Annotated in this window: 53 protein-coding genes and 1 pseudogene (1 of these 54 only partly in view); 25 read left to right on the top strand and 29 right to left on the bottom strand. The window is 71.7% G+C overall.

The window, feature by feature from the left end; genetic code table 11:
• On the top strand, nt 1–436 hold the 3' portion of the coding sequence (locus tag AB0367_RS09615; protein ID WP_366225787.1) for a cupin domain-containing protein. It extends 92 nt beyond the left edge of the window; only the last 436 of its 528 coding nucleotides appear in the window; its start codon lies off the left edge, out of view; the stop codon is at nt 434–436.
• A 1,295-nt stretch (nt 437–1,731) separates the two neighbouring features.
• On the opposite strand, the gene AB0367_RS09610 is transcribed toward AB0367_RS09615, so the two are convergent.
• From AB0367_RS09610 to AB0367_RS09595, 4 genes are all read right to left on the bottom strand, one after another.
• Nucleotides 1,732–2,259, bottom strand: coding sequence for a YbhB/YbcL family Raf kinase inhibitor-like protein (locus tag AB0367_RS09610; protein WP_366225786.1), 528 nt, complete (start codon nt 2,257–2,259; stop codon nt 1,732–1,734).
• Nucleotides 2,260–2,326: 67 nt separating this feature from the next.
• Nucleotides 2,327–4,177 (bottom strand): hypothetical protein, encoded by a 1,851-nt coding sequence (locus AB0367_RS09605; RefSeq protein ID WP_366225785.1) that lies wholly within the window; start codon nt 4,175–4,177, stop codon nt 2,327–2,329.
• 14 nt (nt 4,178–4,191) lie between these two features.
• Nucleotides 4,192–4,758: a LemA family protein gene (locus tag AB0367_RS09600; RefSeq protein ID WP_366225784.1), complete on the bottom strand. Its 567-nt coding sequence runs from the start codon at nt 4,756–4,758 to the stop codon at nt 4,192–4,194.
• A 69-nt stretch (nt 4,759–4,827) separates the two neighbouring features.
• Nucleotides 4,828–6,279, bottom strand: a complete 1,452-nt coding sequence (locus tag AB0367_RS09595; protein WP_366225783.1) for an aminopeptidase P family protein — start codon at nt 6,277–6,279, stop codon at nt 4,828–4,830.
• 70 nt (nt 6,280–6,349) lie between these two features.
• Between AB0367_RS09595 and asnB the strand changes: the two genes are divergently transcribed.
• From asnB to AB0367_RS09575, 4 genes are read left to right on the top strand one after another with little or no spacing between them, the layout of a single operon-like run.
• The gene (gene asnB / locus AB0367_RS09590) at nt 6,350–8,314 is read left to right on the top strand and encodes an asparagine synthase (glutamine-hydrolyzing) (protein WP_366225782.1); all 1,965 of its coding nucleotides are present in this window, start codon (nt 6,350–6,352) and stop codon (nt 8,312–8,314) included.
• Between the two features lie 11 nt (nt 8,315–8,325).
• On the top strand, nt 8,326–9,450 hold the full coding sequence (locus AB0367_RS09585) for an AAA family ATPase (RefSeq protein ID WP_366225781.1): 1,125 nt from the start codon (nt 8,326–8,328) through the stop codon (nt 9,448–9,450).
• 10 nt (nt 9,451–9,460) lie between these two features.
• The gene (locus tag AB0367_RS09580) at nt 9,461–10,396 is read left to right on the top strand and encodes a carbohydrate kinase (RefSeq protein WP_366225780.1); all 936 of its coding nucleotides are present in this window, start codon (nt 9,461–9,463) and stop codon (nt 10,394–10,396) included.
• Nucleotides 10,393–11,124, top strand: a complete 732-nt coding sequence (locus AB0367_RS09575) for a hypothetical protein (RefSeq protein WP_366225779.1) — start codon at nt 10,393–10,395, stop codon at nt 11,122–11,124. The genes AB0367_RS09580 and AB0367_RS09575 overlap by 4 nt, the downstream gene beginning before the upstream one ends.
• A 17-nt stretch (nt 11,125–11,141) precedes the next feature.
• On the opposite strand, the pseudogene AB0367_RS09570 reads toward AB0367_RS09575, so the two are convergent.
• The 3 genes and pseudogenes from AB0367_RS09570 to AB0367_RS09560 form a co-directional block, all read right to left on the bottom strand.
• Nucleotides 11,142–11,384: pseudogene (locus tag AB0367_RS09570) on the bottom strand (IS982 family transposase); the annotation flags it as partial.
• A 158-nt stretch (nt 11,385–11,542) separates the two neighbouring features.
• Nucleotides 11,543–11,833 (bottom strand): type II toxin-antitoxin system RelE/ParE family toxin, encoded by a 291-nt coding sequence (locus tag AB0367_RS09565; protein ID WP_366225778.1) that lies wholly within the window; start codon nt 11,831–11,833, stop codon nt 11,543–11,545.
• The gene (locus AB0367_RS09560; RefSeq protein WP_366225777.1) at nt 11,826–12,116 is read right to left on the bottom strand and encodes a type II toxin-antitoxin system Phd/YefM family antitoxin; all 291 of its coding nucleotides are present in this window, start codon (nt 12,114–12,116) and stop codon (nt 11,826–11,828) included. The genes AB0367_RS09565 and AB0367_RS09560 overlap by 8 nt, the downstream gene beginning before the upstream one ends.
• 198 nt (nt 12,117–12,314) lie before the next feature.
• Here AB0367_RS09560 and AB0367_RS09555 point away from each other — a divergent pair, with 198 nt between their 5' ends.
• Both AB0367_RS09555 and acnA read left to right on the top strand, forming a co-directional pair.
• The gene (locus AB0367_RS09555; protein ID WP_366225776.1) at nt 12,315–12,698 is read left to right on the top strand and encodes a hypothetical protein; all 384 of its coding nucleotides are present in this window, start codon (nt 12,315–12,317) and stop codon (nt 12,696–12,698) included.
• Nucleotides 12,699–12,863: 165 nt separating this feature from the next.
• On the top strand, nt 12,864–15,629 hold the full coding sequence (gene acnA / locus AB0367_RS09550) for an aconitate hydratase AcnA (RefSeq protein ID WP_366225775.1): 2,766 nt from the start codon (nt 12,864–12,866) through the stop codon (nt 15,627–15,629).
• Nucleotides 15,630–15,736: 107 nt separating this feature from the next.
• On the opposite strand, the gene AB0367_RS09545 is transcribed toward acnA, so the two are convergent.
• On the bottom strand, nt 15,737–18,679 hold the full coding sequence (locus AB0367_RS09545; RefSeq protein ID WP_366225774.1) for an Hsp70 family protein: 2,943 nt from the start codon (nt 18,677–18,679) through the stop codon (nt 15,737–15,739).
• 102 nt (nt 18,680–18,781) lie between these two features.
• Here AB0367_RS09545 and AB0367_RS09540 point away from each other — a divergent pair, with 102 nt between their 5' ends.
• A complete protein-coding gene (locus AB0367_RS09540) occupies nt 18,782–19,741 on the top strand; it encodes a quinone oxidoreductase (protein WP_366225773.1) in 960 nt (319 codons plus the stop codon).
• Between the two features lie 90 nt (nt 19,742–19,831).
• Here the strand turns inward: AB0367_RS09540 and AB0367_RS09535 are convergent, their stop codons facing one another.
• Nucleotides 19,832–20,734, bottom strand: coding sequence for an RIO1 family regulatory kinase/ATPase (locus AB0367_RS09535; RefSeq protein WP_366225772.1), 903 nt, complete (start codon nt 20,732–20,734; stop codon nt 19,832–19,834).
• Nucleotides 20,735–20,873: 139 nt separating this feature from the next.
• Nucleotides 20,874–21,524: an HAD family hydrolase gene (locus AB0367_RS09530; protein WP_366225771.1), complete on the bottom strand. Its 651-nt coding sequence runs from the start codon at nt 21,522–21,524 to the stop codon at nt 20,874–20,876.
• A 156-nt stretch (nt 21,525–21,680) separates the two neighbouring features.
• Between AB0367_RS09530 and AB0367_RS09525 the strand changes: the two genes are divergently transcribed.
• From AB0367_RS09525 to AB0367_RS09500, 6 genes are all read left to right on the top strand, one after another.
• Entirely contained in the window at nt 21,681–22,274 is a 594-nt protein-coding gene (locus AB0367_RS09525; RefSeq protein WP_366225770.1) for a helix-turn-helix domain-containing protein, read from the top strand.
• An 80-nt stretch (nt 22,275–22,354) separates the two neighbouring features.
• On the top strand, nt 22,355–23,299 hold the full coding sequence (locus AB0367_RS09520; protein WP_366225769.1) for a TIGR04222 domain-containing membrane protein: 945 nt from the start codon (nt 22,355–22,357) through the stop codon (nt 23,297–23,299).
• Nucleotides 23,296–24,120, top strand: a complete 825-nt coding sequence (locus AB0367_RS09515; protein WP_366225768.1) for a DUF692 domain-containing protein — start codon at nt 23,296–23,298, stop codon at nt 24,118–24,120. The genes AB0367_RS09520 and AB0367_RS09515 overlap by 4 nt, the downstream gene beginning before the upstream one ends.
• Nucleotides 24,117–24,512, top strand: coding sequence for a hypothetical protein (locus AB0367_RS09510; protein WP_366225767.1), 396 nt, complete (start codon nt 24,117–24,119; stop codon nt 24,510–24,512). Before AB0367_RS09515 ends, AB0367_RS09510 begins: the two co-directional genes overlap by 4 nt.
• A gap of 516 nt (nt 24,513–25,028) precedes the next feature.
• Nucleotides 25,029–25,202, top strand: a complete 174-nt coding sequence (locus AB0367_RS09505) for a hypothetical protein (RefSeq protein WP_366225766.1) — start codon at nt 25,029–25,031, stop codon at nt 25,200–25,202.
• 142 nt (nt 25,203–25,344) lie between these two features.
• On the top strand, nt 25,345–26,130 hold the full coding sequence (locus tag AB0367_RS09500) for a caspase family protein (protein WP_366225765.1): 786 nt from the start codon (nt 25,345–25,347) through the stop codon (nt 26,128–26,130).
• A 122-nt stretch (nt 26,131–26,252) separates the two neighbouring features.
• Here the strand turns inward: AB0367_RS09500 and AB0367_RS09495 are convergent, their stop codons facing one another.
• The 3 genes from AB0367_RS09495 to AB0367_RS09485 form a co-directional block, all read right to left on the bottom strand.
• Nucleotides 26,253–28,214 (bottom strand): ABC transporter ATP-binding protein, encoded by a 1,962-nt coding sequence (locus AB0367_RS09495; RefSeq protein WP_366225764.1) that lies wholly within the window; start codon nt 28,212–28,214, stop codon nt 26,253–26,255.
• Between the two features lie 109 nt (nt 28,215–28,323).
• Nucleotides 28,324–29,100: an enoyl-CoA hydratase/isomerase family protein gene (locus AB0367_RS09490; protein ID WP_366225763.1), complete on the bottom strand. Its 777-nt coding sequence runs from the start codon at nt 29,098–29,100 to the stop codon at nt 28,324–28,326.
• Nucleotides 29,097–29,321, bottom strand: coding sequence for a helix-turn-helix domain-containing protein (locus tag AB0367_RS09485; RefSeq protein ID WP_033359767.1), 225 nt, complete (start codon nt 29,319–29,321; stop codon nt 29,097–29,099). The genes AB0367_RS09490 and AB0367_RS09485 overlap by 4 nt, the downstream gene beginning before the upstream one ends.
• A 651-nt stretch (nt 29,322–29,972) precedes the next feature.
• Here AB0367_RS09485 and AB0367_RS09480 point away from each other — a divergent pair.
• On the top strand, nt 29,973–30,791 hold the full coding sequence (locus tag AB0367_RS09480; RefSeq protein ID WP_366225762.1) for a hypothetical protein: 819 nt from the start codon (nt 29,973–29,975) through the stop codon (nt 30,789–30,791).
• Between the two features lie 69 nt (nt 30,792–30,860).
• Here the strand turns inward: AB0367_RS09480 and AB0367_RS09475 are convergent, their stop codons facing one another.
• On the bottom strand, nt 30,861–32,459 hold the full coding sequence (locus AB0367_RS09475) for an ABC-F family ATP-binding cassette domain-containing protein (protein WP_366225761.1): 1,599 nt from the start codon (nt 32,457–32,459) through the stop codon (nt 30,861–30,863).
• Between the two features lie 197 nt (nt 32,460–32,656).
• Here AB0367_RS09475 and AB0367_RS09470 point away from each other — a divergent pair, with 197 nt between their 5' ends.
• Both AB0367_RS09470 and AB0367_RS09465 read left to right on the top strand, forming a co-directional pair.
• A complete protein-coding gene (locus AB0367_RS09470) occupies nt 32,657–33,604 on the top strand; it encodes a neutral zinc metallopeptidase (RefSeq protein WP_366225759.1) in 948 nt (315 codons plus the stop codon).
• A complete protein-coding gene (locus AB0367_RS09465; RefSeq protein WP_366225758.1) occupies nt 33,601–34,308 on the top strand; it encodes a DNA alkylation repair protein in 708 nt (235 codons plus the stop codon). Before AB0367_RS09470 ends, AB0367_RS09465 begins: the two co-directional genes overlap by 4 nt.
• Here the strand turns inward: AB0367_RS09465 and AB0367_RS09460 are convergent.
• The 9 genes from AB0367_RS09460 to AB0367_RS09420 form a co-directional block, all read right to left on the bottom strand.
• A complete protein-coding gene (locus AB0367_RS09460) occupies nt 34,259–34,909 on the bottom strand; it encodes a LysE family transporter (RefSeq protein ID WP_366225757.1) in 651 nt (216 codons plus the stop codon). The two genes, AB0367_RS09465 and AB0367_RS09460, sit on opposite strands and share 50 nt — an antisense overlap.
• A gap of 146 nt (nt 34,910–35,055) precedes the next feature.
• Entirely contained in the window at nt 35,056–35,382 is a 327-nt protein-coding gene (locus AB0367_RS09455; protein WP_350552143.1) for a metal-sulfur cluster assembly factor, read from the bottom strand.
• Nucleotides 35,379–35,840, bottom strand: a complete 462-nt coding sequence (sufU, locus tag AB0367_RS09450) for a Fe-S cluster assembly sulfur transfer protein SufU (protein ID WP_366225756.1) — start codon at nt 35,838–35,840, stop codon at nt 35,379–35,381. The genes AB0367_RS09455 and sufU overlap by 4 nt, the downstream gene beginning before the upstream one ends.
• The gene (locus AB0367_RS09445) at nt 35,840–37,087 is read right to left on the bottom strand and encodes a cysteine desulfurase (RefSeq protein WP_366225755.1); all 1,248 of its coding nucleotides are present in this window, start codon (nt 37,085–37,087) and stop codon (nt 35,840–35,842) included. The genes sufU and AB0367_RS09445 overlap by 1 nt, the downstream gene beginning before the upstream one ends.
• Nucleotides 37,088–37,096: 9 nt before the next feature.
• A complete protein-coding gene (gene sufC, locus AB0367_RS09440) occupies nt 37,097–37,873 on the bottom strand; it encodes a Fe-S cluster assembly ATPase SufC (protein ID WP_366225754.1) in 777 nt (258 codons plus the stop codon).
• Entirely contained in the window at nt 37,870–38,196 is a 327-nt protein-coding gene (locus AB0367_RS09435) for a bifunctional 3-phenylpropionate/cinnamic acid dioxygenase ferredoxin subunit (RefSeq protein ID WP_366225753.1), read from the bottom strand. Before AB0367_RS09435 ends, sufC begins: the two co-directional genes overlap by 4 nt.
• Complete coding sequence (gene sufD, locus AB0367_RS09430; RefSeq protein WP_366225752.1) at nt 38,193–39,347, bottom strand: Fe-S cluster assembly protein SufD; 1,155 nt, start codon at nt 39,345–39,347, stop codon at nt 38,193–38,195. The genes AB0367_RS09435 and sufD overlap by 4 nt, the downstream gene beginning before the upstream one ends.
• A complete protein-coding gene (sufB, locus tag AB0367_RS09425; protein WP_366225751.1) occupies nt 39,344–40,750 on the bottom strand; it encodes a Fe-S cluster assembly protein SufB in 1,407 nt (468 codons plus the stop codon). Before sufB ends, sufD begins: the two co-directional genes overlap by 4 nt.
• Entirely contained in the window at nt 40,747–41,526 is a 780-nt protein-coding gene (locus AB0367_RS09420; RefSeq protein ID WP_366225750.1) for an ArsR family transcriptional regulator, read from the bottom strand. Before AB0367_RS09420 ends, sufB begins: the two co-directional genes overlap by 4 nt.
• A 175-nt stretch (nt 41,527–41,701) precedes the next feature.
• On the opposite strand from AB0367_RS09420, the gene AB0367_RS09415 reads away from it, so the two are divergent.
• A complete protein-coding gene (locus AB0367_RS09415; protein ID WP_366225749.1) occupies nt 41,702–42,646 on the top strand; it encodes a COX15/CtaA family protein in 945 nt (314 codons plus the stop codon).
• Here the strand turns inward: AB0367_RS09415 and AB0367_RS09410 are convergent.
• Nucleotides 42,598–43,146: a GNAT family protein gene (locus AB0367_RS09410; RefSeq protein ID WP_366225748.1), complete on the bottom strand. Its 549-nt coding sequence runs from the start codon at nt 43,144–43,146 to the stop codon at nt 42,598–42,600. The two genes, AB0367_RS09415 and AB0367_RS09410, sit on opposite strands and share 49 nt — an antisense overlap.
• Nucleotides 43,097–43,843, bottom strand: coding sequence for a DUF4184 family protein (locus AB0367_RS09405; RefSeq protein WP_366225747.1), 747 nt, complete (start codon nt 43,841–43,843; stop codon nt 43,097–43,099). The genes AB0367_RS09410 and AB0367_RS09405 overlap by 50 nt, the downstream gene beginning before the upstream one ends.
• A gap of 142 nt (nt 43,844–43,985) precedes the next feature.
• On the opposite strand from AB0367_RS09405, the gene AB0367_RS09400 reads away from it, so the two are divergent.
• Nucleotides 43,986–44,300, top strand: coding sequence for a hypothetical protein (locus AB0367_RS09400; protein ID WP_366225746.1), 315 nt, complete (start codon nt 43,986–43,988; stop codon nt 44,298–44,300).
• A 353-nt stretch (nt 44,301–44,653) separates the two neighbouring features.
• Here the strand turns inward: AB0367_RS09400 and AB0367_RS09395 are convergent, their stop codons facing one another.
• From AB0367_RS09395 to AB0367_RS09380, 4 genes are all read right to left on the bottom strand, one after another.
• The gene (locus tag AB0367_RS09395; protein ID WP_366225745.1) at nt 44,654–45,391 is read right to left on the bottom strand and encodes a TIGR03089 family protein; all 738 of its coding nucleotides are present in this window, start codon (nt 45,389–45,391) and stop codon (nt 44,654–44,656) included.
• Nucleotides 45,392–45,469: 78 nt separating this feature from the next.
• Nucleotides 45,470–46,375, bottom strand: a complete 906-nt coding sequence (locus AB0367_RS09390; RefSeq protein ID WP_366225744.1) for a hypothetical protein — start codon at nt 46,373–46,375, stop codon at nt 45,470–45,472.
• Between the two features lie 34 nt (nt 46,376–46,409).
• Nucleotides 46,410–46,733, bottom strand: coding sequence for a hypothetical protein (locus tag AB0367_RS09385; protein ID WP_366225743.1), 324 nt, complete (start codon nt 46,731–46,733; stop codon nt 46,410–46,412).
• 290 nt (nt 46,734–47,023) lie between these two features.
• Nucleotides 47,024–47,938, bottom strand: coding sequence for a heme o synthase (locus tag AB0367_RS09380; RefSeq protein WP_366226036.1), 915 nt, complete (start codon nt 47,936–47,938; stop codon nt 47,024–47,026).
• A 573-nt stretch (nt 47,939–48,511) separates the two neighbouring features.
• Here AB0367_RS09380 and tkt point away from each other — a divergent pair.
• From tkt to pgl, 6 genes are all read left to right on the top strand, one after another.
• A complete protein-coding gene (gene tkt, locus AB0367_RS09375) occupies nt 48,512–50,653 on the top strand; it encodes a transketolase (protein WP_366225742.1) in 2,142 nt (713 codons plus the stop codon).
• A 17-nt stretch (nt 50,654–50,670) separates the two neighbouring features.
• Nucleotides 50,671–51,786 carry a transaldolase gene (gene tal, locus AB0367_RS09370; protein WP_366225741.1) on the top strand — a complete coding sequence of 372 codons (1,116 nt, stop codon included), beginning with the start codon at nt 50,671–50,673 and terminating at the stop codon, nt 51,784–51,786.
• A 63-nt stretch (nt 51,787–51,849) separates the two neighbouring features.
• Complete coding sequence (locus AB0367_RS09365) at nt 51,850–53,406, top strand: glucose-6-phosphate isomerase (RefSeq protein ID WP_366225740.1); 1,557 nt, start codon at nt 51,850–51,852, stop codon at nt 53,404–53,406.
• A 6-nt stretch (nt 53,407–53,412) separates the two neighbouring features.
• A complete protein-coding gene (gene zwf / locus AB0367_RS09360; RefSeq protein ID WP_366225739.1) occupies nt 53,413–54,930 on the top strand; it encodes a glucose-6-phosphate dehydrogenase in 1,518 nt (505 codons plus the stop codon).
• A gap of 57 nt (nt 54,931–54,987) precedes the next feature.
• The gene (locus AB0367_RS09355; RefSeq protein ID WP_366225738.1) at nt 54,988–56,004 is read left to right on the top strand and encodes a glucose-6-phosphate dehydrogenase assembly protein OpcA; all 1,017 of its coding nucleotides are present in this window, start codon (nt 54,988–54,990) and stop codon (nt 56,002–56,004) included.
• Nucleotides 56,001–56,771 carry a 6-phosphogluconolactonase gene (gene pgl / locus AB0367_RS09350; protein ID WP_366225737.1) on the top strand — a complete coding sequence of 257 codons (771 nt, stop codon included), beginning with the start codon at nt 56,001–56,003 and terminating at the stop codon, nt 56,769–56,771. Before AB0367_RS09355 ends, pgl begins: the two co-directional genes overlap by 4 nt.
• Nucleotides 56,772–57,068: the final 297 nt, after the last annotated feature.

Below are 57,068 nucleotides of genomic sequence, written 5' to 3'. Positions count from 1 at the left end.
GTCGTTCTTCATCCTGAGCGGCTCGGTGCGCATCTACGACGGCCGGCGCTGGATCGACACCGAGCCGGGCGATTTCGTGTACGTGCCCGAGGGCGGCGTCCACGCGTTTCGCAACGAGTCCGGCGCCCCGGCGGAGATACTGCTGCACTTCGCCCCGGGCGCGCCGCGGGAGGCCTACTTCGAGGGCCTGCCGGACGGACGAGCGGGCCGCCTTCATGCTCGAGCACGACACCTTCTGGCTGTGACCCCCCGGGTTAGCCCTCCAGAAAGCGGACTTTCTAGCTGGCCGCTGCGGCACCCCGCTCGTCGTGATTGGTCACCCTTGGGGAATTTCGAGACGCCACTGGCCGAGCGGATGGTCAGGCGCCCGGTCCTCGGCACGGGATCCGACCGGAATCCGCACGACCTCGACCGACTCGCAAGGCGCTTCCGCTGACGGTGATCCCGCTGGCGTACCGCAACGATCGCGGGTCGCGCGCTCTGATCGCGGCCCGCAGGATTCCGCCGCCGTGGCGGGGCCTCGCGTGGACGACGTTGTGACGTTGCTCCGCTCGCACAGGCGGAGCGCGGATTCGAGCCATGTCGCATTGTTCATGCTCACGGAGGGATTGGTGGCCGGACAACTATTTGCAGGTTCGCTAAATCCCGATGCCGGGTTTGGCGGATTGATCTGGTGGGCCCTGGCGGACCCAGGCTTCCGTTGTTCTTCGGCCCGCGGCCGGCATGAGCGTACACCATTTGGCATTATGGGCTGCCGTTTGGGGCGGTGGTTTCGGTCGGGTTCTGGGATAATTTCATCATGGGGCAGCTGGGATTGTTTTCAAGGGCGGAGTTGGCTGCCATGCGTGACCGGACCAGGTCACGTCATTATTCTCCGGCAAAGGAGCAGTTCCGCCGGGAGCATGCACGGCGTCGGGAATGGGGCCTGGCCAGACGTCACGCCGAGAAGCTCCGCCGCGCCCGCGGTGACACCCCGCCGGCGGTCAGCGACCAGCGCGGCGTATCGGTGCAGGGGCCGGTGCCGCCCTCACCGCCACCGGTCACGCCGCCTGACCAGGAACGACGTCCCGTGAGCGGCACCGCGGCAAACGACTGCGCTCCCGCACCCCGCCAGGTGGACGGCGCCGGACGGCCCGGTCCTGTCCCGAAGCGTCGTCGCGCATCCACGCCACAGCTGCGCCGGCCCGCCGGCCCGGCAACGCACCGAATGTTTGGCGGCAATGAACGGCCGGTGTATCGCAGCCACCTTTCGACGATGCCGCGCACGGCCGAGCGGCATTTCCGCCGAATGCTCCGCAAGGCGGGAACAAGCAACCGCTGTTCCCATGGACCACCGGTGCAGATCCCCGAATGGCTCGACAACGGCGATGGCCGCGCAACGCGGACAGCGGCATGTGTGCTTCCGATTCCGCAGGTCCGGGCAGCGCTTGAAGAGCCGGTGGTCGCCCGAGGTGTGTCGCCTGGGCCAAGGGCGACCTCAGTGGCCGACGTCTCGACGAGGATGGCGTCTACGACGCGTGAAGCCTTGGCCGCTGCCCTGTGATGGCGGCGCATTGGTAGCGGGTACCTGGTCGTCACTTCCGCTCCGGTTTCAGTCACGGCCGGGCAGGTCGAGGAACTTCGGCGATGGATCTCCTCGTCCGGTCGAGGGGTGTGAAGCCGAGCTTCAGGGCCGCGATCTGCGCGCCGCAGGCCCGCCGGCGGGTGCTCGGCGGGCCTGGCGGATGCGGATCAGAAGCCGAACGACGAGACCAGGATGGCGCGGGCGAGGGTGTGAGCGGTGAGGTTGAAGCCGACCACGTTCGCTGAGGAGTCGGCGTCGACGCCGAGGGAGTCGGTGTCCAGGGCGTGCAGCACGAAGAAGTAGCGGTGTGGCGCGTCCTGTGGTGGGGGTGCGGCGCCGCCGAAGTCGCGGGTGCCGTAGTCGTTGCGGGCGTGGATCGCCTCGTCGGGCATGCCGTCCTTCTCGCCGGTGCCGGCGCCCGTGGGCAGGTCGGTGACGGTTGCCGGGAGGTCGTAGACGATCCAGTGCCAGAATCCGCCGCCGGTGGGGGCGTCCGGGTCGTAGCAGGTCACGGCGAAGCTCTTGGTCCCGGCCGGGAAGCCCGACCAGGACAGGTGCGGCGAGGTGTTGCCGCGGGCGTAGACCTGGGCGTCGGGCAGTGTGCCCCCGTCGGTCAGGTCCTCGCTGGTCAAACTGAACGCCGGCACCGCGGGCAGGAAGTCGTACGGCGACGGCGGGCGCGGACGGTCGGTCATGCGTAATCTCCTCGCGAGGTGGCTACAGCTGTCTACCCGGCATCCTCTTACCCAACGACCGGCCGTCTCAAGTCAGGCGATTGACCGCGAGTCCGAGCAACCACACCAGATACGGCTGGTGTACCGCCCCCGCGGCGCGCTGCTCGATGCGTACCACCGTCGGCCCGCGCCGGGCGACGGCCCACTGGCCGGACGCGAAGGCCTCGTCGCCGACGCCGGGGACCGCCATACCGCCGCGGTGGGCCCGGATCGCCAGATCCGCCGCGATACCGGTGGCCACCAGGATGGCGAGCGTCGAGCCGTCCGCCGCCCGGAACTCCGCCATGCTCATCGGGCCGACCGCGACCCCGTGACCCGCGCCGCCGGACACCGAGACCGGCCGGCCGAGGACCCGTCCCACCTCCTCGGCGGTGACCAGATCCGCGGGCGAGACCCGGGCCGGGCGCACCGCCGTCGCCAGAGCGGGCGCCCCGGCGTTCATCGCCCGCTGGATGAGCTGGTCGGTGTTCTCGTCGCCGAAGCTCTGCGAGCGCGACCGCGCGCTGGACTCGACCCGCAGCTCGAGGACCCGCCGGGTCCAGCGCCGCACGGTCAGCGTCACCACGTCGCCGGGTGAGGCGCCGCCGACGATCCCGGACGGACAGGCCCAGGCGACCGTGCGGTCGGAGGCGCCGGAGTCGACCGCGAGGTAGTGCAGCCAGGGGATCGACGGGCTGTCCTCGCCCTGGCTGTGGGCCTTCCAGGTCTCGGTCCACAGCACCTCACCGGTCAGCGTGACCGGGGTGAACAGGTCGACGAGGGTGGCGATCAGGGTGTACCCGCCGTAGATCAGCGGCCACAGGATGAGCACCCGGACGGCGAGGGCGATCCAGTCGGTGACCGAGCCGGGCGCGAGGTCGAACGCGATCGCGTTGAACCGCACGACGAGCGCGGCGACGGCGAGTGCGGCGAGCGCCTTGAGGACCAGCGGGACCGCCTTCTGGCCGTAGCGCGGGAACACGCTCGGATAGCTGACCCGCACGCGGTGCCAGGTGCCGCCGAACGAGGACCACACCCGGCGGCGGTTGCCCATGCCGAGGTCGATCACGGCGCTGCACACGCGGGTCGCACCGACGGCGTCGCCGTAGGACAGGTAGCGGTCCCACACCGTCACGGCCGCCGGCGGCAGGTCGGCGAAGCTCTCGTGCCCGCGCAGGAACGTCTTGAGGCCCAGCCAGCGCGCGGCGGCCGCGCGCCCCTGCGGCGTGTCGCGCTCGCCGCGCGACTTGCCGGCGAAGATCCCCAGCGCCGCCCAGGCGAAGACGGCGACCCAGATGGCGCCCGTGGCGTCGCCGTCGGTACGGCGCTCGTGCAGCGCGATGGCCAGGCCGGCCGCGAGCGACGGGATCGCGGCGATCACGGTCAGCGCGGTGACGACCGCGGGCGAGAAGCGGCGCCGAGACAGGCCGCGCGAGCGCGCGTCGGCGACGATCGCGGCGTTGAGCCGCCTGGTCCAGCCCTTGGCCTCGGCCTCGTTACGGAACGTCAGCGCCGTCAGCGGCACCATGCCGCCAACGGCCAGGCCGCGGACCCGCTCGAAGATCATGGTTTCGTACGCGTTGAGCCCCGACGGCCGATCCTGCCGGACGTGCACCGTCGTCTGCAACGGGTCGTTGCCCGGCTGGCGGAACTCGAGCACCTTACGGGCCGCCAGGTCGATCAGCGTCGACTCGGCGCCGTCCTCGGTCAGCTCCCAGCGCCCGGTGATCAGGCTGACCACGGCCGGCGACTCGGGGCCGCCGAAGTCCTGGGTCGGCGGGGGCGCGTCGATCGGGCGCGGGCGGGTGAGCAGCAGCGCGCCCCAGAACGCGAGCAGCCACACGCCGAGGCCGGCGAGGGCGATGCCGGCCTCGACCAGCAGCGCCGGGTCGATGTTCATCGCTGCGGGGCTCGTCAGAACCGGACGTTGACGTCGGCGCGCTCGCCCGCGGCGGCCTCGAAGTACGGCCGGGGGTGGAACCCGCCGACGCCCGCGATGAGGTTCGTCGGCAGCGTCTGGATCTTCTGGTTGTACGTCTGGATCGCGCTGTTGTAGAACTGCCGTGCGTAGGCGATCTTCTCCTCGGTGTTGCCGAGCTCGCCCTGCAGCTGCAGGAAGTTCTGGTTGGCCTTCAGGTTCGGATACGCCTCGGCCAGCGCGAACAGCCGGCCCAGGGCAGCCGTGAGGAAGCCCTCAGCCTGTGCCTGCTGCGCGGGACCGGCCGCCGCCGAGCCCGCGGCGGCGTTGCGGGCGGCGACGACGGCCTCCAGGGTGCCGCGCTCGTGCGCGGCGTAGCCCTTGACGGTCTCCACCAGGTTGGGGATCAGCGAGTGGCGGCGCTTGAGCTGGACGTCGATCTGTGCCCATGACGCGTCCACCTGGGTGCGGGCCCTGACGAGCGAGTTGTACGTCGCCACGGCCCACGCCACGAGCGCGATCACGAGCACGACGAGCACGCCGAGCACGATCAGAGGAGTCATGGGCGCATGGTGACCGCTGCCGGTTGCCACCTCCCGGTAAGTGTCGCCGATCCGACAGTTCAGGGCCTCCTAGGGCAGCCGATACCCCTCCGAACGGCGCGTGGCCAGCCAGGACTCGACGTCGTCGGCGCTGCGCGGCAGCCCGTCGGAGAGGTTGCGGGCGCCGGTCGCGGTCACCAGTATGTCGTCCTCGATGCGCACCGCTAGGCCGTGCAGTTCGGCCGGGACCAGCTCGTCCTCGGGCTGGAAGTACAGGCCCGGCTCGACGGTGAGCACGTATCCGGCCTCGAGGTGGCCCTCGCGGTAACGCTCCTTGCGCGCGTGCGCGCAGTCGTGTACGTCGAGGCCGAGCATGTGACCGAAACCGTGCAGGGTCCAGCGCCGATACAGGATGGCTTCCTTGTCCATCGCCTCGTCGACGCTCACCGGCAGCACGCCGAGGCCGGCGAGGCCCTCGGCGAGCACGCGCATGCATGCCTGGTGCACGTCGTCGAACGCCACGCCCGGGCGGATCGTGTCGATGCCGGCCTGCTGAGCGCGGTACACGATCTCGTAGACCTCCCGCTGCAGCGGCGTGAACGTGCCGGAGACGGGCACGGTCCGGGTGACGTCGGCCGTGTACAGGTTGCGGTTCTCCACGCCCATGTCCATGAGCAGCAGGTCGCCGGGGCGGGTCTGCCCGTCGTTGCGCGTCCAGTGCAGGATCGCGGCGTGGGCGCCGCCGCCGACGATGGAGCCGTAGCCGACGTCATTGCCGTCGTGGCGGGCGCGCAGCCCGAACACGCCCTCGATGAGCCGCTCGCTGACGGGCCGGTCGGCCGGCAGGGCGCGGGCGGCGTCCTCGAAGCCGCGCACGGTCGCGTCGATCGCGTCCTGCAGCTGCTCCAGCTCCCAGGCGTCCTTGACCAGCCGCAGCTCCGACAGCGTCCGGGCGAGCTCCTGGTCGCGCTCCGGGGCGGCGGTGCGCACCCGCTCGTCGACCGACGGGTCGAAGCCGCGCAGCACCCGGGTGCGCCCCGGCGCGCTGTCGTCCAGCGCCGCGGTGAGCTCGTCCAGGTGCGCGGTGTGCAGCTGCAGCTCGGTGGCCTTCTCCGCCAGGGTGTGCCGGCGGCCGATCCACAGCTCGCCGTGGTTGCGGTCGGTGAAGAACTCGTCGGTGTCGCGGGGCGAGCGGGGCCGCACGTAGAGGGTGGCGTCGTGCCCGCCGCCGGTCGGGCGCATGACGAGCACCGCCTCCGGGTCGTGCTCGCCGGTCAGCCACACGTGCTCGGTCCCGGGCCGGAAGGGGTGGTTCGTGTCGTTGGAGCGGACCCGCTCGACGCCCGCCGGGATGATCAGCGTCTCGCCCGGGAACGCGACGGACAGCTCGGCACGGCGCTTGGCGTGGTCGGGCGCCTCGACCCGAGGCACGACGTCCAGCGTCGCGTCGCGCCAGCCCGTGCGCATGAACGCCCTGAACCGTTCGGGGAAGTCGGGGTCGTGCGACTGGCTACCAGCCGATGCTTGACCTGCTGATTCCATCGTGACCCCGCTCTCATCGCCGCGAATTCGTGCTCCACCTGCGACCGTACCCCGTGCGAGGATGCTTGCCATGGCGGGTCTTCTCTCGTTCGTCAGCGCGCGCGGCGGCGCGGCGGCGCACCGGGACGCGATCGCCGACGCGCTCGGGCTGCTGCGCCACCGTGGTCCGGACGAGGAGCGGGTCGTCGCCAACGACGACGTCGTCTTCGGCGCGCAGCGACTCACGGTGACCGACCCGCCGGGCGGGCGCCAGCCGCTGTCGTATCCGCCGACCGGCGTCACCGCCGGGCGATACCTCATCGTGCTCGACGGCGCCGTGTACAACGCCGCCGAGCTGCGCGCGGAGCTGGTGGAGGAGCGCAACGCCGAGTTCGCCACTAGCAGCGAGGCCGAGGTCATCCTGGCCGCCTACCACCACTGGGGCCCCAGCGCGGTCAACCGGCTGCGCGGCATGTTCGCGTTCGTGATCTGGGACGGCTCGGCGCGCCGCGCGTTCGGCGCCCGCGACCCGTTCGGCGTGAAGCCGCTGTACCAGCTGCAGACCCCCGCCGGCGTCTACCTGGCGAGCGAGAAGAAGGCGCTGCTGCCGTTCGTCGCCGAGCCGGCCGCCGTCGACACGGTGCGGCTGCAGCACTACCTGACGATGCAGTACGTGCCGGAGCCCGCCACCATGCACCCCGACGTGCGGCGCCTCGGGGCCGGCGAGTCGTTCGTGTACACGCCGGGCGGACCGCTGGCGAACCGGCGGTACAACCAGCTGAACTTCCGCCCGGCACCGGTGGCCGACGAGGACGCCGTGGTGCGCCGCATCACCGACGCGCTGCGCGAGAGCGTCCACGCGCACCTGCGCGCCGACGTGCCGGTCGGGGCGTTCCTGTCCAGCGGCATCGACTCGACCGCGATCGTGGCGCTCGCCGCCGAGAAGAACCCGGCCCTGCGCACGTACACCGTCGGCTACGACGCGGTCGGTCCCCAGGCGCAATACTCCGAGATCGACATCGCCGAGCAGTCGGCCCGGGCGCTCGGGGTGCCGCTCACCGAGACGGTCGTCACCGCCGCCGACTTCATGCGGGCGCTGCCGCGCATCGTGTGGCATCTCGACGACCCGGTCGCCGACCCGGCCCTGGTCCCGCTGTTCTTCCTGGCCGAGCGGGCCGCGCAGGACGTCACCGTCGTGCTCGGCGGCGACGGCGCCGACGAGCTCTTCGGCGGCTACCCCATCTACCGCGAACCGCTGTCGCTGTCGACGGTGAGCCACCTGCCCGACTCGATGCAGCGCGGCCTGCGGGCCGTGTCCCGGGTCATCCCGCAGGGGATGAAGGGCAAGAGCTTCCTGGAGCGCGGCACCACCCCGATCGAGGAGCGCTACTACGGCAACGCCCGGATCTTCACCGACGAGGAGAAGGCCGCGCTGCTGCGCGACTACGAGCCCGACGTGCGCCACACCGACGTCACCGCGCCGGTGTTCAAGGAGGCCGGGGCGCTCGACGAGGTCACCACCATGCAGTACATCGACCTGTACACCTGGCTGCGGGGCGACATCCTGGTCAAGGCCGACCGGATGACGATGGCGCACTCGCTGCAGCTGCGCACCCCGTTCCTGGACCGGGCCGTGTTCGAGATCGCCGCGGCGCTGCCCACCGAGCTCAAGGTGCCGCCGCGCTCGCAGGAGACGAAGGCGGCGCTGCGCCGGGCCCTGGCCGGGGTGGTGCCGGAGCCGATCGTGCACCGCAAGAAGCTCGGCTTCCCGGTGCCGATCCGCCCGTGGCTGCGCGGCGAGATGTATGACTGGGCGCACGGCCTGCTCGACTCCTCCGGCGCCGGCGACCTGCTCGACCTCGACGTGGTCCGCGGCCTGCTCAGGGCGCACCGCAAGAAGGAGGCCGACCACTCCCGCAAGATCTGGACGGTGCTGGTCTTCTGCGTCTGGCACGCCGTGTTCGTCACGGGCACCATGAGGCCGGGCTATTCCCGTGGTGACCAAGGTGGTGAACCGGGCGCCGAGGCCCGTACCGGGCAGGAGAGCCGCCTCTAGCGTGATCGGCGATGCTGCTCACGTTCCGCCTCCAGAACTTCCGCTCGGTCCGCGACATCCAGGAGCTCACGCTGCTGACGGTCCCGTCCGAGCCGCTCGATGCCGGCCTCGTGGCGCCCCTCGCCCACGGCCCGGCGGTGCACGTCTCGCCGCTGGCCGGGGTGTTCGGCGCCAACGCGTCGGGCAAGTCGACCGTGTTGCGCGCGCTGGGTACGCTGCGCGCCCTGGCCGCGTCCGGCAGCGACGCCCGCGACGCCGCCCGCCGCTACGACCCGTTCCGGCTGGACCCGGCGACCCGGCTGCTGCCGACCCGGTTCGAGGCGGAGGTGCTCGCCGAGGGGGTGCGCCACGTCTGGGGCTGCGCCTACAAGCAGGGCGAGGTCGTCGGCGAGTGGCTGCACGCGTACGGCCGGGACCGCCGCACGGTCTGGTACGAGCGGGATCGGTCCGGCGTGCGCACCCTGCCGCAGGCCCGGCTGGAACCGCTCGCCGTAGCGGTGGCCCGCGACCCGTCCACGACCATGCTGGCGCTGGCCGCCGACGCCGAGCACGCCTGGCTCGCACCGGTCGCCGCGACCCTGGCGGCGATCACCCCGGTGCGCGTGACGCCGGGCGCCCGCCTGGTCCAGGACCTCGACCACCTCGCCGCCCGGTGGAGCGACCAGCTGACCCTGCTGGCGACCCGGGCCGGGCTCGGCATCGCCGGCGTCGACACCGGCGGCGGCTCGGTCCGGCTCGTCCATGAAGCCGGCCCGGACGCCCGGACCGGCGCGCAACCGCTCGGCGCGTACGGCGAGTCCGACGGCACCATCGCCTGGCTCGACCTGCTCGCCGCGCTGCTGCCGGCCCTGGAGCGCGGCGGCGTGCTGCTCGTCGACGACCTCGACGCGATCCTGCACCCGAGCCTCGCCGCCGAGGCGCTGCGCCTGCTCGACGACCCGCGGCTCAACCGGGCCCGCGCCCAGCTGGTCTTCGCCGCCCGGGCCGTGCCGCCAACGACCGCCGAGTCGCAGCGCTGGTACGCGGTCAAATCCGGCGGCGTCACCCGCCTGCGGCGCGAGCCGGGCGGTCCCGGCCTGAGCCCGGGCGAGCTGGCCCACGAGCTTTGGCTGGCCAAGCGGCGTTCCACACCGTGATACTGGCCGGATGACTGGTTACGGCGTGGTGATCGGTGAGGCGCTGATCGATCTGCTCGAATCGACGTCGGGCGGTGACCTCGTCTACCGGCCCGCCGTCGGCGGCGCCCCGTTCAACGTCGCGGTCGGCATCGCCCGCCTCGACGCACCCGTACACTTCCTCGGCTCGTTCGGCGACGACCCCTTCGGCGCCCGCCTGCTGGACTTTCTGGACAAGACCGGCGTCGGTACGGCGGGGACCGTCACCGTCCCCGGTGTGGCCACGACGCTTGCCGTCACCACGTTCCAGGGCCACGAGCCGACGTTTCGCTTCTACGGTTCCCCGCCGTCCTACGGCCTGCTCGACGCTACCGACGTCGACGAGTCCCTGGTCGCCGGCGCCGGCCTGCTGTACTGCGGCTCGATAAGCCTGCTCGCCCCGCCCGTGCTCGCCGCCGCGCGCCGCGCCTGGGCCGTGCGTGGCCCGGGTGGCGGCCCGGTGCGCGTCTTCGACCCCAACGTCCGCCCGGCCGTCGGGCTCAACCCGGACGTCGTCGCCGAGTTCGCCGCCACCGCCGACCTGGTGAAGCTCAGCTCCGTGGACGCCACCGCACTGTGGGGCGACTCCCCGGAGGCGGCGGCCGGCCGCCTGCTGGACCTCGGCGCCGGCGCGGTGGTCGTGACCCTCGGCGCCCAGGGTGCCCTGGTGGCGCACGGTTCCGCGACCGTACTCGTGCCCGCACCTCGCATCGCCCCGCTCGACACCACCGGCGCCGGCGATGCCACCATGGCCGGCCTGAGCTGGGGGATCCTCAGCCAGGGCCGGCCCACCGACCTGGGCGGCTGGGCCACCCTGACCCGCGTCGCGGTCCACGTGGCGGGCCTGGTCTGCGAGTCGCCGGGCGGCGCCGTGTCGATGCCGACGGTCACCGACCTGCGCGCCCGCTTCGTAGACTTGGCCGTGTGACGCCCGCCCGGTTCGGCCGTTACGTGACGGCGAGCAAGGCGACGGCCGCGGCGGTCGCCCTGCTCATCGTCGCGCTCCGAGTCGTCTACGAGTTCGGGGTAACCCCCGCCAACACCCCGGTCTGGGCCGCAGTGGCCCTGCTGCTCGCCCCCATCGTGGTGCTGAGCGCCGCGTTCATCGCCTTCGGCATCGTCTTCCGCCCGATCCACCACCCGCCCCCGGCCGCCCTGCGCGTGCGCGGCGACGCGTTCGTCGTGCCCGGCTCGCCGGTCCTGATGGGCCGGCTCACGATGGGCTGGGCCCTGTTCGGCACCGTGTTCCTGGAGAGCGACGACACCCTGTCTGCGACCACCCGCCTGGGCGTCAACGCCGGCGCCGCACTCGTCATCGCCGGCGCCGCCCTACCGTTGCTGCGCGGCCCCCGAATCGTGGTGAGCCCGGCAGGCCTGAGCATCCGCGCCGGCGGCCGCCGCAAGCTCGGCTGGGACGATCTGGTGCAGGTACCGATGACACCGCTACCACTGACCGTCCGCAGCCCAAAGCTGGCCCTGAGCATCCGCCGCCCGGGCCACGACGAACCCGGCTGGCTACTCGTCCCCCTCGACCTGCTCGCCGTCGAGCCCGTCTTCCTCGGCTCAGTCGTCGAGCACTACGTGGAGCATCCCGAGCGCCGAGCGGCGATCGGCACCCCGCAGGAGTACGCCCGCCTCACCGGCGTCTCACCCTAATCCGATGCTTTGAAGATTCAGTGGTCGTAGGCGATGAGGAATCGCTTGACCGGGGCGCCGATGGTCCAGTTGTGCCAGATCACGGCGGTCAGGGCGAGGATTCGCCGCGCGACGCGGAGGAAGACGCCGGCGAGGGTGCGGCCTGCGTGGGCTTCGAGGTCGAGTTGGCCTTTGAGGGTGTCGAAGACGGCCTCAAGTCACTGCCGGACACGGGCGAGTTTGCCGAACCGGGCCGGTTCGCCTCGGCGGTCGGGGCGCACGAAGCGCGCCGAACGTGGTCGGCTTCAACCTGACCGCCCACACCCTCGCCCGCGCGATCCTGGTCTCATCGTTTCTCATCGTTCGGCTTCTGATCCGCGTTCGTCAGGCCCGCCGAGCACCCGCCGGCGGGCCTGCGGCGCGAATGCCCAGTTCTTGGCTACGAGTGGTAGACGTCGGCACGGTGATCGATGCGCACGACATGTACCGAGCGCCTCTTGTCATCGATGCGGTATACGACGCGGTAGGCGCCGCGCCGGGCCGAGTGGTAGGCGGCCAGCTCGTTGGTCAACGGCTTGCCCACGACGTAGGGCCGCTGCAGCAGTGGTCCGGCGACGAACTCCCCGACGGCAGCGGCCACCCCGATGGGCAGACCGATCGGCGGACCCTCGGTCAGCGTTCGGCGCGCGGCCGGCGCAAGCGACAGCTTGTAGGGCTCCTCCTCAGTCACGCCACTCCCGCTCCGCGCGGGCGGCGAGCTGGCGGCGGAGCTCGGTGGCGTCGATCGCGTCGCCGGCGGCGATGTCGGCCTCGGCCTGGCGTATCTGCTCCAGCGCGCCCGGGGTGGACAGCAGATCCAGTGTCTCCTCTAGCGCCTCCAGATCAGACACGGCCATCAGGACCGCCTCTGGCCGCCCATTACGGGTGATCACCACACGTTCATGGGTGTCGCGGACCTCGTCAAGGACAGCCGACAGCCTCGCCTTAGCATCAGCCAACGGAATCGTCGTCATGACCAGGATTCTAGTCACGTCGTGCTACTTCGGCAACCGCATGCCACTGCAGGGCATTCGGCGATGCGCTGGTCCGATGGCCTCGACCACCTCCGACCGCACGCCCTCCCGCCGCCGCGAACCCGGTCGGTTGTGTCGCTCGTGACAGGGAGTATCAAGGGCAAGCCGTTTGCAAGCCGCCCGGTGGATGCTCGGTTCGTGACCGCTTTGCTGCTTGTGCGCCGGGTGCCCCCGGGCCGCTTGGACCTCACCCGTACGACCGCGCAGCAGTGGAACGACGGCCTCGCCCGCGATGCGACGCTGCAGTGGTGGGAGCTGGTCGACCCGGCCGCCGAAGACGGCCAGCCCGCCGCCGCCCTGGCCGCGGTCCGCCCGGACGACGCCGTCGTCCGGCTGGCCGGGCTCGCCACGCCGCCCGGCCGGCGCGACCGCGCCGTCCAGGTGCTGCTGGCCCTGGTGGATGCCCTGCGGGCCACCTCCGCCCGAACGCTGGAGGCGGCGCCGTCCAGCGAACTGCTCACCATCCTGCGCGAGGTGGGTTTCCGCCCGGGCGCGGACGGCCGGGAGGTCGTCGAGCTGTAAGCGGCGGGTACCGCCTCGTGTTTCACAGCTTGGAACAACCTTGCCTATCTAACAAGACGGACGTACGGTTTTCTTGATACCCCGAACCCCGCGGCTTCGGCCGCCGCGCGCTGGGGAAGACTGGCGTACGGGAAACACGAACTTGACGGAAGAGGAGCACACGCCGTGGCGAGCCTCGACTCCTTCGGAGCAAAGAGCCAGCTGAGCGTCGGCGACGCCAGCTACGAGATTTACCGGATCGGCAAGGTCGAGGGCGCCGGGCGGCTGCCGTACAGCCTGAAGATCCTGCTGGAGAACCTGCTGCGCACGGAGGACGGCGCGAACATCACCGCCGAGCACATCCGCGCGCTCGGCGGATGGGACGCCTCGGCCGAGCCCAGCGTGGAGATCCAGTTCACCCCCGCGCGGGTGCTGATGCAGGACTTCACCGGCGTACCGTGCGTGGTCGACCTGGCCACCATGCGTGAGGCGGTCGTGGAGCTCGGCGGCGACCCGACGCGCGTCAACCCGCTCGCGCCGGCCGAGCTGGTCATCGACCACTCCGTCATCGCCGACCTGTTCGGCCGCCCGGACGCCTTCGAGCGCAACGTCGAGCTGGAGTACGGCCGCAACCGGGAGCGCTACCAGTTCCTGCGCTGGGGCCAGACCGCGTTCAACGAGTTCAAGGTCGTACCGCCGGGCACCGGCATCGTGCACCAGGTCAACATCGAGTACCTCGCCCGGGTGATCATGGCGCGCGGCGGCCAGGCCTACCCGGACACGGTCGTGGGCACCGACTCGCACACCACGATGGTCAACGGCCTGGGCGTGCTCGGCTGGGGCGTCGGCGGCATCGAGGCCGAGGCCGCGATGCTCGGCCAGCCGGTGTCGATGCTGATCCCGCGGGTCGTGGGCTTCAAGCTCTCCGGCGAACTGCCCGAGGGCACCACCGCCACCGACCTGGTGCTGGTCATCACCGAGATGCTGCGCAAGCACGGCGTGGTCGGCAAGTTCGTGGAGTTCTACGGGCCGGGCGTGAGCGCGGTGCCGCTGGCCAACCGGGCCACGATCGGCAACATGAGCCCGGAGTACGGCTCGACGGTCGCGATCTTCCCGATCGACGACGAGACCATCAAGTACCTGAAGCTGACCGGCCGTGACGAGGCGCAGGTCGCCCTGGTCGAGGCCTACGCCAAGGAGCAGGGCCTCTGGCACGACCCGGCCGCGGAGCCGGACTACTCCGAGCGCCTCGAGCTCGACCTGAGCTCGATCGAGCCGTCACTGGCCGGCCCGAAGCGGCCCCAGGACCGGGTGCCGCTCAAGAGCGCGAAGCCGCTGTTCCGTTCGGTACTGAAGGACTACGTCGGCGACGGCGTGGAGGGCCCGGCCGACGAGGCCAGCGCCGAGTCGTTCCCGGCCAGCGACCCGCCGGCCAACCACCAGGTGAGCAACGGCGACCGCCCGCACGAACTGGTCTCGGCGGCCTCCGGGTCGAACGGCCGGGTGTCCAAGCCGGTCCGGGTCGAGGACTACGAGCTCGACCACGGCGCGGTCGTCATCGCCGCGATCACGTCCTGCACCAACACGTCCAACCCGCAGGTCATGATCGGCGCGGCGCTGCTGGCCCGCAACGCCGTGGAGAAGGGCCTGGCCCGCAAGCCGTGGGTGAAGACCACCCTGGCCCCGGGCTCGAAGGTGGTCACCGACTACTACGATCGGGCCGGCCTCACCCCCTACCTCGACAAGCTCGGCTTCAACCTGGTCGGCTACGGCTGCACCACCTGCATCGGCAACTCCGGCCCGCTGCCGGAGCCGATCAGCGCGGCGGTCAACGAGCACGACCTCACCGTCGTGTCGGTGCTGTCGGGCAACCGCAACTTCGAGGGCCGGATCAACCCGGACGTCAAGATGAACTACCTGGCCTCGCCGCCGCTGGTGGTCGCCTACGCGCTGGCCGGGACGATGGACATCGACCTGATCAACGACCCGCTGGGCGTCGGCTCCGACGGGCAGCCGGTCTACCTGCGCGACATCTGGCCGGACACGAAGGAGATCGAGGACACCATCGCCGCGGCCATCGGCGCCGACCTGTTCTCGACCCGCTACGCCGACGTGTTCGCCGGCGACGAGCAGTGGCGCTCGCTGCCGACCCCGACCGGCGACACCTTCGACTGGGCGGGCGACTCCACCTACGTGCGCAAGCCCCCGTACTTCGAGGGCATGGCCACGCAGCCGGCCCCGGTGAACGACATCGCCGGCGCCCGGGTGCTGGCGAAGCTCGGCGACTCGGTCACCACCGACCACATCTCGCCGGCCGGCTCCATCAAGGCCGACTCCCCCGCCGGGAAGTACCTCGCCGGGCACGGCGTGGACCGTAAGGACTTCAACTCCTACGGCTCCCGGCGCGGCAACCACGAGGTGATGATCCGCGGCACGTTCGCCAACATCCGGCTGCGCAACCAGCTCGCGCCGGGCACCGAGGGTGGCGTGACGGTCAACCACCTCACCGGCGAGCAGACCACCATCTACGACGCCTCGGTCGCCTACGCCGAGGCTGGCGTGCCGCTGGTGATCCTGGCCGGCAAGGAGTACGGCTCCGGCTCCTCGCGCGACTGGGCGGCGAAGGGCACCGCACTGCTGGGCGTGCGGGCCGTGATCGCCGAGTCCTACGAGCGCATCCACCGCTCCAACCTCATCGGCATGGGCGTGCTGCCGCTGCAGTTCCCGCAGGGCGAGTCGGCCGACTCGCTGGGCCTGTCCGGCACGGAGACGTTCACGGTCAGCGGGGTCGAGCAGCTCAACGAGGGCTCCACCCCGCGCACGGTGAAGGTGAGCACCGACACCGGCGTCGAGTTCGACGCGGTCGTGCGCATCGACACCCCCGGCGAGGCGGACTACTACCGCCACGGCGGCATCCTGCAGTACGTGCTGCGCAAGATGATCGAGGCATAACCAACCGCAAGCGAGCGGCGGGCGTCCACTATGGACGCCCGCCGCCGTCGTCTCCGCTCAGAGCCGCCAGCCGCAGCACGTCGATCGCGTGCAGCGGCGCGCCGGCGTCACTTCGGGCCGGGGATGCCGTACCGGTAGATCTTGCGGTTCTTCTCGTCGATGAGCACGACCGTGTCGGCGCTCATCGACACGTCGGTGAGGATGTTGTCCTTGTCGTAGTCCGCGGAGCCGACAATCTTGCCATCGGCGGTGCCGACCACCGCGACCTGCCACATCGAGCTGAAGCCGCTGACGTGGATGGTCACCATCGCGACCCGGCCGCCCGCGCCGGCGTAGGCGTTCTTCGACGACAGGGGGCCGCCCAACGCGTACTTGTCGTTGCCGTTGGCCGGGTCGCTCACCGTCGGGTTCTCCACCGACGTGAACGTGCCACGGCCGAGCACGAGCTTGTCGTCCAGGACATACCAGTTGGGCTCGCGCTGCTGCGGCTTGGTCCACTTCAACTGGCCGTCATCCATGCCGATGGCGATCAGCGTGTAGCTGGACTGCTTCGCCTTGATGCAGATGAGCTTCTCGCCGCACGGCCGGAAGTCTTCGATCTTGACCCCGGCGGTGGTCTTGTACTCCCATGCCTGGCCGAAGTCGGAGAGCCGGTAGGCGACGATCGAGTTCTCGGCGTCCTTCTTCTTGAAGATCGCCATTCCGCCGTAGACCAGCCACGGCAGGTCACCGGCCGAGGCGACGCTGCCGTTGGCCTTCAGCGCGCCGTTGGACAGGTCGATGACGCCGGCCTTGCCCTCCGACTGCATCTGCACGACCACGCCTGGATCAACGTCGATCGACTCCTGGAACGGGATCCTCTGCTGGAAGCCGATCTGGTAGCTCGGCACGAGCGCACCGCTGCGCTTCTCGCCCGGCCACACCAGCGACGGATGGACCAGCCGGTTGCCGGAGGTGATAAAGCCGCCCTTGCCCTTGTGCGACCAGCGGGTCGCGCCAGTCAGCAGGTCGACGCGCTGGACGGCGGTGTCGCGGGCACGGACCTCGGTGATCGCGTCGGTGCCGACGTAGAACAGGTCGAGCTTGTCGGGCCACTTATCGGTCCACTTGATGGCACCGTCGCCGATACTGAGGACGCTTCGCGCGTCGACGCCGTCGCGCTGCGTGTCACGCTCGCCGTCGACGAGGAGCAGATCGCCCACGACACGCAGGGAGAGGTCCTCCGGCTCCATCGGCACGTTAGCCGTCCACCGCTTGTCCCCAGTGACGGCGTAGGCGTCGACGTCGACCTTGCCGGAGCTGACCACGGCGGTGAAGACCATGCCTTTGCCGGCCACCGCGGTGACCTTGCCGCCGCTGGCGAGGCTGATCGGGGTGCCAACGTCGAGCCCGTCGACCTTGCCCGACCCCGAGTCGCCGCTGCCGCCGGGCAGGCCGTCTCGCACCGACTGGACCTGATCGCCGACCCAGTTGAAGATCTTGTTGCCGCCCCACACGCACGAGCCGATGATGGCCAGCACGACGACGAGCGCGATCCACGGCCCGGTGCGCCGCCGCGGCCGCACCACCGGCGGGGTCGGGCCGTAAGCGGGCGGCGCCATGGCCGGCGCCGCCATCCCGGCCTGGGCCATCCCGGGCTGAGGCATCCCAGGCTGAGGCATCCCGGGCTGGGCCAACCCGGGCGGGGCCGGTGGGCTGACCGGGCGCTGGGGGGACAGCGGCGGCGGGCCGCCGGGGGCGACGCCGGGCGAGGCGGGCGCGACCGGAAACGTCGTCGAGGCCATGGACGAGGCCGGGCCGACGGGCGAGCCATAGGCGCCCGGGGAGGTCGGCCCGCCCGGCACAGCGGAGACCGGAATGCTGCCCGAAGGGGGGTAGGGCGGGCTGGGAGCGAAGGCCGAAGGGGAGATGGGCGCGCCGGAGCCCGGGCGCGGGCGCGGCACCGGTGGGGCGTTGAACTGCTGTTGCGGCGAGGCGCCCACGGCGAGCATGCCGCCGTAGGCGACCGGGAGCTCGGGCTGCTCGGGCACGACCGGGGCGACCCCGAACCGGGCGTGCAGGCGGCTGGCCACCAGCGGGATGCGGCTGGAGCCGCCGACGAGGAAGATGCCGGCGAGCTGGCGCACGTCGACCCCGGCGCGCTCCAGCACCCGGCGGGTCTCGTCGACGGCCCGGTCGATGAGCGGGCCGGCGACTCGATCGAGCTCCTCGCGGGTCAGGTGCAGCGCCTCGTCGGTGCCGGGCAGGTGCACGGGCGCGGAGGCGGCCCGCGACAGCATCTCCTTGGCCGCGCGGACCTCGCTCCACAGCTCCCGCCGGTCGCGGTGGGCGGCGGTGCTGTCCGGGTTGGACAGCCGCTGCCACAGCTCCGGGTTGCGCAGGTGGATCAGCTGGCCCAGGTGCCCGACGAGGGCCGCGTCGACGTCGACGCCGCCGAGGTCGTCGAGGCCGCCGAGGCCGAGCACGCGCAGCCCGTCGAACTCGCGACGCACCACCGACACGTCCAGCGTGCCGCCGCCGAAGTCGAACACGGCGAGGGACTGCAGCGGGGCGACCTGGTGGCCGAGCACGCGCAGGCAGTAGGTGGCGGCGGCGATCGGCTCGTCGACGAGCACGACCGGGCCGAGGTTGGCCGCACGGGCGGCCTCCAGCAGCACGCCCCGCCGCTGGCCGCCCCAGTCGGCGGGGCAGGTGAGCACCGTGGAGCCGACCGGGTTGACGCCGGCCTGCAGCGACTCCTCGGCGGCGCGGCGCAGCAGGGAGGCCAGCATCTCCACGACGGTGACCTCGGCCTGGCCGAGCAGGACCGAGCCCGCGTCGACGCTGCGCTTCGGATATGGCTCGAAACGCTCCGGCGCCAGCTGGGAGAGCCGCTCGGCGTCGCGGCCCACGGTCAAGCGGCCGTGCTCGTCGGCGTAGATGCCCGACGGCATGACGGGCGAGCCGTCGAACAGCAGCGCCCGGGGCGCCTCCTCGCCGCGGTGCACGACCGCGACGGTGTGGCAGGTGCCCAGATCAATCGCGAGACGATGGGTCGGGGTCGGCCCCACGCGCTCACCTCCAAAGACCCCCGGATGCTACGGCAGCGGTACGACAATTCCGATCAGTGGCTGAGGTAGACAAGAAACCTGACATTTCGAGGAGGCAACCCGATGCGCGCGGTGGTGTTCGAAGAGTTCGGCGATCGTTCGGTACTGCGGGTGCGGGACCGCCCCGACCCGGCGCCCGACCCGGGCCAGGTCCTGGTGCTGGTCGGCGCCAGCGGGGTCAACTACGTGGACGTGTACCAGCGCAGCGGCATCTATCAGGTGCCGCTGCCGGCCCCGCTGGGCAGCGAGGGCGCGGGCACGGTCCTGCGGCTGGGCGGCGGCGTGCGGGGCATCTCGCCCGGCGACCGGGTGGCGTGGACGGGCGTGCCGGGCAGCCACGCCCAGCAGGCGCTCGTGCCGGCCGAGCGGCTGGTGCCGGTGCCGCAGGAGATTTCGACCGAGCAGGCGGCCGCGGTACTGCTGCAGGGGCTCACCGCCCACTACCTCACGCACGACTCCTTCGCGGTGCGCCCCGGCGCCACGGTCCTGGTGCACGCCGCGGCCGGGGGCATGGGGCAGCTGCTCACCCGGATCGTCACGCACCTCGGCGGCCGGGTGGTCGCGACCGCCTCGACGCCGGACAAGCGGGCCCTGGCGGAGGCGGCGGGTGCGGTACGCGCGGTGGAATACTCCGCGGTCCTGGACGCGGTACGCGAGCTGACCGGCGGCGCCGGGGTGGACGCGGTCTACGACGGGGTCGGCGCGGACACCTTCGACACCAGCCTGCAGGCCCTGCGCCCGCGTGGCACCCTGGTGCTCTTCGGCGCGGCGAGCGGAAAGGTCCCGCCGTTCGATCCGCTGCGCCTGATGGCCGGTTCGTATTTCCTCACCCGCCCGACCCTGTCGCATTTCATCGCCACCCGGGCGGAATTGCTGGAACGCTCGGAAACGCTCTTCCGATGGGTGGCCGATGGCGTTGTCGACGCCGCCATCACCGGCCGTTATCCGCTTGACGAGGTCGCCGACGCATACGGCGCGCTGGAGGGGCGCCAGAGCACGGGAAAACTGCTCATCATTCCGTGACGGCGGTCCGCGAATACAAACCCGCCCGGATCCACGCGGCCGCGCCGCGGCGGCCCGCCCGGCCACGAAGCCGGGCGGGCCGCGGCCCCGTCAGCGCGCCCCGGCGTCGTGCAGCAGCTCGACGATCAGCGGCTCCGGGTCGACGGGCAACCCCTTGCCGGTGAACCAGCGCGCCACGTTGGTGACGTCGCGGGCCAGGAACTCGGTGCCGTTCGGGTTGATCACCACGTCGACGATCTGTGGCAGGTCGATGAGCACCAGGCGCTCACCGTCCACCAGCAGGTTGTACGGCGACAGGTCCCCGTGCGCCAGCCCCGCCCGCGCCAGGACGCGCAGCGCGTCGACGAGCTGCCACCACAGGCTCTCCAGCGCCGCCCGGTCGGGACGGGTCTGTGCCAGGCGCGGCGCCGCGGTGCCGTCCGGCGCGCCGACGAACTCGAGCATGAGCTCGGTGCCCAGCAGCTGCACCGGATACGGCACGGCGACGCCGAGCTGCCACAGGTCTGCCAGCGCGGCGAACTCGGCCGCCGCCCATTGGCCGGCGATCACCTCCCGGCCGAACTCGGTGCGCCCGGCCATGGCGCGGGTGACCCGGGAAGCGCGGACGCGCCGGCCCTCGAGGTATCCGGCATCGCGGTGGAACATCCGGTGCTCGGCCGCCCGATACCGCTTGGCGGCGAGCAGCGTCCGCCGGTCGGTGCCCGGCACGCCGCGCTCCACGAGGTGAACGTCGGCCTCCTTGCCGGTCTTGAGCACGCCGCGGTCGACGTCGCGGGCACCGAGCTCAGTGACCACCCAGTCGGGGACGGGCTGCGGGCCGTGCTGGACGCCGGGCGAGTCCCAGCTGGTCCACTCGCCCTCACCGGCCTCGTCGGCCGGCTCCTCGGCGACGTCCCACGCGGTGTCAAAATCGCGGGAGAGGCGCTTCAGGAAGGTCGGGTCGTCGTCATCGAAGCGACGACGACGCGGTGAATCGAAGTCTTGGTCGCGCAACGCGAGTTCTCCTGAGTCGAGAGAAAGGAATCAGTCCGGGCATGCGAAAGCGCGCCGTGACGGCAGCCATGCGAACCAACCCCCTCTCGACTCGAAGTTCAGCTCACCATGAGGTACCGGATGAAATGGCGCAACGGAATTACCAGGGCGAGGCCATGACCTCGGCGATCGCGGCGATCACGCCGTCGGCACTGCGGGTCGGCGTGTAGCGCCGCTCGCTCCAGCGGCGGCCCCGGTGCAGCCAGACGCTGCGCACGCCGGCCGCGTCCGCGCCGCCGATGTCCGCCTCGGGACTGTCGCCGATGAGCCAGGCGCCGCCGAGGCGCATCCGGGCCCGCTCCGCGGCGATGGCGAAGATGCGCGGGTTGGGCTTGCGCACCCCGGCCTCCTCGGAGATGACCCAGTCGGCGAGGTACCGATCGAGACCGGTCTTTCTGAGCTTCTCCTCCTGCGTTCGCGACTCGCCGTTGGTCACGACCACCGGCACCCAGCCGGAGTCCTCGGCGATCGCGAGCGCGCAGGCGGTCAGCGGGTCGAGCCGGATCCGCTCCATGATCGCGCGACTGATCTCCTCGACGAGGTCCGGCGCGTCGCACCGCAGGCCGTAACGTTTGCGCAGCGCCTCGGCGACATCCCAGACCGAGCCGATGCCGTCGGCGTCGACGGACAACAGCCAGTCGATGTCGTACTCGGGCGCGCCGAGCCGCCCGAGGAACTCGCCCGCCCACGCGCGGAACGCCCCGGCCCTGTCAAGCAGCGTGTCGTCCAGGCTGAGCAACAACAGGGGCACGCGGGCAGGGTACGTGACCGAGATAGATATCGAACAGATCCTCTTTTGGGCACTGGCCTCGACAAACTACCGCAAACGCGACCCAAGTACGTGCAAGAAACGCGCCTGTAACGCCCCGGTATGCAAACCGTATGTACGGCTTGCATAATCGATCCTGTGCCAAGGGTGAGCCAGGACCAGCTCGATGCGCGCCGGAAGGAGATCCTCACCGGCGCCCGGACCTGTTTCGCCCGCCACGGCTACGAGGGCGCGACCGTGCGGCGGCTCGAGGAGGAGATCGGCCTCTCCCGCGGGGCGATCTTCCACCACTTCCGCGACAAGGACTCGCTCTTCCTGGCCGTCGCCGAAGACGACGCCGCCACCATGGTAGCCACCGTCGCCGAGCACGGTCTCGTCCAGGTCATGCGCGACCTGCTCAGCGCCGCCTCCATCGCGGCGACCGACACCGGCGAGCCCGACGTGACCGGCTGGCTCGGCAGCCAGCTCGAGGTCTCCCGGCGGCTGCGCACCGACCCCGAGTTCGCCAAGCGCTGGGCCGCCCGCTCCGAGGCGGTCGCCGCCGCCACCCGCGAGCGCCTGCATCGCCAGCTCGAGGCCGGCGTGCTACGCGCCGACGTGCCGATCGGCATCCTCGCGCAGTTCCTCGAGCTCGCGTACGACGGGCTCGTGCTGCACCTGGCGACCGGCCGGCCCGTGCAGGACCTGGAGGCCGTGCTCAACCTCGTGGAGGCGGCCGTGCGGCGCAAGTGAGCCCGCCATCCACCACAAGGTTTCCTCAAGTGTCCAAACGGTGACATGCCGCGCTCAGCACTCGCACCCACACTGAGCTCATGACGACATCGATCGTGGCGGGACCGGGCGACACCTGGGGGATCCCGGGCCCGCAGTTCCTGTGGCTGTACTTCGGCCTCGCCGCTGTTGCGATCATCAGCGTGCTCATCTGGCGGCGCGGATACACCGCAGGCCCGTCGCTGCGCAGCGCCCGCGACCTCACCGCAACCCAGGCCGCATTGATCAACGGAGATCGCCGCCTCGCCGTCTACAGTTCCCTCGCCGCGCTGCGGGCCGCCGGCTGCGTCGAGAGCGACAAGCGCGGCTACCTGCACCAGGCCGCCCATCTCCCGACCGGCGCCTCCGAGCTGGACCGGGCCGTGTACGCGGTCACTCGCAACGGCATCACCACCACCGGCGTGCAGACGCACCACAGCGTGCGCGAGGTGCTCGACCGTACCGAGGCCGAGCTGGCCCGCGACGGCTGGATCCTCGACGACCAGGCCCGCCGCGCGGTGCGGACGGGCGCCCTGGTCGTCTTCGCCGTCCTCGCGATCGGCATCGCCCGCCTGTTCGCCGGCATCAGCAATGACAAGCCGGTCGGCAACCTCGTCCTGCTGCTCATCCCCATCGGCATCGCCGCGTTCGCGCTGCTGTCCGTGCGGCGCGTCTCCGGCGCCGGCAAGCGGATCCTCGCCAAGATGCGGCGCGACGCACAGCACCTCTCGCCGAGCCAGAAGCCGTCCTGGACCACATACGGCCCGCAGGCCGCGGCGCTGAGCGTCGGACTCTTCGGCGCCGGCGCGTTCTGGCTGGCCGACCCGGCCTTCGCCCAGCAGGCCGAGCTGCAGCGCAATATCGCCCAGACCGGCCTGTCCTCGTCGTCGTACTCCGGCAGCAGCTGCTCCTCGTCCTCCAGCTGTTCGTCGTCATCCTCCAGCTGCTCCAGCGGCTCGAGCTGTGGCGGTGGCAGCAGCTGCGGTGGCGGAGGATGTGGGGGATGACGACCTCCGCGTTCGGCGTCGGCATCGGGTGGCGCCCCGAGATCGCCGGTTACGTGGCCGGCCTGCCCGGCCTGCGGTTCACCGAGGTCGTCGCCGAGTCGCTGCACACGCACGCGCCCCTGCCCGACGGGCTCGCCGAGCTCGTCGGGCGCGGGGTCCGCGTGATCCCCCACGGCGTCAAGCTCTCCCTCGGCGGCGCCGAGCCGATCCGCGACGAGCGCGCCGCACACCTGCACCGGTGCGCCGAGCTGCTCGGCGCACCGCTCGTCAGCGAGCACATCGCGTTCGTGCGCGCCGGCGACCTGGAGGCGGGCCACCTGCTGCCGGTCCCCCGCACCCGCGAGGCGCTCGACGCGATCGTCGCCAATGTGCGGCGCGCGCAGGCGGCGCTCGGCGGGGTCCAGCTCGCCCTGGAGCCGATCGCGGCCCTCTTCGACTGGCCCGACCCGGAGCTCACCGAGGGCGAGTTCCTCACCGAGATCCTCGACCGCACCGGCTGCGCTCTGCTGCTCGACATCGCCAACGTGTACGCCAACGCCCGCAACCGCGGCGAGCCCCCGGCCGCACTGCTCGACGAGCTGCCGCTGGAGCGCATCGCGTATGTCCACGTCGCCGGGGGCGTGCAGCAGGGCGGCTACTACCACGACACGCACACCGACCCGACGCCGCCGGAGGTCCTGGCCCTGGTCAAGGAGCTCTGCGCGCGCACCGTCCCGCCCGCGCTCATGCTCGAGCGCGACGGCGACTACCCGCCGGCGGCCACCCTGACCGCCGAGCTCGACGCGATCGCCGCCGCGGCGGGCTGGCCGGCGATCACGTGACCCCTCCCCCGGACCTCGCGGCCCGGCAGCGGGCGCTGGTGGCCGCGCTGGTCGCCGGCGGCGAGGTGCCCGCCGGTTTCGATGCCGCGGCGGTACGCGCGACGACCGCCGCCCTCCGTCGCAAACGGGCCGGCGAGGTGGCCGCCCGCTGGCCGTTTCTCGCCGCGTCCTACGGCGACGCGTGGGTGCCGACGTTCGCCGCGTGGGCCGCGAGCCGCCCGCCGAACGGCTCACTGCGCGACGGCTGGGACTTCGCGCTCGCGGCTGGCGACACCCTGCCCGGCCTGGCCCGCGAGGAACTGGCCGCGCGCGAGGCTGAGTACGCGTACGACGGTGAGTCCGCCCCCGTCCCCCGCCGTCGCGGCCTCCTGTCCCGCCTCCGCCGCCGCTGACCTTCTCCGCTTCACGTCCTGTGCCTCGTGTTGTTCGGAGGCTGCTGCCCCGTCTCGTGCCCGGCCGGGTGCGGCACCTGCCGACCCCCGTCTGCCTTCCTAGGAGGCTAGGTCATAGGCATGGGAGCACTTCGCCCGATGCGCGGCGAACATCAGGATCCAAACGACGACGGATTCCTGCCGGGCCGGACGTCAGGATCCGAACGACAGGGCCGGACGGCCTCGCCACCGTGTCGAAATCCGGACGCCAGGCGGCCGGCCCTGATCGACCGGCGCGGGTCGAACGGCGCGGGTCGAACGGGCCCGAACGACAGGAACCCGACGATCTGCGCCGCCGTGTATCAGGGGCGTCGAGCCGGCCCTCTTCTCAGCTGAACCGGCGCCGCCCCGCAGCGGCGGCGCCCGCACGGGGACGGAGACCTCCATGCAGCCACGCCAGCGCCGCGGATCGGGCGCCGCAACCGCGAACGAGCCCGCCGGCAACGCACGTCCGGGCCGCATACGGCCTGCCAGATCATGAGCGCCGCCGACGACGCCGACGAGGCGCTGCTGGCCGAGCTGCGCCGGGTGGCCGCGTTGGCCGATCCGGCTCCGCCACGCCGGCGCCACCGCGCGGCGCCTCCACCCTGGCGGGCCGATGCGCCCGCCGGCACGACTCGGCCCCCGCGCCGCTCACCCCCGGGAGCGTGACGCCTTCCGGGACCCCACCGCATTACGCCCGATTTGCGCGTTTCGGCAACGGGCGTCGATTCGCGGGTATCGCTGCCAACCTTGCCCACCCTACGTGACGCCCATCCGTACGTAAGGTCCGCTTCGATCCCACGGGGGAACGATGAAACTCGCACTGTGTATCGGGATCAACGACTATCCCGGCACCGAGAACGACCTCACCGGCTGCCGCAACGACGCCGACGACTGGGCCGCCGCGCTGATCGCCCGAGGTTTCGACACCCGTCGCCTCATCGACAGCGCCGCGTCGGGTGCCGCGATCCGCGCGGGCATCCGCGAACTGCTGGGCCGGTCGACCGGCGGCGACGCGGTCGTCATCACGTACTCCGGCCACGGCACCTGGGTCCCGGACGAGGACGGCGACGAGCCCGACCACCGCGACGAGGCACTGTGCCCGCACGACATCGCCGAGAACGGCCCGCTGCTCGACGACGAGCTGCACGAGCTGTTCGCCCTGGCCGCTCCGGGCGTGCGCACGGTGCTGATCTCCGACTCCTGCCACTCCGGCACCCTGACCAGGCTCAACCACCCGATCGGCGACCGCCCTGGCCGGACCCGCTTCCTGCCGCCGTCGACGTTCCTGACCCCGCGGCAGCGCCTGCGCGCCTCGCTGACGACCGGCCCGGGCAACTCCCGCAACGAGGCCTCGACCACGGTGCTGCTCGCCGGCTGCCGCGACGCCGAGTACTCCTACGACGCCTCCTTCGGCGGACGACCGAACGGCGCCTTCACGTATGTGGCGCTGTCGGCGCTGGCCGCCCTGCCGGAGTCGGCGACCTACCGCGACTGGCTGCACGCCATCCGCGGCCGGCTCCCCAGCCAGGACTACCCGCAGACCCCGGTCCTGCAGGCCACCAGGGCCCAGCTGGCCTGGCCCGTCCTGTCCTGACGGCCGTCACGGCCGCAGCTCGATAATCGATCCGAACCGTTCACGCCAGCGGTGCCCGGAAATATCCGGATGTTTCCGGGCACTGCTCGGTGAGGTGGCGAGCCGGATCTCCCGGCGCCGTGTTACGGCGTCGGGACCGCCGGGACCGCCGGGACCGCCGACACCGGGGAGGCTTCGGGAGCCGGCGGGTGCGGTAGCGGGGAATCGACGACGGCGAACTGGGTGCGATAGAGCTCGGCGTAAAGGCCTCCGGCCGTGACCAGCTCCTCGTGGGTGCCGCGCTCCACGATGCGGCCCGCGTCGACGACCAGGATCTGGTCTGCGTCGCGGATCGTCGAGAGGCGGTGGGCGATCACCAGGGCGGTGCGGCCGGTCAGGGCCTCGGACAGGGCGCGCTGCACGGCGGCCTCCGACTCGGAGTCCAGGTGGGCGGTGGCCTCGTCGAGGATGACGATCGACGGGGCCTTGAGCAGCAGCCGGGCGATCGCGATTCGTTGCTTCTCGCCGCCCGAGAAACGGTATCCGCGCTCGCCCACGACCGTGTCCAGGCCGTCGGGCAAGGACTCGACGAGCTCGCCGACCTGGGCGCGGCGCAGCGCCGTCCACAGCTCGTCGTCGGTGGCGCCGGGCTTGGCGTAGCGCAGGTTTTCCGCGATCGTCTCATGGAACAGGTGTGAGTCCTGCGTGACGACGCCGATGGTGTCGCGCAGCGACTGCAGGGTCGCGTCGCGCACGTCGATGCCGCCGACGAGGACCGCGCCCGAGGTCGCGTCGTAGACGCGCGGCAGGAGCATCGCGGTCGTGGACTTGCCGGCGCCGGACGGGCCGACGAGGGCGACCATCTGACCGGGCGCGACGCGGAACGTGACGCCGCGCAGCACCTCCTCGGTGACCGTGCGATCGAGGCCGGCGACGTCCTCGAGCGAGGCCAGCGAGACCTCCGCGGCGCTGGGGTAGCGGAAGTGCACGTCGCGGAACTCGACGGTGGCCGCACCCTTGGGCACCTCGCGGGCGTCGGGGCGCTCGGCGATCGACGGGGCGAGGTCGAGGACCTCGAAGACGCGCTCGAAGCTCACCAGCGCGCTCATCACGTCGACACGCACGTTGGACAGCGCGGTGAGCGGCCCGTAGAGCCGGGTGAGCAGCAGGGCCAAGGCGACGACCGTGCCGGCGGTGAGGCTGCCGCGCACGGCGAGCCAGCCACCGAGGCCGTAGGTGAGCGCCTGAGCCAGCGAGGCGACCAGCAGCATGCTCACGAAGAAGACGCGGCTGTACATCGCGGTCTGGATGCCGATGTCGCGGACCCGCCCGGCCCGCTCAGCGAACCGCGCGGCCTCGTCGTCGGGGCGACCGAAGAGCTTGACGAGCAGGGCGCCGGCGACCCCGAAGCGCTCGGTCATGGTGGCGTTCATCTTCGCGTCGAGCTGGTATGCCTCGCGGGTGATGGCGGCCAGCCGCCGGCCGACCCGGCGGGCCGGCAGGATGAACACCGGGAGCATCACGAGCGACAGCAGTGTGATCTGCCACGACAGGGTGAGCATCACCGCGGCGGTGAGCACCAGCTGGATGACGTTGCTGACCACCCCGGACAGGGTCGAGGTGAACGCGCGCTGCGCGCCCTGCACGTCGTTGTTGAGCCGGCTGACCAGTGCCCCGGTCTGGGTGCGGGTGAAGAACTGCAGCGGCATGCGCTGGACGTGGTCATACACGAGTCGGCGCAGCGTCAGGATGATGCCCTCGCCGATGCGCGCCGAATACCACCGCTGGACCAGCGACAGCAGCGCGTCGGCGATGGCGAGGCCGCCGATGAGCAGCGCGACCCGCACGACCGCCGTCCCGGCGCCGGGCCCGCCGATGTTGATCTTGTTGATGACGACGCCGGCGAGGTAGGGCGTGGCGACCCCGGTCGCGGCCCCGAGCACGACGGTGACCAGGAAGACCGCGATGTCGCGCCGGTAGGGCCGGGCGAAGCGCATGATCCGCCGGGTGGTGTCCCGGCCGAGCCGCTTCCCGGCGAGCTCGTCGGCCTTGCGCAGCGCACGCAAGGTCTCCCAACCCGCCATGCCGCTCATGGGCGAGGACATGCCACACACCTCCGGAAGCCAGCCGTACCTGCCGGGCTAAGTGTGCCCGGCAGGTACGACAACTTTTCGGGGGCGGCGTAGCTTCCCGGTGGCGCGCAGGACCTTGGGCCTACTCGCCGAGCCCCGACAGGTCCGCGATCCGGCGCAGCTGCGCGGCGCGCTCCGCCGCCTCCTGCTGCGCGAACGTGTGCGCCGCCGCCTGCCCGATCAGGGCCTTGATCTCGATCACGGCGTCGCGCGGGCCGGCGAGGACGGCCGCCACGAGATCCCGGGCCGCGGCGTCGAGCTCCGCACGCCCCACCACGACATTGGCCAGGCCGATCTGTGCGGCCTCAGCGGCCTGCACGCGCCGGCCGGTGACGCACAGCTCGAGCGCCCGGGCGTAGCCGACGAGCTCGACCAGCCGCTTGGTGCCGCCGAGGTCGGGCACGAGGCCGAGCTTGATCTCGGCCATGCTGAACGAGACGTCCTCGGCCACGACCCGGAAGTCGCAGGCGAGGGCGAGCTGGAAACCGGCGCCGACCGCGTGCCCCTGCACGGCGGCGACGGAGATGAGCGACGGCCGGCGCAGCCAGGAGAAGGCCTCCTGGAATGTGGCGATCTGCGCATCGCCGCCGGGCGAGGTCGCGAGCGCGCCGAGGTCCTTCGCCGCGGCCGCGGTGTCGAGGCCGGAGGAGAAGGCCCGCCCCTCGCCGCGCACGATGACCACGCGCACGTCGCCCGGCAGCGAGCGCCCGAACTCACGCAGGGCCGCCCAGAGTTCGGGGGTCTGCGCGTTGAGGACCTGGGGCCGGCACAACGTCACTGTTGCGACCGGCCCGTCGAGGTCGAATCGCGCCTCTCCCGGAGTGGGATCGGCGCTTGCTGAGAAGAGACTCGCGTTCACGCCTTCTTGCGACGCCGGGCGCCGCCACGTTGACGAAGCTGAACGCCGGATTCGGTCAGCACACGGTGCACGAATCCATAGGAACGGCCGGTGGAAGCGGCGAGTGCACGGATACTCTCACCGTTCGTGTACCGCTTCACGAGGTCCTTCGCCAGCGTCTGCCTTTCGGCGCCGACGATCCGGCGACCCTTCTCGGTGCTGGTGGTGGCGGTGGCTGCCATGCTGATCCCTCACGTCCCAGACAGAGCGGTTGGTGCGGTCCCACCTATTAGACCGCCTCGGACGATCATGCGCTAGATATCGACGGGACGCCAACCGACACGCACAGCATTGTCGCCTACCCGATACCGTGATGCGCCGTGATGTGCGAACCGCCCACCGGCCGACCGCGAAGTGCGCTCCGTGAGCGCCGCGATGCGTTGCGCTGGCTCCTGCTCGCCCTCTTCGGACTCGCCCTCGCCGCGCTCGCGGTGCAGCTAGACGCACGTCTGGGCACTGCCAGCGCACCCTTCCTCGGCAGGTACGAAATCAGGGTCGGCGTGGGGTCGATCCTGGCGCCCGCCGTCGCCGTCGCGACGCTCTGGATCGCCGCGGCGGGCCGGTTCACCCGGCTGAGGTGGCCAGAAATTCAGTTATTCGGGTATGCGGCCGGCCTGGCGTGGGCAATTGCTTTGGCGCTTGTCGATGGTTGGTCAGGCCTTACGAAAGCCCTCGGCTCCCCGGAGGAATATCTCGGCGACGTAAGGCAGGTGGGCGCCGAACCGCTCAGATACATCAGACATTTCACGACGGACGCCGTGACCCACTCGGTGGCCTCGCGCGGCCATCCGCCGGGCCCTGTGCTCTTTTTGTGGGCGCTGGAGCGAATCGGCGTGACCGACCCCATTGGCCTCGGGTTCCTCATCACCGCGGTATCGGTGCTGACGATTCCGCTGGTGCTCGCCGCAGTGCGCGACTCGGTCGGCGAGGAAGCCGCGCGCCGATACCTTCCGTTGCTCGTGCTGGCCCCTTATGCGATCTGGACCGTGGTCAGCCTCGACGGCCTCGTGGCGGTCCTCGGCGCGGCCGCGATCGTCTCCGGGCTACGCGCGAGCCGCCGCCGGGTGCGCGGCTGGGCGGCCACCGGCTGGGCGGTGCTGGCCGGCCTGCTGATCGGCGTAGCCTCGCTGTTCTCCTACTCCGCGCCCTGGCTCGGGCTCTCGCTCGTCTGCGTGTACTTCGCCCGCCGCCGCGCCTCGCTCAACGTGCTCAGCGGCGTGGGAGCCCTGCTGCCGGTGCTGGGCGCCCAGCTGCTCGGCTTCGGGTGGGCGGACGGCCTGGTGGCTGCGGAGACGGACTACGCGAGCCGGGTGGCGCCGTACCGCTCGGCGCTGTGGTGGAGCGCGATCAGCATGGTCGTGCTGCTGCTGGCGGCGGGCCCGCCGCTGGTGGCCAGCGCCCGCAAGATTCGCCGCACGGCGATGTGGCCGTTTCTGGTCGGCGCGGGCGCGGCGGTGGTGTTCTCGATCGCGGCCGGCCTGGCCCGCGGCGGCGTCGAGCACGCCTGGCTGCCGTTCTTCCCGTGGCTGACGGTGGCCGCGGTGGCACCGGAGGTCGCCGGCGGCGACCCGCCACCGGCCCCGCTCCTGCTGGCGGGCATCGGGGCGGTGGCCGCGGTCGTGATCGAGGGACTACTCGTCACGCCCTGGTAGCGACACATGATGACATGTGTCGAGAAGCCCGGTGCCGGTGCACCGGGCTTCTCATGGAACGCGGGCAGGTCAGGCGAGTTCGACGAGCTCCAGGAGGTCGTCGCTCCAGGCGTCCTCCACCCCGTCGGGCAGCAGGATCGCGCGGTCGGGCTTGAGGGCCTGCACCGCGCCCGGGTCGTGGGTGACGAGCACGATCGCGCCGGGATACCGGGCGATGGCGTCGAGCACCTGCTCGCGGCTGATCGGGTCGAGGTTGTTGGTCGGCTCGTCGAGCAGCAGGACGTTGGCGCCGGAGCAGACCAGGGTGGCCAGCGCTAGCCGGGTCTTCTCGCCACCGGAGAGCACGCCGGCGGGCTTGTCCACGTCGTCGCCGGTGAAGAGGAACGCGCCGAGGATCTTGCGCAGCTCGGTGTCGTTCTGCTCCGGGGCGGCCGAGCGCATGATCTCCAGGATGGTGCGCTCGACGTCGAGCTGCTCGTGCTCCTGCGCGTAATAGCCGCGCTGGAGGCCGTGGCCCGGGATGACCTCGCCGGTGTCCGAGTCGAGCTCGCCTGCCAGCATGCGCAGCAGGGTGGTCTTGCCGGCGCCGTTGAGCCCCAGGATCGCGACTCGGGAGCCGCGGTCGACGGCGACGTTCACGTCCATGAAGATCTCGAGCGAACCGTACGACTTCGACAGCCCGCGCGCGGTCAGCGGGGTCTTGCCGCACGACTTGGGCTCGGGGAAGCGCACCTTGGCGACCCTGTCGGCGACGCGCACGTCCTCCAGGCCGTCGAGCATGCGCTCGGCCCGGCGGGCCATGTTCTGCGCGGCGATGGTCTTGGTGGCCTTGGCCCGCATCTTGTCGGCCTGGGCGAGCAGGGCGCCCGCCTTCTTCTCGGCGTTGGCGCGCTCCCGCCGCCGGCGCTTCTCGTCGGTCTCACGCTGCTGCTGGTAGAGCTTCCAGCCGACGTTGTAGAAGTCGATGGTCGAGCGGTTGGCGTCGAGATACCACACCTTGTTGACGATCGCGTCGAGCAGCTCGACGTCGTGGGAGATGACGACGAGCCCGCCCTTGTGGGTGGACAGGAACCCGCGCAGCCACGAGATGCTGTCGGCGTCGAGGTGGTTGGTCGGCTCGTCGAGCAGCAGGATGCCGCCGCCGGTGGCGCTCGCGTCGCGGAACAGGATGCGGGCCAGCTCGATGCGGCGGCGCTGGCCGCCGGACATGGTGCCGATGGTCTGGCCGAGCACCCGGTCGGGCAGGCCGAGGTTGGCGCAGATGCGGGCGGCCTCGGCCTCGGCCGCGTAGCCGCCCAGGCCGGCGAACTGGTCCTCGAGCTGCCCATAGCGCCGGATGAGCCGCTCGTCGTCGCCGAGCTTCGCCTCCAGGGCCTTCATCTCGGCGTAGATAGTGTCCAGCCCACGCGCGGAGAGCACCCGGTCACGGGCGGTGACCTCGAGGTCGCCGGTGCGCGGGTCCTGTGGCAGGTATCCGACAGAGCCGCGCCGCTCGACCTGGCCGGCGTGCGGCGTGCCTTCCCCCGCGAGCACCTTGAGGGTCGTGGTCTTGCCGGCGCCGTTGCGCCCGACGAGGCCGATGCGGTCCCCCGGCTGTACGCGCAGGTTGATGTCGCTGAGCAGGATGCGCGCGCCAGCACGCAGCTCAAGTCCGGTCGCCGTGATCACAGCGGAAACTCACTCTCGGGCAGAGGTCGGAACAGGACAGACTCCGGGTGTAGTACCGCGGGTCACTCCCTCTGCGTGATCACGGCGATATTCTACCGTGCGACCCGGGTTGCCCCGCCACAGGATTACGTCACAAGATCAACGGGTACCTTGCCGCTCAAGCCGACGCCGGTCGATACCAACCCCCGAGGTGTGCGATGCAGTTCAACGACGACGCCGATCTCGATACCAGCCAGGTCAACGACCTGCGCGGATCGGGCGGCGGCGGTGGTGGTGGTAGCGGCTTCGGCGGCTTCGGCGGCCTGGGCGGCCTGCCGATCCCGCTCGGCGGGGGCCGCGTCGGCTGCCTGATCACGATCATCATCCTCGCCATCGTGATCTGCGGCGGATACTTCGGCCGCAACATGCTCGGCGGGGGCGGCAACACCGCGAAGCCCGACAACAGCAAGATCAACCAGCAGTGCGACAAGTCGAACCCCAAGCGCTTCCAGAACGCCGACTGCCGCAACGTGCTGTACGTCAACTCGGTGCAGGCCTACTGGAAGACCGAGCTGCCCAAGGCGTTCGGCAAGCAGTACCAGCCGGCGAAGACCAACTTCTTCAAGCAGTCCGTCAACACCGCGTGCGGCGCGGCCGACTCGGGCGTCGGGCCGTTCTACTGCCCGGGAGACAGCCAGGTGTACATCGACCTGACCTTCTACAACGACCTGTCGAGCCGCTTCGGCGCCACCGGTGAGTTCGCGGCGCCGTACGTGATCGCCCACGAGTACGGCCACCACGTGCAGAACCTGCTCGGCACCAACGCGCAGGCACAGCAGGGCGCCCAGAAGGGCGCGAGCTCCGCGTCGGTGCGCCTGGAGCTGCAGGCCGACTGCTACGCCGGCGCGTGGGCCAACCACGCGACGGAGACGAAGGACCCGAAGGGCGACGCGCTGTTCAAGTCCATCACCGAGCAGGACATCGCCGAGGCGATCCAGGCCGCGGAGGCCATCGGCGACGACACGATCCAGAAGAAGGCCGGCGGCCGGGTCAACCCCGACGGGTTCACGCACGGCACGTCCGCCCAGCGCAAGAAGTGGTTCCTGCAGGGGTACAACACCGGCGACCCGCGACAGTGTGACACGTTCCACACGAACAGCCTGTGACCGACGCGCTGCCGGAGCGCCTGCGCTCCGCGTTCGGCGCGGCCGCCGACCCCCGGCGTGCCGCGGCGATGAAGGCGTACATGCGCGACCGGTTCGAGTTCCTCGGCATCCCCAGCACGCCCCGCCGGGAACTCACCCGCCAGGTGCTGCACGGGCTGCCCCGCCCGAGCGAGCGCGACCTCACCGAGGTCGCGCTCGCGTGCTGGGCGCTGCCGGAGCGGGAGTACCAGTACTTCGCCTGCGACCATCTGCGCCACCACGCCGCACTGCTCACCCCCGCGTCGCTGCCGGTCGTCACCGCGCTCGTCACGACGAAGTCTTGGTGGGACACGGTCGACGTCCTCGCCGCGCACGTCATCGGGCCGATGGTCGCCGCGCACCCGGCGCTGGTGTCGACGATGGACTCCTGGACGGAGCCCGGGACCGACCTGTGGCTGGTGCGCACGGCGATCCTCCATCAGCTGCGCTACCGCGGCAGGACCGACTTCCCCCGCCTGGCGGACTACTGCGCGCGCTGGGCCGGCGAGCGGGACTTCTTCATCCGCAAGGGGATCGGGTGGGCGCTGCGCGAGCACGCGAAGACGGACCCCGGCGCGGTGCGCGACTTCGTGGCCGCGCACCCCGCCCTGTCACCGCTGTCGGTGCGGGAGGCGCTCAAGAACCTCCCGAGACCACCAGCAGCACCGCCACCAGCACCGCGATGACCGCGCTGGAGGTCAGCGCCGTCCACAGCCGCCCCCGGGGGCCGGTCAGCAGCCGGCCGAGCAGCGTTCCGCCGCCGGCGAGCAGCAGCTGCCAGCTCGCGGACGCGGCGAACACGGCGCCGACCCACACGGCCTCGGCCCCGGCGGACAGCCCGTCGCCGGCGCGGCGGCCGAGCACGAGCGCCCCGAAGTACACGATGGTGGCCGGGTTGAGCAGCGTCAGGCCGAGCAGCGCCAGGTAGGCGCCGCCGGGCCGGGCCGTCCGCTCGTCCGCCCGGCGGGCCGTGGCCGCCTCGCCCCGGCGCCGAAGCGCGTCCCGGGCCGTCTTCGCGGCCAGGCCGAGCAGCACGGCCGCCGCGACCCAGCGCAGCGGCCCGGAGATCGGCGCGATGAGCCCGGCGAGCGCCGCGCCGCCGAGCACGGCGACGACGGCGTAGATGGCGTCCGCGCTGGCCACCCCGAGGGCGGCGGCCGCACCGACCTTCCAGGACGTGCGGGCGGCCAGGCTGACGATGAGCGCACCGATGGCGCCGACGGGCACGGCGACGCCATACCCGGCGAGGAGGCCGCCGACGACCACCTCACCCAGGCCGGCGCTCACGAGTGCTGCTTGTGGCTCGCCTCCGTCACGGCGCCGGACTGTCGCTTCGAACCCTCGCCGGCGGCGACGGGTCGGGGCGGCGATGGCGGGCGGAGACGACTCATGCCGGGCATGATGCCCGGCACGAGTCGTGCTCCGCCAGCGGTTTAGACGTTGAAACCCAGGGCGCGCAGCTGGTCGCGGCCCTCGTCGGTGATCTTGTCCGGGCCCCACGGCGGCAGCCAGACCCAGTTGATGCGGATGTCGGACACCAGGCCGCCGCCCGGGCCGGTGCACAGGGCCTGGCGGGCCTGGTCCTCGATGACGTCGGTCAGCGGGCACGCCGCCGACGTCAGGGTCATGTCCAGCGTCGCGACGTTCTCCTCGTCGACGTGGATGCCATACACAAGGCCGAGGTCGACGACGTTGATCCCGAGCTCGGGGTCGACGACGTCCTTCATCGCCTCTTCGATGTCGGCGAGCGCCGTTGTCATGGGGTCTCCTCAGCAGGTGGTGCAACCGAACCGGCGCGCGCCAGTGCGTCCTTGTACGCCATCCAGGGCAGCAGGGCGCACTTCACACGGGCCGGGTACATCGCCACGCCGGCGAACGCCACGGCGTCCTCCAGCAGCGCCTCGTCCGGCTCGACCTGGCCACGCCCGCCCATGAGCTCGGCGAACGCCTCGTGCCGGCGCAGCGTCTCCTCGACCGCGGCCCCCTTGAGCAGGTCGTAGAGCACGCTCGCCGACGCCTGGCTGATCGAGCAGCCCATGCCCTCGTAGGAGATGTCGGCGACGCTGCCGGCCTTGAGCGCCACGCGCAGCGTCACCTCGTCACCGCAGGTCGGATTGACGTGGTGCGCCTCGGCGTCGAAGGGCTCGCGCAGGCCGCGGCCGTGCGGGCGCTTGTAGTGATCCAGGATGATCTCCTGGTACAGCTGGTCCAGCTTCATCAGGCGAAGACCCTCCGCACCCGCTCGACGCCCCGGACCAGGGCGTCGATCTCCTCGGTGGTCGTGTAGAGGTAGAACGACGCGCGGGTCGTGGCCGGCACGCCGAAACGCACGCAGGTCGGGCGGGCGCAGTGGTGCCCGACGCGCACCTGCACGCCCTCGTCGTCCAGGATCTGCCCGACGTCGTGCGGGTGCACGCCCTCGACGGCGAACGAGATGGTCGCGCCGCGGTCCACCGTGGACGCCGGGCCGATGATCCGCACGTCCGGGATCGAGCCGAGGGCGTCCAGCGCGTAGGCGGTGAGCGCCTTCTCGTGCGCCACGATGTTGTCCATGCCGACCGCGGTCAGGTAGTCCACGGCCGCGCCGAGCCCGACGGCCTCCGCGATCGGCGGGGTGCCGGCCTCGAAGCGGGCCGGCGGCGGCATGAAGGTCGTGCCGGTCATCGACACGGTCTCGATCATCGAGCCGCCGCCGAGGAACGGGGGCATGGCGTCGAGCAGCTCGAAGCGGCCCCACAGCGCGCCGATGCCGGTCGGGCCGAGCATCTTGTGGCCGGTGAACGCGACGAAGTCGACGCCGAGCGCGTTGACGTCGACCGGCACGTGCGGCACCGACTGCGAGCCGTCGAGCAGCACCAGCGCGCCCACCTGCCGGGCCTTCGCGACGAGGACGTCGACCGGGTTGATCGTGCCCAGGATGTTGGAGTAGTGCACGACCGACACCAGCTTGGTACGCGGCGTGATGAGCTCGTCGATGTTCGACAGGTCGAGCCGGCCCTCGTCGGTCAGGCCGAACCAGCGCAGCGTCGCGCCGGTGCGCTGCGCGAGCAGCTGCCACGGCACGATGTTGGAGTGGTGCTCCATCTCGGTCACGACGATCTCGTCGCCGGGGCCGAGGCGCAGCCGCGGGTCGTCGGAGGCGGCGGTGAAGGCGTGCGCGACGAGGTTGATCGCCTCGGTCGAGTTCTTCGTGAAGACGATCTCGGCCGCGGAGCTCGCCCCGACGAAGGCCGCGATCCTCTCGCGGGCCCCCTCGAAGGCCTCCGTGGACTCGGTACCCAGGGTGTGCACCGACCGGGCCACGTTCGCGTTGTGCCGCTCGTAGTGCTCACGGACCGCGTCGATCACCTGGCGCGGTTTCTGCGAGGTGTTCCCGGAGTCCAGGTAGACCAGCGGGTTGCCGTTGATCGTGCGGTCCAGGATCGGGAAGTCCTTGCGGATCGTCTCCACGTCGAGAGCGTTCAATGTAGGCCCCTATGCGATCGATGCCGGGCCGGCGCCGGCGAGGTAGCGCTCGTACCCGGTGTTCTCGAGCTCCTCGGCGAGCTCGGGCCCGCCCGCCTCCACGATCCGCCCGCCGACGAACACGTGGACGAAGTCCGGCTTGATGTACCGGAGGATTCGCGTGTAGTGCGTGATCAGCAACAGTCCGGTGTCGCCCTGCTCGCGGACCCGGTTGACGCCCTCGCTGACGATGCGCAGCGCGTCGATGTCCAAGCCGGAGTCGGTCTCGTCGAGCACCGCGATCTTCGGCTTGAGCAGCTCCAGCTGCATGATCTCGTGACGCTTCTTCTCGCCGCCGGAGAAGCCCTCGTTGACGTTGCGCTGGGCGAACGCCGGGTCCATCTGCAGCTTCTCCATGGCGCCGCGCAGCTCGCCGGCCCAGGTGCGCAGCTTGGGCGCCTGGCCGTCGATGGCCGTCTTCGCGGTGCGCAGGAAGTTGGCCACCGAGACGCCGGGGACCTCGACCGGGTACTGCATGGCGAGGAAGAGCCCGGCCCGGGCGCGCTCGTCGACGCTCATCGCGAGGACGTCCTGGCCGTCGAGGGTCACCGCGCCGCCGGTCACCTCGTACCGCGGGTGCCCGGCGATCGAGTAGGCGAGGGTGGACTTGCCGGAGCCGTTCGGCCCCATGATGGCGTGGGTCTCCCCCGCGCGGACGGTGAGGTCCACGCCAGCGAGGATCGGCTTGAGCTCACCGTCGGGCAGCTTCACCGAGACCTGCAGGTTGCTGATCGAAAGTTCGCTCACTTCGTGACTCCGTTACTCGGGTTCAGGTCGATGTACACGTCGCCGTCGCGGACCTCGACGGGGTAGACCGGGACCGGCTCGGTGGCCGGCAGGCCGGTGGGCTCGCCGGTGCGCAGGTCGAAGCGCGAGCCGTGCAGCCAGCACTCCAGGGTGCAGCCATCGACCTCGCCCTCCGACAGCGCGACCGCGGCGTGCGAGCACTCGTCGTAGACGGCGTAGAAGTTGTCGTCGTCGGCGTGCACCAGTGCGATCTCGGTCTCCTCGACCGTGACCTGCACAGCCTCGCCCTTCGCCACGTCGGCCGCGGCACAGACTCGGATCATGCTCCGGCTTCCTCCAGCCGCGCCTCGATCGCCGCGCCCAGGCGGTCGCGCAGCTCCTCGACCGGGATCTTGTGCAGCAGCTCGTGGAAGAAGCCGCGCACGACCAGCTTGCGGGCCTGATCGTCCGGGATGCCCCGGGACATGAGGTAGAACAGCTGCTCGTCGTCGAAGCGGCCAGTGGCGCTGGCGTGCCCGGCGCCGGCGACCTCGCCGGTCTCGATCTCCAGGTTGGGCACCGAGTCGGCGCGCGCCCCGTCGGTCAGGACCAGGTTCCGGTTGATCTCGTACGTGTCGGTGCCCGTGGCCTCGGCCCGGATCAGCACGTCGCCGACCCACACGGTGTGCGCGCCGTCGCCCTGCAGCGCGCCGCGGTAGGCGACGTAGCTGCGGCAGTCGGGCACCGAGTGGTCGACCAGCAGCCGGTGCTCCAGGTGCTGGCCGGCGTCGGCGAAATACAGCCCGTACGCGTCGATCTCACCGCCGCGGCCGGCGTAGTCGACGCTGGTGTACTGCCGCACCAGGTCGCCGCCGAGGGTGACCTGGATGTGGGTGACCTTCGCGTCGCGGCCCAGCCGGAACCGCAGGTGCTGCGCCTGCACCGCCTCGGGGTCCCAGTCGGTCACGGTGACGAGGGTGAGCTGGGCGCCGTCGCCGACGAGCACCTCGACGTTGTCGGCGAGGGTTACCGTGCCGACCTGCTCGATCACCACGGTCGCCTCGGCGAACTGCCCGATCTGTACGACCGTGTGGCCGTAGGCCAGCTCGCTCGTCGAGCCGGACAGCCGCACCTGGGCCGGTGCGTCGAGGACCGCGCCGCTGGCGACCGAGACGACCAACGCCTCCGCGGCCGCGCCGGCGGCCAGCGCGCTGATCCGGTCGAACGGGGTCAGCGCCGAGCCGACCCGCGGGTCGCCGCGCTCGACCATCGTGACCTCGACGCCGGCCGGCAGCTCGCCGGCCAGCACCTTCGGCGCGGGAGCGCCGGGGCCCGACGTCGCCGCGGCCAGCCCGCGCAGGCGCTTGAGCGGCGTGAACCGCCACTCCTCCTCACGGCCGGTGAGCGCCGGGAAGTCCTCGACGTCGAACGAACGGACCTGCTGGGCGCGGGTCTTCGGTGGGACCAGTACCTGGCCGTTGGCGGGAGCGCTCATCCGACCGCGCCCTCCATCTGCAGCTCGATGAGCCGGTTGAGCTCCAACGCGTACTCCATGGGCAGTTCCTTGGCGATCGGCTCGATGAAGCCGCGCACGATCATCGCCATCGCCTCGTCCTCGGTGAGGCCACGCGACATGAGGTAGAACAGCTGGTCGTCGCTGATCTTCGACACGGTCGCCTCGTGCCCCATCGACACGTCGTCCTCGCGGATGTCGACGTAGGGGTAGGTGTCCGAGCGGGAGATCGTGTCCACCAGCAGCGCGTCGCACTTGACCGTCGACTTCGAGTGGTGCGAGCCCTCCAGCACCTGCACAAGGCCGCGGTACGAGGTGCGGCCGCCACCGCGGGCGATCGACTTCGACACGATCGTCGAGGAGGTGTGCGGCGCGCTGTGCACCATCTTCGCGCCCGCGTCCTGGTGCTGGCCCTCGCCGGCCATCGCGACGCTCAGCACCTCGCCCTTGGCGTGCTCGCCGACCATGTAGACGGCCGGGTACTTCATCGTGACCTTGGAGCCGAGGTTGCCGTCGATCCACTCCATGGTCGCGCCCTCCTGGCAGACGGCGCGCTTGGTGACCAGGTTGTACACGTTGGTCGACCAGTTCTGGATGGTGGTGTACCGGCAGCGGGCGTTCTTCTTCACGATGATCTCGACGACCGCGGAGTGCAGCGAGTCGGACGAGTAGATCGGCGCGGTGCAGCCCTCGACGTAGTGCACGTAGGCGCCCTCGTCGACGATGATCAGGGTCCGCTCGAACTGGCCCATGTTCTCGGTGTTGATCCGGAAGTACGCCTGCAGCGGGATCTCCACGTGCACGCCCTTCGGCACGTAGATGAAGCTGCCGCCGGACCAGACCGAGGTGTTGAGCGCGGCGAACTTGTTGTCCCCGACCGGGATCACGGTGCCGAAGTACTCCTTGAAGAGCTCCTCGTGCTCCTTGAGCGCCGTGTCGGTGTCCAGGAAGACGACGCCCTGCTCCTCGAGGTCCTCGCGGATCTTGTGGTAGACGACCTCGGACTCGTACTGCGCGGCGACACCCGCGATCAGCCGCTGCTTCTCGGCCTCGGGGATGCCCAGCTTGTCATACGTGTTCTTGATGTCCTCGGGCAGCTCTTCCCAGCTCGCTGCCTGCTTCTCGGTGGAGCGGACGAAGTACTTGATGTTGTCGAAGTCGATGTGCGACAGGTCGGCACCCCACGCCGGCATGGGCTTGCGGCCGAACAGGCGCAGGCCCTTGAGCCGCAGGTCGAGCATCCACTGCGGCTCGTTCTTCTTCGCCGAGATGTCGCGCACGACGTCCTCGTTCAGGCCCCGGCGCGCCGAGGCCCCTGCCGTGTCGGAGTCGGCCCAGCCATACTCATACCGGCCGAGACCGGCAAGCTGCTCGGCAGTCGTCATCTCACGATCCTTTGCCTATCGGGACGGGCTCCGGGCTGTACCGGGGCCGGAATGTGGGTGGTGCATATGCCGTCGCCGTTGGCGATGGTGGCGAGCCGCTGGACGTGCGTGCCGACGAGCCGCGAGATCACCTCGGTCTCGGCCTCGCACAGCTGGGAGAATTCCGCGGCGACGTGGGCCACCGGGCAGTGGTGCTGACACAGCTGCCCGCCGGTCGCGATCGTCGTCGCGCCGGCAGCGTAGCCCTCTGCGGTCAGCGCCCGGGCGAGGGCCTCGGCCCGCGCGAGCGGGTCCACGCCGGCCTCGGCCATGGCCGCCCGGCAGCGCTCCTCCAGCCCCGCGACCTGCGCGGCGGCGAAGGCGGCGACCTCGGCCGGCCCGCCGTGGTCGGCGATCCAGTGCAGGGCGGCGGTGGCGAGGCCGTCATAGGTGTGCGGCAGCGTCTCCCGCGCGGCCGCGGTCAGCGTGAACACGCGCGCCGGCCGCCCCCGGCCGCGCCGGCCGCGCTCGGGACGCTCGCGACTCTCCACGAGGCCCTCGGCGAGCATGGCGTCGAGGTGGCGGCGCACGCCGGCCGGGCTCAGCCCGAGGGCGTGGCCCAGCTCGGTCGCGGTCGCGGAGCCCTCCTGCAGCAGCAGCTCGGTCACGCGGTCGCGGGTGCGGACGTCCAGCGCGGCCGACGGAGGGCACGTCTCGGCAACGTCGTGCGGCACGGGTGCCGTTCGCACCTGCGCACGCTGCGCCGCCGCACTGAGCATGGCGTCGGCGTTTTTCACAACACCAACGTTACGTAATTCACCGAGCACGGGCAAACCGCCGCCCGGGTGATCCACCGCACGGAAGGTAACCCTAACCAAACCGGCCCGCACCAGGCACTCGACCCGGGGAACGGCCGTCTCGCGCGAGCGCCCGGCCCGAGGGCGATATGTAGCCTCGCGTAGTATCGCCGCCGTGGGGCGAATCGTGAGCAGGGTGAACGAGTGGCTCGACCGGCCGGCGACGCTGCGCCGCGCCGCGCTCGCGTTGCTCGTGGCCAACATCGGCATCGTGTGCACCGGCGGGCTCGTGCGGCTCACCGGTTCGGGGCTGGGCTGCCCGACCTGGCCGCGGTGCACCGACGAGTCATACGTGACCACGGCCGAGATGGGCTACCACGGCGTCATCGAGTTCGGCAACCGGACGCTCACGTTCGTGCTCAGCGTCTTCGCGCTCGTCGCGCTCGCCGCGGCATGGCGGCAGCGGGCCCGCTCGCGCGGGGCGTTGCGCGGTGCCCTGTGGGTGCTCGCCGGCATCGCCGCGCAGGGCGTGCTCGGCGGGATCACGGTGCGCATGGCGCTCAACCCGTGGACGGTGGCGGCGCACTTCCTGCTCTCCATGGCGCTCATCGCGGTGGCGTTCCTGTTCTGGGACCGCACCCGGCCGGAGCGGCCCGCCTGGAGGGCACCGCGGGCGATGCGCTCGGCCGCGGCGGTGATCACGGCGGTGTCGGCCGCGGTGCTGGTGATGGGGACCGTGGTCACGGGCAGCGGGCCGCACTCGGGCGACACCACGGCCAGCCGCACCGGCTTCGACCCGGAGGCGATGTCGCAGTTGCACGCCGACGTCGTGTTCGTGCTCGTCGGGCTCTCGGTGGCGATGTGGTTCGGGCTGCGCGCGCTCGGCGCGCCGCTGCGGGTCACCCGTGCGGCGGCGATCCTCGTCGCGGTCGAGCTCGCGCAGGGCGTGGTGGGCTTCGTGCAGTACTTCACCGGCCTGCCCTGGCCCGTCGTGATCCTGCACATGCTGGGCTCCTGCCTGGTCTGGACCGCGACGCTCAACCTCATGGCCGCGGTGACGCGGGGCCGGGCTCAGGCCGGCTCCGAGGACCGGGACCACTCGCTGGCCAGCACGGCGTAGCGCAGGTCGTCGGTCCACTCCCCCTTCCACCAGCAGCTCTGTAGCTCCAGACCCTCGCGCCGGAACCCGCACCGCTCCAGCAGCCGGGCCGAGCGGGCGTTGCGCGCGTCGAGCGAGGCGTGCACCCGGTGCAGCCCGTCGGTGACCAGCAGGTGCGCCACGACCCGCCGAACGGCCTCCGCGCCGTACCCGCGACCCTGCGATGCCGGCGCGAGCGTGAAGCCGATCTCCGCCTGGCGGCCGGCGTCGTGGCGGTTGACCCCGACGTCGCCGACCAGCACGCCGTCGTCGCGGCGCTCGATGGCGTACTGGAACCAGCCCTCCGCCCCCGGGTCGCTGCCGGCCAGCCCCTCGACGAACGCGACGGCGGCGCTGCGCGGGAACGGGGCGTCCCAGGACTGGTATCGGGCGACGTCCGGGTCCGAGCGGTAGGCGGCCAGGGCGGGCGCGTCATCGGCGCGGAACCGGCGCAGCAGCAGCCGTTCGGTCTGCAACAACATTGGCCGACTGTACGGCGAGGGCTCCGGCCAGCGGCCCGACGGTGCCCGCCGCGATGAGCCGGACACCGAGCACGTGCACGTGCTGGGGGGAGCCGAGCCACGGCCAGGCCAGGCCGTGGTCGCCGAGGGCCCACGTGAGCAGCACGCCGGCGGCGGTGACGGCGGCCGTGACGCTCCAGAAGAGGACCGGGCGCCGTGACACCGGCGGCGGGTCGCCGTGCCACTGGCGCAGCAGGTGGCGACGGCCGCAGTACCACAGCAACAGCGGCATCAGCACGAGCGCGGCACCGTCGCTGGCCTGGCGGATCGGCCACCACGCCGCCACCGGGCCCGGGTGCGTGACGAGGTCCCACAGCAGGTGGCTGACGGCGCCGAGCACGGCGGACAGCGCGGTGACGTACCAGGCGTGGCGGACCCGGCCGAGCACGCCGTACTCGCGCAGCCTGCCGGGCAGGTGCGCGGCGACGACGGGCGCGCCGCGGCGGATGAGCCACGCGGTCGCCACCGCGCAGGGCAGGCTCCACCACAGCACCGCCGCGACGGTGTGGCTGTGGATGCGCACGCCGATGCCGTCGAGGGCGTAGGCGTAGTCGGGCGCGCACGCCCCGGTGGCGAGGGCCACCCCGTCGAACCAGCGGGGGCGCCAGAGCTTCAGCGGCAGTACGGCGAGCGGATGCGTCGGCAGCGTAGAGGGCACGGCCCGATGCTGTCAGCGCAACCGGCCCGATCGGGCCGCATCCACCGGATCATCACCAACCTCTCACACGCCAGCATTGCCAGGAGGTAAATTCATCTGCACTTTCTGGAGCGCCGGATCATTGTTGTGCAACCCTTCTGCAATGGGGCACACGGAACCGCTCATCATGCAGATCTACTGCCGCCTGGAGGTTGCGGTCACCGATCCGGAGACCGTTGCGAAGCTGGCCGGTCAGCAGCTGCGCGAAGCAGACATCGACTGGTCACGACAGGAGGAGGACCTCGAAGAGGCGGTCCACCAGCTCGAGTCCGATCTAACACAGGCATTGGCGTGCGTCATTGAACACGATCGCATGATCGAACACCTGCCGGGCGTGGAACCGCGCGGCGGACTGGCGTTCACCACATTCGGCAAGCCCGATGACCGATTCCGGCCGGGATTCACCGATTTCCTGTAGGCGCTCCGGCGCCGGCCAGTGCGGGCCGGCGCCGGGCGCGCAGTCGTGACCCGGCCGGCACCTGGCCAACCGACGGGCGGCACCGAGGCGTTCGTCCCAGTATGGTGAGGCACGTGGAGTACGGCCTGGCGCACGGCGCCGGCTGCGCGCTGCTGCTGGTCGGCCTGACGGCGACGCTGACGTCGGTGCGCCTGCGCCGCCGCCGGCACGTGCGGCTCAGCTCGGCGGCCTGAGCACCAGCGGCGCTCGCGCCGCGGAGTCCGCGTCGCGGGTCTGCCCGTGCAGCACCTCGGCGTCGCCCGCGGCTGCGCCGCCGTCTCGCGGGCCGCGTCCAGCAGGAAGGCCCGGCCGGCTCAGAGTGTGTGGCTGATGCCCTCCGCGCCGGCGCGGGCCCGCAGCGCCTCCTTGGTCGCGTTGGCGCACACCACGACCGAGGCCCCCGCGGACAGCGGCGCGAGCAGCCACTTGACCGGGTGGTCGTCCTCGGCGGCGTCGACCAGCAGCCGGTCCCCCGCCCGCAGCCCGAGCCGCTCCGCGATACCGGCGGCGATGGTGCCCCACTGCCCGTAGCTGATCCCGTCGACGCTGGCCGCATCGCTGCCGCGGGTGCGCCCGTAGGCCGGCACGTGCGGCGAGTACGCGGCGAGGTCGGCACGGAAGTCGCGGTACCCCTCGGGCGGGCTCCCGGTGCAGAACGCGAACTGATGGGTCGCCGCGGGGATGTCCTCCAGCCACGAGCCGATCCGGTCGGCGGCGACGAAGGTCGCGTCGAACGGCCCGTCGCCGCCGGCCTCGAGCACGGGCAGCCCGGCGGTCGCCCGGCCCCGGAATGACAGCGCGATCCCGGCGGACCAGGCGCCCAGCAGCGCCGCGGCGGTGAGCCAGTGCGGCGGGAGCAACACCGCGGCGCGATCGCCGGCGCCGAGGCCGCAGCCCTCGCGCAGCAGCCCGGCGGCGCGGGCGGCCCACCCGCCGAGCTCGGTCGCGGACAGTTCGGTGCGCTCGCCGGTGGCGTCGTCGCAGTAGGTGAGCAGGGGCGCCTCGATGCCGGCGGGCGCCGCCGCCCGCTGGAGCACTGGGTTCTCGGACATGCGTGCCAGCCTATGCGTCACCGCATGCGCACCCCCTTCGCTGCCAGCCACCTCGGGGCGCCTCCGGGCCGGCCCGCGCTATCCCAGGAGCCGTTCGACCGCGGCGGCGAAGCGGTCGGCCGAGCCCGGGGCCTGCGCGAAGAACAGCGAGGGCTCGGTCAGCTCCACCTCGATCACGACCGGGCCGTCCGGCGAGGGCAGCAGGTCGACGCGCGTGTACAGCAGCTCGCTCGCCGGCACCGGCAGCGCATCGAGCACGCGCGCGCCGAGCGCGAGCTCCTGCTCCGACGGGGTGCGGGGCGAGATGTTCTCGTTCTGGTACAGCCTGTCCACGCCCACGTACGGGCCGGTGAGGATCGCGCCCTTACGGATCGCGTGACTGAAGACGCCGGCGAAGTAGAGCAGCGCGGTCTCCCCCGCCGTGTCGACGGCGCCGAGGTACGGCTGGATCATCACCAGGCGGCCGGCGCCCTGCAGGCGCCGCACGTGCGCGACGGCGAGGCCGGCCTGGGTGAGCGGGTCGTACCGGCCGGTGTCGATGCTGCCGACGCTGACCGCGGGCTTGATGACGATCTCGCGCTCGCCCTCGGGCTTCCACTCGTCGCCGGGGTGAACCCAGGTGGTCGGCACGATCGGGACGCCGGCGGCGGACAGGTCGAGCAGGTAGCGCTTGTCGGTGTTCCACTCGATCACCGCGGCCGGGTTGGCCAGGCGGGGCACCGTGGCGGACCAGGCGACGAACTCCTCGCGCCGCCTGGCGTAGTCCCAGGTGTTGCGCACGACAACGAGGTCGTACGCGGCCCAGTCGGCCTCGGCGGTCCAGACGACCGGCTCGGCGGTGATCCCGCGCGCGGCGAGGGCGGGGATGAGCGCCCGGTCGTCCTCGTCGAGGTCGGGCAGGTCGGCGCAGGTAACGAGAGCGACCCGGGCGGCGGCCCGGGTCGCGGCTGATACGAAGGTCGAGCTATGACGATCTTGGTTCACCCGGCGAAGATACCCACGGAGGGCGGGCTCGGCGCTATCGGGAGAGCGTGCGACGCCCCATGGAGCGCCACAGGTCGTTACTGGGCCGCATCTGCTCCAGCAGCTCGCGCTCCCAGGCGTTCTCGATCGTGACTCCGGCCTGCGCGCAGGCGGAGCGCGCCACGTCCGTGCCCTCGGCCATCTGGTCGCCCCAGACGCCGTCCTCTCCGACGAGCACGATGCGGGCACCGCGCCGGCCGACGTACTCGATGACTGCCTTGGCGCCGCCGTGGTCGTCCGCGAAGGACTTGATGCCGGCGATCAGACTGCCGGGCACCGGGCGGCTCAGGGTCATCGTCGTATCGGAACCATCTGCCATGAGCGCCACATTAGAGGGACTTAAAGCAAGCCGCGGGTGTACTGCGCGCCGGTTGTGATCGTTGTAACCAAAAGGTTTACAGGGGCGATCGTCGATTCGCCCCACCATGTCAGCAAATATCCGGATTTTTCGCATGGCGTGTCGCGCCGGAATCCGAGACATGGCTCACGTGCCGTACGCCGTGATGAACTTGGCGAAGAATTCGGGCGTTTCTGGTTTAACTTTCGCTTAGAGCCGCATTTCGCACGCGGTTGGGGCCATCGGTACTTGTCGTAGCGCGGGGCCGGCGATCACTGGATCAGCGCGTCGATGGCTACCGCGACGAACAACAGCGTCAGGTACGTCACCGACCAGTGGAACAGCCGCATCGGCTTGAGCGGCTCCTCGCGCCGGGCCCGGCCGTGCAGCCGGTGCGCCTCGACCAGCAGCAGCGCGCCGACGACGACCGCGACGACGCCGTACACCGGGGTCATCCCCAGCGGCCAGAGCGCGATGGAGGCGGCGACGGTGAGCCAGCTGTACACCACCGTCTCGAGGCCGACCCGGCGCATGCTCGCCACCACGGGCAGCATCGGGATGCCGGCCCGCGCGTAGTCGTCCTTGAACTTGATGGCCAGCGCGTAGAAGTGCGGCGGCTGCCACAGGAACACGACCGCGAAGAGCACCCACGCCTGCCACGACAGCCCGCCGGTGACCGCGGCCCAGCCGATGAGCACCGGCGCCGCCCCGCAGGCACCACCCCAGACGGTGTTCTGCGGGGTGGTCCGCTTCAACCACATCGTGTAGACGAGGTCGTAGTACGCGATCGCGCCGACGGTGAGCAGCGTGGCGAGCAGGTTGGTGAAGGTCGCCATGAGCACCGTGGACACGACGGCGAGCGTCAGGCCGAAGATCAGCGCGCTGCGCGGCGACACGGTGTGCGTGGCCAGCGGGCGCCGCGACGTGCGCTTCATCACCTGGTCGATATCGCGGTCGATGTAGCAGTTCAGCGCGTTGGCCGCACCGGCGGCCAGGGAGCCGCCGACGAGCACGACCACGACCAGCCAGAGCGACGGCAGGCCGCGGGCGGCGAGGAACATCGCCGGGACGGTGGTGATCAGCAGCAGCTCGACGATGCGCGGCTTGGTGAGCGAGACATACGCCTTCACCACCGCGGCGACGCCGGCACGCCGGCCGGCCTCCCGCGCTTGCTGTGCCCGGGCCAGGGCTGCCGCCGACGTGGGACGGACCGGCTCGGACGCGCGCTTATCAACGACTCCATGGTCGACGAGCTGCGTCACGTCTGGGTTGCCACCTTCCGGCGTCGGCCGCGCTCGCTTCCCGGCGGCCCTGGCCTGGCGACAGGCCTTGCGACCGGCGGGACGAGGTGTGTGCGGCGGAGCGAGAGTCCCACCGCGTCGGCGGTCCCCTCCTGTTGGGACGCATCGTAGAACAGGATCGGCGCAGGTCGGACGGCGCCCCCGGCCGTGTGTGCGGTCGCGGGGTGGCGCGGATCACGGCGTACCGAATCCGGTTGATCGCTGATGGACGGCGGTCGTCGATTTCGCGCAAGGCTGAACCGGCCGAGGCTTGAAGTCCTCACCCCCGCCGCGGCTCATCGGGCCGGTCGGGCCCGATGCGACCATCGACTACGGTGGCCGCAGACAGTGCCGCCGATGTCCGAAACATGGTCGAAACATGGTCGGCGAGCGTGCGGCCACCCGATCATGGGTAGGGTCGACCTGATAACCCTTCGAGGAAAACAAGCAACCTCGCCGTTCGACAGGAGCAGCACCGCCGTGAGCGATGAAGAGGTCAAGGGTCCCGAGTTGTCCTGGTCCGACGTCGACCGACGCGCGGTCGACACGGTCCGGGTGCTGGCGATGGACGCCGTCGAGAAGGCCGGCAACGGCCACCCTGGCACCGCCATGAGCCTGGCACCGGCCGCCTACCTTCTGTTCCAGAAGGTGATGCGGCACGATCCGGCCGACCCCACCTGGCTCGGCCGCGACCGCTTCGTGCTCTCCTGCGGTCACTCGAGCCTGACGCTGTACATCCAGTTGTACCTGGCCGGCTACGGGCTGAGCCTGGACGACCTGAAGTCGCTGCGGCAGTGGGGCTCGCTCACCCCGGGCCACCCCGAGCACGGCCACACCGCCGGCGTGGAGACCACCACCGGCCCGCTTGGCCAGGGCATCGGCAACGCGGTCGGCATGGCGATGGCGGCCCGCCGCGAGCGCGGCCTGTTCGACCCGGAGCCCGCGCTCGGCGAGAGCCTCTTCGACCACCACGTCTACGTGCTGTGCTCCGACGGCGACATCGAGGAGGGCATCAGCCACGAGGTCAGCGCGCTCGCCGGACACCAGAAGCTGGGCAACCTGGTCGTCATCTACGACGACAACGAGATCTCGATCGAGGACGACACCAAGGTCGCCATGAGCGAGGACGTCGCCAAGCGTTACGAGGCGTACGGCTTCCACGTGCAGGTCGTCGACTGGCGCAAGGGCCACGACTCGGGCGATGGCGTGTACGCCGAGGACGTCCACGCGCTGTGGGACGCCATCCAGGCGGCGAAGGCCGTCACCGACAAGCCGTCGTTCATCGCGCTGCGCACGATCATCGGCTGGCCGGCGCCGAAGAAGCAGAACACCGGCAAGATCCACGGCTCGGCGCTGGGCGCCGACGAGGTAGCGGCGACCAAGCAGGTCATGGGCTTCGACCCGGCGCAGTCGTTCGAGGTCACCGAGGAGGTGCTCGCGCACACCCGCGCGGCCATCCAGCGCGGCCGGGCCCTGCACGAGCAGTGGGAGAAGTCCTTCGCGCAGTGGCGGTCCACCGCCGCCGACCGCGCCGCGCTGCTGGACCGGCTGCTGGCCGGCGCCCTGCCGGAGCACTGGGAGAAGGCGCTGCCCGAGTTCCCGGCGAGCGAGAAGGGCGTCGCGACCCGCAAGGCGTCCGGCGACACGCTGGGCGCGCTCGCCGCGGTGCTGCCTGAGCTGTGGGGCGGCTCGGCCGACCTGGCCGAGAGCAACAACACCACGATGGAGGGCGAGCCGTCGTTCCTGCCGGCCGAGTACTCCACCAAGGCCTTCCCCGGCCACGAGTACGGCCGCACCCTGCACTTCGGCATTCGCGAGCACGGCATGGGCGCGATCCTCAACGGGATCAAGCTGCACGGCCCGACCCGGCCGTACGGTGGCACGTTCCTCGTCTTCTCCGACTACATGCGCCCGGCGGCGCGCCTCGCCGCGCTGATGAAGCTGCCGGTCGTCTACGTGTGGACGCACGACTCGATCGGCCTGGGCGAGGACGGCCCGACGCACCAGCCGATCGAGCACCTCTCGGCGCTGCGGGCGATCCCGGGCCTGGCGGTGGTGCGCCCCGCCGACGCCAACGAGACCGCGCAGGCGTGGAAGGCGGCGCTGGAGCGCCAGGACCAGCCGGTGGCCCTCGCGCTCACCCGGCAGAACCTGCCGGTGCTGGACCGCACCGTCTACGCGCCGGCCGAGAACGTCGCCAAGGGCGGCTACGTCCTCAAGGACGCCTCCGACGGCCAGCCGAAGGTGATCATCGTCGCCACCGGCTCCGAGGTGCAGCTCGCCGTCAAGGCGCAGGAGCGGCTCGAGGCCGACGGCACCCCGACGCGGGTGGTGTCGATGCCGTGCCAGGAGTGGTTCGAGGAGCAGGACGCGGCGTACCGCCAGCAGGTCCTGCCGACGGGCGTCAAGGCCCGCGTCACCGTCGAGGCCGGCATCGCGATGTCCTGGCACAAGCTGCTCGGCGACAGCGGCGTAGCCGTGAGCATCGAGCACTACGGCGCGAGCGCCCCCTACACGGTGCTGCTCGAGCAGTTCGGCTTCACTGTCGACAAGGTCGTCGCGGCCGCCAACGCCTCCCTGGCCAAGGCGGACGAGATCACCGCCGGCGCCACCGGCAACTGATAACCAAGGAGACCTCGATGAGTTCCGATCGGCTGGCCGAGCTCGCCGCCGCTGGTGTGGCGATCTGGCTCGACGACCTCTCCCGGCAGCGGCTGAACACCGGCGGGCTGGACAAGCTCCGCCGTGAGCAGCACGTCGCCGGCGTGACCACCAACCCGACGATCTTCGCCAAGGCCGTCACGGCGGCCGAGGACTACGCCGACCAGGTCCGCGAACTGGCCCTGCGCCAGAGCTCCGTCGGCGAGGCGATGCGCTCGATCATGGGCTACGACGTGCGCTGGGCGTGTGACGTCCTGAAGCCGGCCGCGGACGCCAGCAAGGGCATCGACGGCCGGGTGTCGATCGAGGTCGACCCGGCGCTGGCGAACGACACCGCTCGCACCGTCGCCGAGGCGAAGGCGCTGTGGTGGCTCGTCGACCGCGACAACCTGTTCATCAAGATCCCGGCGACGAAGGAGGGCCTGCCGGCGATCACCGCGACGCTGGCGGAGGGCATCAGCGTCAACGTGACGCTGATCTTCTCGCTCGAGCGCTACGGGGCCGTGATCGACGCCTTCTTCACCGGCCTCGAACAGGCCAAGGCCAACGGGCACGACCTGTCCAAGATCGGGTCGGTGGCGTCGTTCTTCGTCTCGCGCGTCGACACGGAGTACGACAAGCGCCTCGACAAGATCGGCACGGACGAGGCCAAGGCGCTGAAGGGCAAGGCGGCCGTCGCCAACGCGAAGCTCGCCTACAAGCTCTACGAGGAGAAGTTCTCCTCCGCGCGCTGGCAGGCGCTGGCCGACGCGGGCGCGAACCCGCAGCGGCCGTTGTGGGCCTCGACCTCGACGAAGAACCCGGAGTACCGCGACGTCATCTACGTCGAGGAGCTCGTCGCCCCCGGCACGGTCAACACCATGCCGGAGCCGGTGATCCACGCGTTCGCCGACCACGGCGAGGTGCGCCTGGACGCCGTCACCGGTGGGTATGCCGAGGCCCAGCAGGTCATGGACGCGCTGGCCGCCCTCGGCATCGACTACGACGACGTCGTCGAGGTGCTCGAGCGCGAGGGGCTCGAGAAGTTCGGCGTCTCGGGCAAGGAGATGATCGAGACGGTGCAGAAGGCGATCGGCTCGGCGTCCGCGTCCTGATCGGCCCCGCTGCGCCCAGTCCGGGGTTTCACGGGTTCTTGTGAGCACACAGGGGGTGGGCGGGTGTCTGACTTGCTCGACGACGTCGTGGCGGCGGCCGGACTGACGGTGTTCGGCGCCGCCCCGGCGGCGGGCCCGGTCGGCGCCCGTAGTCCGCTCGCCGGCCCGCTGCCGGATGCCGCGCTGGCGGCCCGCATCGATGCTCTGCGCGCCGAGCTGCGCGCGCAGAGCCTGGACACCGTCGTGCTCTGCGCCACCGGCACCGCGGCGGCCGCCGCCGCGGCGATCGCCCGCACCCTCGGCCTGCGGCTGACGGTGCTCGACGCCGCCGACCCGCACCGGGCACGCTCGGCCCTGGCCGACCGCCTGGAACGGACGGTGGTGGTGCTCGCCGCCGCTTCCGGCCCGCCGGTGGACACTGACGCCTACCGCCGGGCGTATCTGCAGGCGTTCGAGGACGCCGGCCTGCACGACGTGGGCCGGCGTTTCGTCGTGGTGACCGAGCCGGGCTCGCCCCTGGAGACTCTCGCCCGCGAGACCGGCGCCGAGATCTTCCGCACCGGCGCCGCGCCGGAGTCGGCCTTGAGCGCATATGCGCTGGTAGCGGCCGGCCTGGCCGGTGCCGACACGGGCACGCTGCTGGCCGAGGCGGCCGCGCTGCTGACCCCTCCTCCCCCGGCCGTGCACGCCGCCGCGGGCTTCGCGATGGCCCCGCCGGCCCGGCAGGCCGTGACCGCTTCCGAAGCCCGCCCCACGCCCGGCTCGCAGGACGGCGGCCGCGCGCCCGGGATCGCCCTGGGCGACGCGATCGCCGCGGCCGCGCGCGAGGGGCGGGACAAGCTCGCCGTCGCGCCGGACGGGACCGGGATCGTCGGGCTCGGCGAGTGGATCGAGCGGCTGTTCGCGGCCCTCGCGCCCGGGGTGGTACCGGTGACGCTGGAGAATCCCTCGTCCTGGGGGCACGAAGGCCCCGACGTGCTCGGCGTGACGGTCGGCGGCGTGCTCGGCATGGGGCTCATGCCCGGCGGCGGCATCGCCCCCGACCTGTCCGTCAACGGCCCGCTCGGCGCCCAGTTGCTCGCCTGGGAACAGGCCGCCCGGGTGGCCGGCGCGGGTTTTCCGGCCGGCCCTGAGACCGGTCCAGAGCACGACGACGAGCGCACGCTGCGCGTCCTCGATGCCGGGCCACCGGCGCGGACGCCCGCCTTGGTCGAGGGGGCCGTCGAGGTGTACGGCGAGACGAGCGCCCCGACCCTGATCGACGCGATCGACGCCCTCGTGCGCGGTGTGCCGACGGGCGGCCACGTGGCCGTCGCCGCCTACCTCGACCGGGACGGCGACGCCGCGGCGGCCGGCGTGCGCGACGCCCTCGCCGGGCGGGTCGCGCGCGCCGTGACGTTCGGCTGGGGCTCACCCGCGCCGCGGCCCGGGCTCGGCGCCACCCTGCAGATCACCGGCGTGGTGACCGGCGACGTGCGGGTGCCCGGCCGGCCGTACACGTTCGGGGAGTTGCAGGCGGCGCGGGCCGCCGGTGGCCGCGGTGCGGCACCGCTGCTGCGGCTCCATCTGACCGACCGGGCAACCGGTATCGAACAACTGTTGGCCGCCCTCGGAGGGTGAGAACTGATGACCAATCCGCTGCGGGACCCGCAGGACCGGCGACTGCCTCGGATTCCCGAGCCGTGCGCGCTGGTCATCTTCGGCGTCACCGGTGATCTGGCCCGCAAGAAGCTCATCCCGGCCGTCTACGACCTGGCCAACCGGGGTCTGCTGCCACCGAGCTTCGCCGTGTTGGGGTTCGCCCGGCGCGACTGGGGTGACGGGGACTTCGAGGACCTGGCCCGCAAGGCGGCCCAGAACGGCGCCCGCACGACGTGGCGGGAGGAGGTGTGGTCCAGGCTGGCCAGCAACATCAAGTTCGTGCCCGGCTCGTTCGAGGACGACGCCGCCTTCGACCAACTGGCGCAGACGCTCAACGACCTGCACGACGACGCCGGCATCCGCGGCAACGCCGCGTTCTACCTGTCGATCCCGCCGTCGGCCTTCCCGGTCGTGCTCAAGCAGTTGGAACGCACCGGCATGGCGGACAACGCGAAGTCCGGCGGGTGGCGCCGGGTCGTGGTGGAGAAGCCGTTCGGATACGACCTGGTCTCCGCCCGCCAGCTCAACGACCTCGTCGACGACGCGTTCACCGCGCAGGACGTGTTCCGCATCGATCACTACCTGGGCAAGGAAACCGTCCAGAACATCATGGCGCTGCGCTTCGCCAACAACCTGTTCGAGCCGGTGTGGAACTCCAACTACGTCGACTCGGTGCAGATCACGATGGCCGAGGACGTCGGCATCGGCACGCGCGCCGGCTTCTACGACACGGTCGGCACCGCCCGTGACGTGCTGCAGAACCACCTGCTGCAGCTGCTCGCCCTGGTGGCGATGGAGGAGCCGACGGCCTTCGACGCCGACGCCATCCGCACCGAGAAGCTCAAGGTCCTCAACGCCATCAAGGTGCCGGCGGACGTTTCCACGCAGACGGTTCGCGGGCAGTACCTGACGGGCTGGGTGGCCGGGGAGCGCGTGCCGGGGTACCTGGAGGAGAAGGACGTCCCGGCGGACTCCAGGACCGAGACGTACGTCGCGGTGCAACTGGGCATCCAGAACCGTCGCTGGGCCGGGGTTCCGTTCTACATCCGGGCCGGCAAGCGCCTGCCGCGGCGGGTCACCGAGCTCGCGGTGCTGTTCAAGAAGGCGCCGCACCTGCCGTTCAACGACGCGGACGTGGAGATGCTCGGCCACAACCAGCTGGTCATCCGGGTCCAGCCCGACGAGGGCGTGATGCTGAAGTTCGGCTCGAAGGTGCCGGGCACCACGATGGAGGTCCGCGACATCGCGATGGACTTCCAATACGGCGAGGCGTTCACCGACGCGAGCCCGGAGGCGTATGAACGGCTCATCCTCGACGTGCTCATCGGCGACAAGACGCTGTTCCCGGACTCGGCCGAGGTCGAGGCGAGCTGGAACGTGATCGACCCGCTGGAGGCGGCGTGGGCGGGCTCGACGCCTGAGCCGTACCGCGCGGGCGAGTGGGGTCCCCGGGCCGCCGACGAGATGCTCGCCCGCGAGGGCCGCGCCTGGCGCCGGGCCTGACACCGCACAGGCGTGGACAGGGCCCAGAGCGTCGGCCAATAGAGGGAGAACATAGACATGATCGGTTTGTGGGACACCACCGGCATCGAGGTCGTCAAGGCGCTCGCCAACGAGCGGCGCAGCGCCGGCGGGCTGACCAGCGGCCTGGCGCTGACGCTGATCTCGGTGGTCGACGAGCGGCAGGTCCGCGAGGCCGAGGCGGCCGCCACGATCGCCGCCTCCGCGCACCCGTGCCGGCTGCTCATCATCGTGCGCGCCGACGTGACCCAGCAACGGTCGCGGCTCGACGCGGAGATCGTCGTCGGCGGGCGCCTGGGCCCGTGCGAGGCGGTCGTGATGCGCATGCAAGGCCGCCTGGCGCTGCACGCCGAGTCGGTCGTGATGCCGCTGCTCGCCCCGGACGTGCCGGTGGTGACGTGGTGGCAGTGCACGCCACCGGATCGCATCGCGTACGACCCGCTCGGCGTCGTCGCCGACCGCCGCATCACCGACAGCGCCCAGGCCGACGATCCGGTCGCCGCGCTGCGGGTGCGCTCGGACGACTACGTGCCCGGCGACACCGACCTCGCCTGGTCGCGGATCACCCCGTGGCGCACCCTGCTGGCCGGGGCGTTCGACGGCAACCGGGTCGGCGTGCGCTCGGCGACGATCGTGGCGCCGGAGCACGACCCGACGGCGCTGCTGATGGGCGGCTGGCTGGAGGCGCGCCTCGGCGTGCACCCGGCGCGCCGCACCGGCACGAGCAGGATCATGGAGGCGGTCGAGCTCGAGTTCGAGGACGGCGACGCCATGAGCCTGGTCCGCGACCTCAACGCGGGCATCGTCCGGCTGCGGCGCACCGGCCAGCCGGACCGGATCCTGCCGCTGACCCGACGGCCGCTCGGCGACGAGCTCGCCGAGGAGCTGCGCCGGCTCGACCCGGACCAGCCGTACGCCGCGGCCCTGGCGGCCGCGACCGGCAAGCGCAAGCTCGACGAGCACACCGCGCCCCGGGTGCACATCTGGAAAGACCCGGCCCTCGCGGAACGTCCCGAGCCGGCCGACACCCCGCTACAGGAGACCGTGGCATCGTGACCCAAAGCAAGGCAGTAGTACACACCGAGCCGAAGCTGCTCGCCGAGGCCGCCGCCGCGCGGCTCATCGTCCGGCTCACGGACGCGCAGGCCGAGCGCGGCGAGGCCACCCTCGTGCTCACCGGCGGACGCATCGCGGCGCAGATCTACCAGGCGATCCGGGACAGCCCGGCGCGCGACGCGGTGGACTGGTCGCGGGTGAACCTCTGGTGGGGCGACGAGCGGTTCCTGCCCGCCGGCGACCCGGAGCGCAACGAGACGCAGGCCCGTGCGGCGCTGCTCGACGCGCTGAAGCTCGATCCGGCCCGCGTGCACCCCATGCCGTCCTCGGACGGCCCCGACGGCGACGACGCCGAGGCGGCGGCCGCACGCTACGCCGCGGAGCTGGCCGAGGCGGCCCGCCCCGGGCACGCGGAGCTGCCGACCTTCGACGTGGTACTGCTCGGCGTCGGCGAGGACGGCCACGTGGCCTCGGTGTTCCCGGAGCACCCGGTGACCTTCGAGACGCGGCCGGTCTCGGCGGTGCGTGGCAGCCCGAAGCCGCCGCCGGTGCGCGTCACGCTCACCCTGCCCGCGATCAACACGGCCCAGGAGATCTGGCTGATCGCCTCCGGCTCGGGCAAGGCGAGCGCGGTGGGCCTGGCGCTCGCCTCCGCGGGCCCGCGGCAGATCCCGGCGGCGGGCGTGCACGGCCGGGATCTCACGCTGTGGCTGCTCGACTCGGCCGCCGCACACGAGCTGCCACCGAAGTTCCGCAGCCTGATCTGAGCTCTTCAGCGCTCTGGGGCCCCACAGCGCGGGGCCCCAGAGGCAAACCACTACGCACGAGCGCCCGGAACGCCCCGCGCCGCTGACGCAACCGCTGCGCGCAGCGCCCGCGAAGTGCCCGCGAAGCGGACGTGGGGGGCTCCGAGGTGGGAACCCCGCCCGCACCGCACCGCTGAAGCAACCACTGCGCGCAGCGCCCGCAAAGTGCCCGCGAAGCGGACGTGGGGGGCTCCGAGGTGGGAACCCCGCCCGCACCGCACCGCTGAAGCAACCACTGCGCGCAGCGCCCGCAAAGTG

Origin of the sequence: Dactylosporangium sp. NPDC051484, from assembly GCF_040689395.1 — a bacterium.
Taxonomy (GTDB): Bacteria; Actinomycetota; Actinomycetes; order Mycobacteriales; family Micromonosporaceae; genus Dactylosporangium.
Note: the sequence above shows the minus strand (reverse complement) of the source record. Positions and strands in the feature narration are given on the sequence as shown.

Bases quoted from the DNA above. Each gene is read 5' to 3' on its own strand.
- sufD (WP_366225752.1), bottom strand. From the start codon at position 39,347: ATGAGCGCTCCCGCCAACGGCCAGGTACTGGTCCCACCGAAGACCCGC.
- sufU (WP_366225756.1), bottom strand. From the start codon at position 35,840: ATGAAGCTGGACCAGCTGTACCAGGAGATCATCCTGGATCACTACAAG.
- AB0367_RS09520 (WP_366225769.1), top strand. From the start codon at position 22,355: ATGACGACATCGATCGTGGCGGGACCGGGCGACACCTGGGGGATCCCG.
- AB0367_RS09355 (WP_366225738.1), top strand. From the start codon at position 54,988: ATGATCGGTTTGTGGGACACCACCGGCATCGAGGTCGTCAAGGCGCTC.
- asnB (WP_366225782.1), top strand. From the start codon at position 6,350: ATGGCGGGTCTTCTCTCGTTCGTCAGCGCGCGCGGCGGCGCGGCGGCG.
- AB0367_RS09500 (WP_366225765.1), top strand. From the start codon at position 25,345: ATGAAACTCGCACTGTGTATCGGGATCAACGACTATCCCGGCACCGAG.
- AB0367_RS09485 (WP_033359767.1), bottom strand. From the start codon at position 29,321: ATGGCAGCCACCGCCACCACCAGCACCGAGAAGGGTCGCCGGATCGTC.
- AB0367_RS09395 (WP_366225745.1), bottom strand. From the start codon at position 45,391: ATGTCCGAGAACCCAGTGCTCCAGCGGGCGGCGGCGCCCGCCGGCATC.
- AB0367_RS09580 (WP_366225780.1), top strand. From the start codon at position 9,461: ATGACTGGTTACGGCGTGGTGATCGGTGAGGCGCTGATCGATCTGCTC.
- AB0367_RS09585 (WP_366225781.1), top strand. From the start codon at position 8,326: ATGCTGCTCACGTTCCGCCTCCAGAACTTCCGCTCGGTCCGCGACATC.
- AB0367_RS09560 (WP_366225777.1), bottom strand. From the start codon at position 12,116: ATGACGACGATTCCGTTGGCTGATGCTAAGGCGAGGCTGTCGGCTGTC.
- sufB (WP_366225751.1), bottom strand. From the start codon at position 40,750: ATGACGACTGCCGAGCAGCTTGCCGGTCTCGGCCGGTATGAGTATGGC.
- AB0367_RS09435 (WP_366225753.1), bottom strand. From the start codon at position 38,196: ATGATCCGAGTCTGTGCCGCGGCCGACGTGGCGAAGGGCGAGGCTGTG.
- AB0367_RS09385 (WP_366225743.1), bottom strand. From the start codon at position 46,733: ATGGCAGATGGTTCCGATACGACGATGACCCTGAGCCGCCCGGTGCCC.
- zwf (WP_366225739.1), top strand. From the start codon at position 53,413: ATGACCAATCCGCTGCGGGACCCGCAGGACCGGCGACTGCCTCGGATT.
- AB0367_RS09470 (WP_366225759.1), top strand. From the start codon at position 32,657: ATGCAGTTCAACGACGACGCCGATCTCGATACCAGCCAGGTCAACGAC.
- AB0367_RS09605 (WP_366225785.1), bottom strand. From the start codon at position 4,177: ATGAACATCGACCCGGCGCTGCTGGTCGAGGCCGGCATCGCCCTCGCC.
- tal (WP_366225741.1), top strand. From the start codon at position 50,671: ATGAGTTCCGATCGGCTGGCCGAGCTCGCCGCCGCTGGTGTGGCGATC.
- AB0367_RS09400 (WP_366225746.1), top strand. From the start codon at position 43,986: ATGGGGCACACGGAACCGCTCATCATGCAGATCTACTGCCGCCTGGAG.
- AB0367_RS09610 (WP_366225786.1), bottom strand. From the start codon at position 2,259: ATGACCGACCGTCCGCGCCCGCCGTCGCCGTACGACTTCCTGCCCGCG.
- AB0367_RS09455 (WP_350552143.1), bottom strand. From the start codon at position 35,382: ATGACAACGGCGCTCGCCGACATCGAAGAGGCGATGAAGGACGTCGTC.
- AB0367_RS09410 (WP_366225748.1), bottom strand. From the start codon at position 43,146: ATGTTGTTGCAGACCGAACGGCTGCTGCTGCGCCGGTTCCGCGCCGAT.
- AB0367_RS09515 (WP_366225768.1), top strand. From the start codon at position 23,296: ATGACGACCTCCGCGTTCGGCGTCGGCATCGGGTGGCGCCCCGAGATC.
- AB0367_RS09505 (WP_366225766.1), top strand. From the start codon at position 25,029: ATGAGCGCCGCCGACGACGCCGACGAGGCGCTGCTGGCCGAGCTGCGC.
- AB0367_RS09540 (WP_366225773.1), top strand. From the start codon at position 18,782: ATGCGCGCGGTGGTGTTCGAAGAGTTCGGCGATCGTTCGGTACTGCGG.
- AB0367_RS09600 (WP_366225784.1), bottom strand. From the start codon at position 4,758: ATGACTCCTCTGATCGTGCTCGGCGTGCTCGTCGTGCTCGTGATCGCG.
- AB0367_RS09495 (WP_366225764.1), bottom strand. From the start codon at position 28,214: ATGTCCTCGCCCATGAGCGGCATGGCGGGTTGGGAGACCTTGCGTGCG.
- AB0367_RS09595 (WP_366225783.1), bottom strand. From the start codon at position 6,279: ATGGAATCAGCAGGTCAAGCATCGGCTGGTAGCCAGTCGCACGACCCC.